The organism is Acidimicrobiales bacterium (assembly GCA_035536915.1).
Lineage (GTDB): Bacteria > Actinomycetota > Acidimicrobiia > Acidimicrobiales > JAHWLA01 > JAHWLA01.
The window spans coordinates 1-48,274 of record DATLNE010000030.1; the positions used below are offsets into that span (position 1 = coordinate 1).

Annotated in this window: 51 protein-coding genes; 33 read left to right on the forward strand and 18 right to left on the reverse strand. The window is 69.9% G+C overall.

All coding sequences use genetic code 11. The features are described from left to right. A partial coding sequence (locus tag VM938_07275) for a M48 family metallopeptidase (protein ID HVF74833.1) occupies positions 1–1,256 on the forward strand: 1,256 nt, incomplete at its 5' end. Here VM938_07275 and VM938_07280 read toward each other — a convergent pair. After that, entirely contained in the window at positions 1,230–2,765 is a 1,536-nt protein-coding gene (locus tag VM938_07280) for a SpoIID/LytB domain-containing protein (GenBank protein HVF74834.1), read from the reverse strand. The two genes, VM938_07275 and VM938_07280, sit on opposite strands and share 27 nt — an antisense overlap. 35 nt (positions 2,766–2,800) lie before the next feature. On the opposite strand from VM938_07280, the gene VM938_07285 reads away from it, so the two are divergent. After that, on the forward strand, positions 2,801–3,487 hold the full coding sequence (locus tag VM938_07285; protein ID HVF74835.1) for a chlorite dismutase family protein: 687 nt from the start codon (positions 2,801–2,803) through the stop codon (positions 3,485–3,487). Here VM938_07285 and VM938_07290 read toward each other — a convergent pair. From VM938_07290 to VM938_07305, 4 genes are all read right to left on the reverse strand, one after another. Then, a complete protein-coding gene (locus VM938_07290) occupies positions 3,477–4,190 on the reverse strand; it encodes an ABC transporter ATP-binding protein (GenBank protein HVF74836.1) in 714 nt (237 codons plus the stop codon). The two genes, VM938_07285 and VM938_07290, sit on opposite strands and share 11 nt — an antisense overlap. Next, positions 4,180–6,147 (reverse strand): ATP-binding cassette domain-containing protein, encoded by a 1,968-nt coding sequence (locus tag VM938_07295; protein HVF74837.1) that lies wholly within the window; start codon positions 6,145–6,147, stop codon positions 4,180–4,182. The genes VM938_07290 and VM938_07295 overlap by 11 nt, the downstream gene beginning before the upstream one ends. Next, positions 6,144–7,103, reverse strand: coding sequence for a branched-chain amino acid ABC transporter permease (locus VM938_07300; GenBank protein HVF74838.1), 960 nt, complete (start codon positions 7,101–7,103; stop codon positions 6,144–6,146). Before VM938_07300 ends, VM938_07295 begins: the two co-directional genes overlap by 4 nt. Before the next feature lie 69 nt (positions 7,104–7,172). Next, the gene (locus VM938_07305; GenBank protein HVF74839.1) at positions 7,173–8,372 is read right to left on the reverse strand and encodes a branched-chain amino acid ABC transporter substrate-binding protein; all 1,200 of its coding nucleotides are present in this window, start codon (positions 8,370–8,372) and stop codon (positions 7,173–7,175) included. A gap of 69 nt (positions 8,373–8,441) precedes the next feature. Here VM938_07305 and VM938_07310 point away from each other — a divergent pair, with 69 nt between their 5' ends. From VM938_07310 to VM938_07325, 4 genes are read left to right on the forward strand one after another with little or no spacing between them, the layout of a single operon-like run. After that, positions 8,442–8,843 carry a hypothetical protein gene (locus VM938_07310; GenBank protein ID HVF74840.1) on the forward strand — a complete coding sequence of 134 codons (402 nt, stop codon included), beginning with the start codon at positions 8,442–8,444 and terminating at the stop codon, positions 8,841–8,843. After that, a complete protein-coding gene (gene larE, locus VM938_07315) occupies positions 8,836–9,636 on the forward strand; it encodes an ATP-dependent sacrificial sulfur transferase LarE (protein ID HVF74841.1) in 801 nt (266 codons plus the stop codon). Before VM938_07310 ends, larE begins: the two co-directional genes overlap by 8 nt. Further along, a complete protein-coding gene (locus VM938_07320) occupies positions 9,633–9,872 on the forward strand; it encodes an NIL domain-containing protein (protein HVF74842.1) in 240 nt (79 codons plus the stop codon). Before larE ends, VM938_07320 begins: the two co-directional genes overlap by 4 nt. Positions 9,873–9,875: 3 nt before the next feature. Continuing rightward, positions 9,876–10,520 (forward strand): LmeA family phospholipid-binding protein, encoded by a 645-nt coding sequence (locus VM938_07325; protein ID HVF74843.1) that lies wholly within the window; start codon positions 9,876–9,878, stop codon positions 10,518–10,520. On the opposite strand, the gene VM938_07330 is transcribed toward VM938_07325, so the two are convergent. After that, positions 10,517–10,960 (reverse strand): TIGR03618 family F420-dependent PPOX class oxidoreductase, encoded by a 444-nt coding sequence (locus VM938_07330; protein HVF74844.1) that lies wholly within the window; start codon positions 10,958–10,960, stop codon positions 10,517–10,519. The genes VM938_07325 and VM938_07330 overlap by 4 nt on opposite strands. A 178-nt stretch (positions 10,961–11,138) precedes the next feature. Here VM938_07330 and VM938_07335 point away from each other — a divergent pair, with 178 nt between their 5' ends. Next, complete coding sequence (locus VM938_07335; GenBank protein HVF74845.1) at positions 11,139–11,372, forward strand: hypothetical protein; 234 nt, start codon at positions 11,139–11,141, stop codon at positions 11,370–11,372. Positions 11,373–11,632: 260 nt separating this feature from the next. Here the strand turns inward: VM938_07335 and VM938_07340 are convergent, their stop codons facing one another. Further along, positions 11,633–11,899, reverse strand: a complete 267-nt coding sequence (locus VM938_07340) for a hypothetical protein (GenBank protein HVF74846.1) — start codon at positions 11,897–11,899, stop codon at positions 11,633–11,635. A 38-nt stretch (positions 11,900–11,937) separates the two neighbouring features. Here VM938_07340 and VM938_07345 point away from each other — a divergent pair, with 38 nt between their 5' ends. The 4 genes from VM938_07345 (at position 11,938) to VM938_07360 (ending at position 13,354) form a co-directional block, all read left to right on the forward strand. Continuing rightward, positions 11,938–12,357, forward strand: a complete 420-nt coding sequence (locus VM938_07345) for a hypothetical protein (protein HVF74847.1) — start codon at positions 11,938–11,940, stop codon at positions 12,355–12,357. Further along, complete coding sequence (locus tag VM938_07350; GenBank protein HVF74848.1) at positions 12,354–12,659, forward strand: hypothetical protein; 306 nt, start codon at positions 12,354–12,356, stop codon at positions 12,657–12,659. The genes VM938_07345 and VM938_07350 overlap by 4 nt, the downstream gene beginning before the upstream one ends. A 135-nt stretch (positions 12,660–12,794) precedes the next feature. After that, on the forward strand, positions 12,795–13,031 hold the full coding sequence (locus VM938_07355) for a nucleotidyltransferase domain-containing protein (GenBank protein ID HVF74849.1): 237 nt from the start codon (positions 12,795–12,797) through the stop codon (positions 13,029–13,031). Then, complete coding sequence (locus VM938_07360) at positions 13,028–13,354, forward strand: HepT-like ribonuclease domain-containing protein (GenBank protein ID HVF74850.1); 327 nt, start codon at positions 13,028–13,030, stop codon at positions 13,352–13,354. The genes VM938_07355 and VM938_07360 overlap by 4 nt, the downstream gene beginning before the upstream one ends. 26 nt (positions 13,355–13,380) lie before the next feature. Here the strand turns inward: VM938_07360 and VM938_07365 are convergent, their stop codons facing one another. Next, positions 13,381–13,566, reverse strand: a complete 186-nt coding sequence (locus VM938_07365) for a hypothetical protein (protein HVF74851.1) — start codon at positions 13,564–13,566, stop codon at positions 13,381–13,383. A gap of 20 nt (positions 13,567–13,586) precedes the next feature. On the opposite strand from VM938_07365, the gene VM938_07370 reads away from it, so the two are divergent. The 4 genes from VM938_07370 (at position 13,587) to VM938_07385 (ending at position 18,865) form a co-directional block, all read left to right on the forward strand. Next, positions 13,587–14,930 (forward strand): FAD-dependent oxidoreductase, encoded by a 1,344-nt coding sequence (locus tag VM938_07370; protein ID HVF74852.1) that lies wholly within the window; start codon positions 13,587–13,589, stop codon positions 14,928–14,930. A gap of 92 nt (positions 14,931–15,022) precedes the next feature. Continuing rightward, a complete protein-coding gene (locus VM938_07375; protein ID HVF74853.1) occupies positions 15,023–16,297 on the forward strand; it encodes an ammonium transporter in 1,275 nt (424 codons plus the stop codon). Then, on the forward strand, positions 16,294–16,632 hold the full coding sequence (locus VM938_07380) for a P-II family nitrogen regulator (GenBank protein HVF74854.1): 339 nt from the start codon (positions 16,294–16,296) through the stop codon (positions 16,630–16,632). Before VM938_07375 ends, VM938_07380 begins: the two co-directional genes overlap by 4 nt. Further along, the gene (locus tag VM938_07385) at positions 16,613–18,865 is read left to right on the forward strand and encodes a [protein-PII] uridylyltransferase (GenBank protein HVF74855.1); all 2,253 of its coding nucleotides are present in this window, start codon (positions 16,613–16,615) and stop codon (positions 18,863–18,865) included. The genes VM938_07380 and VM938_07385 overlap by 20 nt, the downstream gene beginning before the upstream one ends. Before the next feature lie 214 nt (positions 18,866–19,079). Here the strand turns inward: VM938_07385 and VM938_07390 are convergent, their stop codons facing one another. Continuing rightward, positions 19,080–19,994, reverse strand: coding sequence for a toll/interleukin-1 receptor domain-containing protein (locus tag VM938_07390; protein HVF74856.1), 915 nt, complete (start codon positions 19,992–19,994; stop codon positions 19,080–19,082). A 62-nt stretch (positions 19,995–20,056) separates the two neighbouring features. On the opposite strand from VM938_07390, the gene VM938_07395 reads away from it, so the two are divergent. Continuing rightward, positions 20,057–20,947, forward strand: coding sequence for a hypothetical protein (locus VM938_07395; GenBank protein HVF74857.1), 891 nt, complete (start codon positions 20,057–20,059; stop codon positions 20,945–20,947). A gap of 215 nt (positions 20,948–21,162) precedes the next feature. Then, on the forward strand, positions 21,163–21,846 hold the full coding sequence (locus VM938_07400; protein HVF74858.1) for an NUDIX hydrolase N-terminal domain-containing protein: 684 nt from the start codon (positions 21,163–21,165) through the stop codon (positions 21,844–21,846). Positions 21,847–21,923: 77 nt separating this feature from the next. On the opposite strand, the gene VM938_07405 is transcribed toward VM938_07400, so the two are convergent. Continuing rightward, entirely contained in the window at positions 21,924–22,295 is a 372-nt protein-coding gene (locus VM938_07405; GenBank protein HVF74859.1) for a DUF1232 domain-containing protein, read from the reverse strand. Further along, positions 22,292–22,768 carry a hypothetical protein gene (locus tag VM938_07410; protein HVF74860.1) on the reverse strand — a complete coding sequence of 159 codons (477 nt, stop codon included), beginning with the start codon at positions 22,766–22,768 and terminating at the stop codon, positions 22,292–22,294. The genes VM938_07405 and VM938_07410 overlap by 4 nt, the downstream gene beginning before the upstream one ends. Before the next feature lie 21 nt (positions 22,769–22,789). Here VM938_07410 and VM938_07415 point away from each other — a divergent pair, with 21 nt between their 5' ends. The 8 genes from VM938_07415 to VM938_07450 all read left to right on the forward strand — a co-directional run bounded on the left by VM938_07415 (position 22,790) and on the right by VM938_07450 (position 34,177). Continuing rightward, positions 22,790–24,196, forward strand: a complete 1,407-nt coding sequence (locus tag VM938_07415; protein ID HVF74861.1) for a M1 family aminopeptidase — start codon at positions 22,790–22,792, stop codon at positions 24,194–24,196. Positions 24,197–24,205: 9 nt separating this feature from the next. After that, positions 24,206–25,612 carry an amidase gene (locus tag VM938_07420; GenBank protein ID HVF74862.1) on the forward strand — a complete coding sequence of 469 codons (1,407 nt, stop codon included), beginning with the start codon at positions 24,206–24,208 and terminating at the stop codon, positions 25,610–25,612. 24 nt (positions 25,613–25,636) lie between these two features. After that, entirely contained in the window at positions 25,637–26,497 is an 861-nt protein-coding gene (locus VM938_07425) for a PAC2 family protein (protein HVF74863.1), read from the forward strand. Between the two features lie 71 nt (positions 26,498–26,568). Further along, positions 26,569–27,513 carry a hypothetical protein gene (locus VM938_07430; GenBank protein ID HVF74864.1) on the forward strand — a complete coding sequence of 315 codons (945 nt, stop codon included), beginning with the start codon at positions 26,569–26,571 and terminating at the stop codon, positions 27,511–27,513. Between the two features lie 46 nt (positions 27,514–27,559). Then, positions 27,560–31,906 (forward strand): DEAD/DEAH box helicase, encoded by a 4,347-nt coding sequence (locus VM938_07435; protein ID HVF74865.1) that lies wholly within the window; start codon positions 27,560–27,562, stop codon positions 31,904–31,906. Between the two features lie 65 nt (positions 31,907–31,971). After that, on the forward strand, positions 31,972–32,709 hold the full coding sequence (locus VM938_07440; protein HVF74866.1) for a DNA-formamidopyrimidine glycosylase family protein: 738 nt from the start codon (positions 31,972–31,974) through the stop codon (positions 32,707–32,709). A gap of 42 nt (positions 32,710–32,751) precedes the next feature. After that, complete coding sequence (locus VM938_07445) at positions 32,752–32,889, forward strand: hypothetical protein (GenBank protein HVF74867.1); 138 nt, start codon at positions 32,752–32,754, stop codon at positions 32,887–32,889. Positions 32,890–32,905: 16 nt separating this feature from the next. Beyond that, a complete protein-coding gene (locus VM938_07450) occupies positions 32,906–34,177 on the forward strand; it encodes an MFS transporter (protein ID HVF74868.1) in 1,272 nt (423 codons plus the stop codon). Here the strand turns inward: VM938_07450 and VM938_07455 are convergent. Beyond that, positions 34,110–34,940, reverse strand: coding sequence for an SDR family NAD(P)-dependent oxidoreductase (locus VM938_07455; GenBank protein HVF74869.1), 831 nt, complete (start codon positions 34,938–34,940; stop codon positions 34,110–34,112). The genes VM938_07450 and VM938_07455 overlap by 68 nt on opposite strands. 57 nt (positions 34,941–34,997) lie before the next feature. Between VM938_07455 and VM938_07460 the strand changes: the two genes are divergently transcribed. Next, the gene (locus tag VM938_07460) at positions 34,998–36,506 is read left to right on the forward strand and encodes a citrate synthase (protein ID HVF74870.1); all 1,509 of its coding nucleotides are present in this window, start codon (positions 34,998–35,000) and stop codon (positions 36,504–36,506) included. Continuing rightward, complete coding sequence (locus tag VM938_07465; protein ID HVF74871.1) at positions 36,503–36,934, forward strand: GNAT family N-acetyltransferase; 432 nt, start codon at positions 36,503–36,505, stop codon at positions 36,932–36,934. Before VM938_07460 ends, VM938_07465 begins: the two co-directional genes overlap by 4 nt. Here the strand turns inward: VM938_07465 and VM938_07470 are convergent. Together VM938_07470 and VM938_07475 are read right to left on the reverse strand one after the other, a co-directional pair. After that, positions 36,916–37,371 carry an SRPBCC domain-containing protein gene (locus VM938_07470; GenBank protein ID HVF74872.1) on the reverse strand — a complete coding sequence of 152 codons (456 nt, stop codon included), beginning with the start codon at positions 37,369–37,371 and terminating at the stop codon, positions 36,916–36,918. The two genes, VM938_07465 and VM938_07470, sit on opposite strands and share 19 nt — an antisense overlap. Further along, on the reverse strand, positions 37,368–37,706 hold the full coding sequence (locus VM938_07475; GenBank protein HVF74873.1) for a metalloregulator ArsR/SmtB family transcription factor: 339 nt from the start codon (positions 37,704–37,706) through the stop codon (positions 37,368–37,370). Before VM938_07475 ends, VM938_07470 begins: the two co-directional genes overlap by 4 nt. 84 nt (positions 37,707–37,790) lie before the next feature. On the opposite strand from VM938_07475, the gene VM938_07480 reads away from it, so the two are divergent. Then, positions 37,791–38,072 (forward strand): PGPGW domain-containing protein, encoded by a 282-nt coding sequence (locus VM938_07480; GenBank protein ID HVF74874.1) that lies wholly within the window; start codon positions 37,791–37,793, stop codon positions 38,070–38,072. Here the strand turns inward: VM938_07480 and VM938_07485 are convergent. Next, positions 38,056–39,210, reverse strand: coding sequence for a Fic family protein (locus tag VM938_07485; protein ID HVF74875.1), 1,155 nt, complete (start codon positions 39,208–39,210; stop codon positions 38,056–38,058). The genes VM938_07480 and VM938_07485 overlap by 17 nt on opposite strands. A 126-nt stretch (positions 39,211–39,336) precedes the next feature. Between VM938_07485 and VM938_07490 the strand changes: the two genes are divergently transcribed. The 4 genes from VM938_07490 to VM938_07505 are packed head-to-tail and all read left to right on the forward strand — an operon-like array spanning position 39,337 to position 42,571. Beyond that, on the forward strand, positions 39,337–39,999 hold the full coding sequence (locus tag VM938_07490; GenBank protein HVF74876.1) for a 2'-5' RNA ligase family protein: 663 nt from the start codon (positions 39,337–39,339) through the stop codon (positions 39,997–39,999). Between the two features lie 53 nt (positions 40,000–40,052). Continuing rightward, complete coding sequence (locus VM938_07495; GenBank protein ID HVF74877.1) at positions 40,053–41,327, forward strand: citrate synthase; 1,275 nt, start codon at positions 40,053–40,055, stop codon at positions 41,325–41,327. A 4-nt stretch (positions 41,328–41,331) separates the two neighbouring features. Continuing rightward, positions 41,332–41,799: a sigma-70 family RNA polymerase sigma factor gene (locus tag VM938_07500; GenBank protein HVF74878.1), complete on the forward strand. Its 468-nt coding sequence runs from the start codon at positions 41,332–41,334 to the stop codon at positions 41,797–41,799. A gap of 34 nt (positions 41,800–41,833) precedes the next feature. Continuing rightward, on the forward strand, positions 41,834–42,571 hold the full coding sequence (locus tag VM938_07505; protein ID HVF74879.1) for a hypothetical protein: 738 nt from the start codon (positions 41,834–41,836) through the stop codon (positions 42,569–42,571). 45 nt (positions 42,572–42,616) lie between these two features. Here VM938_07505 and VM938_07510 read toward each other — a convergent pair whose 3' ends face one another. Together VM938_07510 and VM938_07515 are read right to left on the reverse strand one after the other, a co-directional pair. Further along, positions 42,617–43,483, reverse strand: coding sequence for a transglycosylase SLT domain-containing protein (locus VM938_07510; protein HVF74880.1), 867 nt, complete (start codon positions 43,481–43,483; stop codon positions 42,617–42,619). A gap of 5 nt (positions 43,484–43,488) precedes the next feature. Beyond that, complete coding sequence (locus tag VM938_07515) at positions 43,489–44,640, reverse strand: PQQ-dependent sugar dehydrogenase (GenBank protein HVF74881.1); 1,152 nt, start codon at positions 44,638–44,640, stop codon at positions 43,489–43,491. Positions 44,641–44,785: 145 nt separating this feature from the next. On the opposite strand from VM938_07515, the gene VM938_07520 reads away from it, so the two are divergent. After that, a complete protein-coding gene (locus tag VM938_07520) occupies positions 44,786–47,278 on the forward strand; it encodes an EAL domain-containing protein (protein HVF74882.1) in 2,493 nt (830 codons plus the stop codon). 9 nt (positions 47,279–47,287) lie between these two features. Here the strand turns inward: VM938_07520 and tesB are convergent, their stop codons facing one another. Further along, complete coding sequence (tesB, locus tag VM938_07525; protein HVF74883.1) at positions 47,288–48,133, reverse strand: acyl-CoA thioesterase II; 846 nt, start codon at positions 48,131–48,133, stop codon at positions 47,288–47,290. Between the last annotated feature and the right edge of the window lie 141 nt (positions 48,134–48,274).

The following is a 48,274-nucleotide window of genomic DNA, read 5'->3' on the forward strand; positions in this document are numbered from 1 at the left end:
TCCGGCGCTCCAGCGCCGGATCGACGGACCAGAACGGGTGGGGGTGGGAGCACCTAGGGTTGGGCGCCGTGCAGAACCGAGCCGGCTTGAGCCCGTGGCGGCGTGTCGACACCGACCCGCACGACTGGTTCTCGGCCGACGAGATTGCCAAGGCCAAGTCGTACGTGAAGCCGCTGCGGCGCGTCACGACGGCGGGCAAGTTGGTGGCCCTGCTCGTCGACCTGGTGGTGGTCGGCTTCCACGTGGCGCCCAACCTGCTCGACGCCCTCGACATGACGAACTGGGTCGGCCGTCTCGTCGTGACGGTCATGCTCATCACCGTCACCGGCACCGTCGCCTCGTTGCCCTTCGACGCCTGGCGCGAGCTCAACTACGACAAGCGGTGGGAGTTCTCCACCCAGACGGCCAAGGGCTTTGTCACAGACCAGCTCAAGGGCATCGCCCTCGGCGTGGTCTTGTTCGCCCTGATCTTCACGCCGCTGTGGGCGGTGATCCGGGCCACCGACCTGTGGTGGGTCTACGGGTGGCTGGTGGTGGCCGGCCTCTCGCTGGCCATCGGCGTGCTGGCGCCGGTCCTCATCATGCCGATCTTCAACAAGTTCACCCCGCTTGACGACGCCGACCTGAAGGCCGAACTGCTCGCCCTCGCCCGCCAAGCCGACGCCGACGTCAACGAGGTGCTGGTCTCCGACGCCAGCCGCCGCTCCCGCAAGGACAACGCCTTCGTCACCGGCATGGGCAAGACCCGGCGCCTGGTGCTCTTCGACACCATCCTGGCCCGCCCTCGTGAACAGCTCCGCAGTGTGAGCGCGCACGAGATCGGCCACTGGAAGCTCCACCACATCCGCCGCATGGTGCCCATGCAGCTGGCCATCCTCTTCGTCAGTTTCCTCGGGCTCTACCTCGTCCTCACGTGGGACGCCGCGCTCGACTTCGCCGGCGTGGAGACGGCGGGCGACCCGGCCGTGCTGCCGCTCTTCCTCCTGGTGTTCGGGGCCACCGGCGCCGTCACCAACCTGGCCGTGTCGTGGCTGAGCCGGGCCAACGAACGGGAAGCCGACATCTTCGCCCTGGAGGTCACCGGCGACGCCGACGCGTTCGTCGAGATGATCCGGTCGCTGTCGACCGACAACCTGGCCGACCTGGCCCCCTCGTGGTGGCGCCGGGTCACACAGACGCACCCCCCGTCGGCCGAACGGATGGCCATGGGCAAGGCGTGGGCCTCGGCCTCAGAAGCGCAGGGCGCCGCCCGATAGTCCCGCCCGCCGGGCGATGCCCCAGGCGGCCAACAGCAGGCCCACGGACAGTACGGCCAGTAGGGCCAACGCGGCGGGAAGCAACGGCCGCCGGTGGTCGGTGTCGGGAACCAGCAACGGCGGCGCGGCGACGGCGTCGGGTGCCGGGACGTCGAGCACGGGGGCGGCCGCTGCGACGGGCCCCGGTTCGGGGAACGCCTGCAGCGGCGCTTCCTCGGCGGGCGGCGGAGGCGGCGGAGGCGCGTCGCTCGTGCCCACTCGCAGCGTGAACAACGTCGAACGCAGGCCCAGCGCTCGGTCGAAGGCGATCCCGGTCACGACCTGTTGGCCCGCCGTGCCGTCGAGCACCACCTCCAGCGCCCGGCCCGAGGCGCCGGTGCGGGCGACGCGCACGTCGGTCACCGAGCCGGGATAGGCGAGCCGGGCGGCCACGTCGCGCAGCGCCACCTGCACGCTCCACGGGCCGGGGTCCTGCGTGGCGTACGGCGCCGACCGCAGGTAGGGGTGGGCGCCGTCGTCGGGCGTGCCGAAGCCCTCCGCGCGCGTCGCCGACACGCCCCCGCCGTTGGCCGAGTACACGGCGGCGATGAGGCGGCGTTGGTGGACGAGTACCTGCCCGCGGCTGTCGGCCACCGCCTTGTCCATGGCTCGGTACTCCGCGGCCGCACCGAGGTAGACCTGGCAGCGCTGGTCGTCGCACAGCTCGCCCGCGGCCCGCAGTGCGTAGGTGCGCGCCGCGATGGCCTGGGCCCGCAGCGAGGCGGGCGGCCACGACGGGTCACGCACCTCGCCCATGCCCCGCAGGTACGTCTCCACGTCGACGTGGTTGACCAGCCGCAGCGGCGAGCCCGACGCCGTGGCCTCGATGACGCCTCGGTACTGGCGGCCTCGCGCGGGCACACCGATCAGCCCGCTCGACACGGCCCACAGCGGCCGTGACGAAGACACCGATCCGGACGACGACGGCGACGGGGGCCGGGGCGCGGTCGTCGTACTGGTGGTCGAGGTCGACGACGAGGTGGTGGTGCTCGACGAGGTGGACGACGACGACGTGGACGTCGGGTCGGGGAGCGGCTGCGACCGAGAGGCTCGCGACGACGTGGACGAAGCCGCCGGGCGCCCGTCGCCCGACAGCACGTAGCGCGCCCCGTCGAAGCGAACCCGTACGACACCGCCCGCGGGGACGGCGACCGGGAAGCCGGGCGACTGCGCGCCCCCACGGGCATCCCGGACTTCGCCCCCCGAGGGGAACGACAACAGCGCCTCGTTGGCGGCGACCGGGGGCAGCACCACGACCCGCACCTCGCCGGAGGCCGTGCCCAGTGCGGTACCGGGATAGAAGTGCCCGAGGATCTGCGGCGTGGTGGCGCCGCCCTTGCCCATCCAGTAGGCGCCGTCTTGGGCCATGCCCACGCCGTGGCCGAAGCCCTTGCCGTCGATGGACACGACGGGCACGGATTCGGGCTGCGCGGCCACAGCCGCGAGGAGGAAGAGGAGGAGCCGCCGCACGAGGATCTCTATCGTGCCTCGTAGACTGGCCCGACGTGATCGAGCCCCTTGCCCCGTCGACCGGTTGGGGTGTCCTGCACCTGTTCTGCAAGGCCGGAGCCGCCGCCGATGCCGAGGCCGTCGTCACTGCTGTGAAGCAGGCGTCCGACGGCGACCACCAGGTCGTCACCTTCGCTGTGTTGGGCCACAAGGCCGACATCGGCTTTCTCGCCCTCGGCCCCGACGTGTGGCGGCTGCGCACCTTCCAATCGGCCCTGCAGCAGGCCGGCCTCGAAGTGGTCGACTCCTATGTCTCGCTCACCGAGGTGTCGGAGTACGCCAAGGGCATGCCCGAGCAGATGCTCGAAGCCCGCCTCCACCCCAAGCTGCCGCCCGAAGGGATGCGGGCCGTGTGCTTCTACCCCATGTCGAAGCGCCGGGCGGCCGAGGCCAACTGGTTCACCCTGCCCTACGAGGACCGCGAGCGGCTCATGCACGAGCACGGCGCGTCGGGCCGCACCTTCCGGGGCCGGGTGCTGCAACTGGTCACCGGCTCCACGGGCATCGACGATTACGAGTGGGGCGTCACGTTGTTCGCCGTGCACCCCGACGACCTCAAGGAGTGCGTCTACACGATGCGCTTCGACGAGGCCTCGGCCCGCTACGCCGATTTCGGCCCGTTCTTCACCGGCATGGTGGCCGACGTGGAGGACGTGCTGGCCGCCGCGGGCGTCACGCGCTGACGTCGCCGCCGAGGTAGGCGGCCTTCACCGACTCGTCGTCGAGCAGGTCGGACGCCTTGGCCGACTTCACCACCCGGCCTGTCTCCAGTACGTACGCCCGATGGGCGAGCCGCAGCGCCTGGGCGGCGTTCTGCTCGACCAGCAGGACGGTCGTGCCCTGTTCGTTGATCTCCCGGATGATCGAGAAGATCTGGGCCACGAGCATGGGCGCCAGCCCCATCGACGGCTCGTCGAGCAGCAGCACCCGGGGCCGCGCCATGAGCGCCCGGCCGATGGCCAGCATCTGCTGCTCGCCGCCCGACAGGGTGCCGCCCGCCTGCTTGCGCCGCTCCTGCAGCCGGGGGAAGAGGTCGAAGACCCGGTCGAGGTCGCCCCGGCGTTGCTCCCGACGGGCGTAGGCGCCCATCTCCAGGTTCTCCATCACGGTCATGCCCGGGAAGATGCCCCGGCCCTCGGGCGCTTGGCACAGCCCGAGCTCGACCAGCTTGTGGGGCTTCTCGCCCACGATGTCGTTGCCGTCGAAGACGATGCGCCCCGAGGTCACCGGCCGCACGCCGGAGATCGTCTTAAGCGTCGTGGTCTTGCCCGCGCCGTTGCCGCCGATGAGCGAGACGATCTCGCCCTCCTCCACGTTCAGCGACACCCCTTTGAGCGCTTCCACCTTGCCGTAGTGGACCCGCAGGTCCTCGATCTCAAGAAGCATCGGCCGGCATCCCCAGGTAGGCCTCGATCACCCGAGGGTTGGCTTGGATCTCCGCGGGCGGCCCTTCGGCGATCTTCTCGCCGAAGTCGAGGACGACCAATCGGTCGCACACGTTCATGACCAATCCCATGTCGTGCTCGATGAGCACGATCGTCATGCCCTGTTCGCGGATGCGCCGGATGAGGCGGATCAGCGCCTGCTTCTCCGACGGGTTCATGCCCGCGGCGGGCTCGTCGAGCAGAAGCACCTGCGGCCCGGTGGCCAGTGCCCGGGCGATCTCCAGCCGTCGCTGGTCGCCGTAGGGCAGGTTGCGGGCAGCGTCGCCCTCGCGGGCGGCGATGCCGACGAACTCGAGCAGGCGGCGAGCTTCCTCCCGTCCGCTGCGTTCCTCTTGGCGGTGGCGGGGGAGCCCCACCAGCGCGCCGGGGACGCTCGTCTTGTGGCGGGCGTCGGCACCCACCATCACGTTCTCCAGCGCCGACATGTTGGGGAACAGGCGGATGTTCTGGAACGTGCGGGCGATGCCCGCCTCGGCGATGCGATGGGGCCGCTTGCCGACGATCTTCCGCCCGTCGAGCGTGATGCTGCCGCGGGTCGGCTTGAACACGCCGGTGACGCAGTTGAACAGGGTGGTCTTGCCTGCGCCGTTGGGGCCGATGATGCCGAAGATCTCGCCCTTGCGGACGGTGAGCGACACGTCGCTGAGGGCGACCACGCCGCCGAACTCCATGCGCAACTGGTCGAGCACGAGCACCTCGACCGACTCCGACTCGGGCACGACCGCGTCGGGCAGCTCGTCGGTGGTGGGCTCGGGCGACGACGGGTCCGCGGCCGGGGGCAGCTGCTCGTCGACCCCATCGTCGGGCCCGGCATTGAGCGACGACGTGGCCCCGGCCTCGGCCAGCTCCGCCGCCCGTTGCCGGCTGGGCAACAAGCCCTGGGGTCGGAAGACCATCATCACCACCAAGGCCGCTCCGAAGATCAGCACCCGGTACTCGGTGATGTTCGCTTCGGCCCCGCCGATGACGGTATGGAGGACGTCGGCGATGCTCTCGCCCGCCGCCGCGTTGCGCAGGTACTCAGGCAAGAAAGCGACGGCGAAGGCGCCCGCCACCACGCCGGGCACCGACCCCATGCCGCCCAGCACGACGGCGGCCAGGATGGTGATGGAGAGGAACAGCGGGAAGTTGTCGGGGTTGATGTAGCCCACCCGGCTGGCGTAGATCCATCCGCCCAGCCCGCCCGTCGACGCGCCGACGGCGAAGGCCCACAGCTTCATGTTGAACGAGTGGACGCCCATGGCCTCGGCGGCGTCCTCGTCCTCCCGGATGGCGGCCCATGCCCGACCGACTCGCGACTTGGTGAGGCGCACGATCATCACGATGGCCAGCACCACCGAGGTCAGGACGATGAAGTAGTAGGGCAGCGGCTCCAACTGGAACTCCACCCCGAACAGCTCGCCCGGGTGGGGGATGCCGGTGATGCCGCGGGGGCCGCCCAGGGAGTCGCTGTTCTGGGCGACGATGCGCACGATCTCGCCGAAGCCGAGGGTCACGATGGCCAGGTAGTCGCCGCGCAGTCGCAACGTCGGCGCGCCCAGCACGACACCCGCGGCCATGGCGGCCAGGATGGCGACCGGCAGTGCCTCCCACGAGCTCCACCCCGACGAGGTGGTGAGCTTGGCCGTGGTGTAGGCGCCGACGGCGTAGAACGCCACGTACCCGAGGTCGAGCAGGCCCGCTTGCCCCACGACGATGTTGAGGCCCAGCGCCAGCAGCACGTAGATGCCCACCGGCGAGAACAGCACGCTCTGCCAGTAGCGGGTCAGTTCGGTGGGGATGAAGGCGGCTGCGGTGAGCGCGGCCAGGCAGATGAGCGTCTTCACCCACCACGGCTGCTTCGACCACAGGTTGGCCAGCGGTTCGACGACGGCCAGACGAGGACGACGCACCGTCATGCCCGTGCCTTTCCGAGAGATTCGCCGAGGATTCCCGTGGGCCGGAACAGCAACACCAGCACCAGCACGGCGAAGGCGAACACGTCCTTCCATTCGCCGCCGAGTACGGCGGCACCCCAGTTCTCCAGCAACCCGAGCGACAACCCGCCGACCAACGCCCCGCGGATGTTGCCGATGCCACCCAGCACGGCGGCGGTGAAGGCTTTGATGCCGGGCAGGAAGCCGATGTTGTAGCGGGCGTTCTCGAAGAAGATGCCGTAAAGGCCGCCTGCCGCGCCGGCCAGCAACCCGCCGAGCAGGAAGGTGAGCATGATCACCCGGTCGATGTTCACGCCCATCAACGCAGCCGTCTCGGAGTCCTGGGCGGTGGCCCGGATGCCGCGCCCCAACCGCGACTTGGCCACGAACCGTTCGAGGCCGATCATGAGGACGAGGGCGGCGAGGAACACCAAAACTTTGTCGTTGCGGATGTCGGCCCCGCCCAGGCTCGACAACTGGGTGCGTTCCAGCACCCGCGGGAAGGGCAGCAGGTTGCGCCCGTAGCGCAGGGCGAACAGTTCCTGCAGGAACAGCGACAAGCCGATGGCGGTGATGAGGGCCGCCAACCGCGGCGCGTTGCGCCGTCGCAGCGGCCGGTAGGCGATGCGCTCCATGACCACCGCGGTGATGCCGGAGGCCACCATGCCCGCCGCCATCATCAGCAGCAGGGTGCCCGCCAAGGCCAGGCCGCCCTTGGCGGGAGCGCCGGCGTCGATGCCCATGGCGTGGAGCGAGAACAGCGAGCCGAAGATGCCGATCATGAACACTTCGGAGTGGGCGAAATTGATGAGCCGCAGCACCCCGTACACGAGGGTGTACCCCAGGGCGATGAGGGCGTAGACGGACCCCAGCGTGAGCCCGTCGACCGTCTGAGACCAGAAGTCATCGCCCAGGCAACTGAAGCAAGCTTCGATGATGGCCCCCTTACGAAGGGAGGGAGGGCGCCGTCGACGCCCTCCCTCCGGTAAGCAGCATGTTGGGCGTGGCTACTTCAGCAGCTCGTCGGTGCTTCCGAGCAGTGTGAGCTTCCCGCCCTTGACCTCGAAGAAGAACACGCCCGTCGCCTTCACGTTGCCGTTGGCCTCGAACGAGATCCGCTTGGATATGCCGTCGTAGGAGTCGAGCTTCTCGACGTAGTCGAGCAGCTTCGGACGGTCGTCGTTCCCGGCCTTGATCCCCTGGATGAAGATGTTGGCCGCGTCGTAGCCCTCGGTCGAGTAGGTGCCGGGGTCCTTGCCGTTGAGCGTCTTGTAGTTGCGGGCGAACTCCCCGGCCTTGCCCGGCGAGTCGGCGGTGGCCAGGTTGCACGGGCAGGTGATCTGCGCACCCTCCGCACCTGAACCACCCGAGGCGATGAAGCCCGGGTCGAGCGCACCGTCGCCGCTGACGAAGGTGCCCTTCACGCCGGCGTCGGTGAGCTGCTTCTTGAGCCGGCCCGCCTCGGCGTAGTAGCCGCCGTAGAAGATGACGTCAGGAGCAGCACCGCGGACCTTGTTGACCGCAGCCGAGTAGTCCTGGGCCTTGGGGTCGATGGCCTCGACCAGCGCCGTACGGGCGCCCGCGGGCTCGACCAGCTTCTGCGTGCCCTCGGCCAGTGCCTTGCCGTAGTCGGTGTTGTCATGGACGTAGGCCACGGTCTTGGCGTTCAGCTTCTTGACGATGTAATCGGCCACGCCCTTTCCCTGGACATCGTCGTCGGGGATGACGCGGTGGAAGACCTTCTGGCTCGTGTCGAGCGTGGGCAGGGCCACGTTGGTGGCCGAGGCGCTGATCATCACCAAGCCGTTGGCGGCCAGGTCGGGCAGCACGGCGCGGGTCTCACCCGAGAAGGTGGGCCCGACGATGCCGATGATCGAGGTGTCGTTGATGTAGCGGTCCTTGATGGTCGTCGCCTGTGCGGCGTCGCCCTGGGTGTCGAACTCCACCATCTCGACGCGGACGTTGCCACCCGCCTTCTTGGCCTCGTCGACGGCGACCTTGATGCCGTCGCGGATGTTGATGCCGAGGTTCGCGGCGTCGCCGGTGAGCGGGCCCACGAAGGCGATCTTGACGGTCTTGGTCGGTTGATCGCCGCTGCCGCTACCAGCGTCGTTGTCGTCGTCGTCGTTGCCGCACGCCGCCAAGGCGAGGGCAGCAACGGCGAAGAGGGCAATGCTCCTGCGGAGCTTGCTTGATGCTCGCGACATGCGGGCGCCTCCTGTGGTTAGCCGATTGTCGTCGGAAGTGTATGCACGATCCGGGCAGAATCTGGGGTCGTGACGCAGCTTTTGTATCTGCGCGATGCCTACCTCTCCTCGTTTTCCGCCACGGTGGTCGAGACGCGGGACGATGCCGTCGCCTTGGACCGCACCGCTTTCTATGCCACCGGCAGCGGCCAGCCAAACGACACCGGGGTGCTGGCGGTCAACGAGGCGGTCACCGGCGAGCTCGACTTTGTGCGCCGCCATGCCCTCGTGCGCGCCCACACGGCGCTGCCCGTGTGCGGCGTCATCTGGCACGAATGGGGCAAGGCCGTCACGGGAGGCAACATGGAACCCTTGGCCGCTCGCATCGACTTCGAGTTCGACCCCCTGCCCGAGGGCTTCGGCGCGGCCGTGGACACCGAGTCGAAGGGCAAGGGCAACAAGCGCACCCGCATCGAGGTCGTCGATGCCTGACCTCGACGCCCTGCGCTCGTCGCTGCGCGACGTCGGCCCGGTGGTCGTTGCGTTCAGCGGCGGCGCCGACTCCGCCTTCCTGGCATGGGTGGCCAACGACGTGCTCGGCCCCGCCGGCGCTCACGCCGTCACCGCGGTGTCGCCGTCGTTGGCTCCCGAAGAACGAGCCGACTGCGAGGCGCTGGCTCGTGAGTGGGGGCTGCGGTGGACGGCCGTCGACACCGACGAGCTCGCCGACCCTGCGTACTCGGCCAACGACGGGCAGCGCTGTTACCACTGCAAGTCGACCCTCATGGACGCGCTGGCGCCGTTCGCCGAGGGCGCCACCGTGGTGCTCGGCGTGAACGTCGACGACCTGGGCGATCACCGGCCGGGGCAGCAGGCGGCGGCCGAGCGCGGGGCTCGCTTCCCCTTGGTCGACGCCGGTTTCACCAAGGCCGACGTGCGGGCGACCTCCGCTGCCCTGGGCCTTCGTACCTGGGACAAGCCCGCAGCGGCGTGCCTGGCATCCCGTGTCCCGTACGGCACGCCGGTCACCCTCGGGGTCCTGTCGTCGGTGGCTCGGGCGGAGTCGGCCTTGCGGGCGCTCGGCTTCCGGCAGCTGCGCGTTCGCCACTACGGTGACCTGGCTCGCATCGAACTCGACGGCGACGACCTGGCCGCAGCAGTGGCCCGGCGCGACGACGTCGTTGCTGCAGTGCGGGCGGCCGGCTACACCTACGTGACGCTCGACCTCGAAGGCTTCCGGTCGGGCAACCTCAACCGAGCCCTGGCGGGCAGGGAGACATCGTGACGAACGTCCGGGTGAAGATCACGTTCCCCGAGCACCTCATCAAGCAGCCGATCGTCGCCCGCCTCGTGCGCGAGTTCGACGTCATGCCCAACATCCGTCGGGCCAACGTCGAGGAGCACGTGGGGTGGATCGTGTGCGAGCTCGGTGGCGACGAGGCCGCCGTGGAGCGGGCCATCGAATGGCTGCACGACCTGGGCGTCGGGGTCGACCGCCTGGGCGACGTGGTCGAAAGCTGAGCCTTGCTCAAGAAGCTCCTGCTGTTCTTCCTGTTGCTGATCGTGGGCGCCTACGGGGTGCTCGACGTGGCCGCCAAGCGCATGGCGGAGCAGAAGCTGGCCGAGCGGGCCGAGGCGTCCGCAGGCGGCCAAGCCGAGGCGACGGCCGACGTCGACTCGTTCCCCTTCGTTCTCAAGCTGCTGGCCAGGGGGTCGGCGGGCGACATCTCCATCCACGTCACCGACGTGACTGCCTCCCAGCTGGAGTTCACCTCGGTCGACCTCGACCTGCGCGGGGTGAAGCTCGACAAGGGCAAGCTGCTCGCCGACCGGCGCCCTGAGGTGACCGACATCGACACCGGCACCCTCACCATTCGCATTGCCGCGGCCGCCATCTCGAAGGCGCTGCGGGGTCTGCCGGTGACGATCAGCGACGGCCGCGTAGAGGTCGAGGTGGCGGGCCAGGTGCGGACGGCCGACGTGACGCTTGCCGCGGGAGGCGCCCTGCGCATCGGCGTGCCCCGCGGGCCGAGCGTCACCGTGCAGGTGCCGCGTACAGCGTTGGGATCGTGCGACGCCACGGCGTTGAACGTCGACAACGACATGATCCGCCTCTCGTGCACGATGACGGAGATCCCGCCTGCGTTGTTGGCCGCCGCCCAGCGTTAGCTCCGGCCGTACACGCGGTCGGGCTCGACCAGCACGGCCACCCGGCGTTCGTCGGCCATGGCGCGGTCGTACTCGTCCCAGTCCTCGTGGGTGCCGCCCGCGGCGGTGAAGATCTCGCGGAGCAGGAGGCGGAGGCGCTCGGCGTCGACGCCCTCGAGGGGGTCGTCGGGACCGGCGAGCTCGACCGGTCCCTCGACAGCGGCCCACTGCCAACCGGCACGGATCACTACCGTGGTGCGGGGCCGGGCCCGGAGGTTGACGAGCCGCTGCGACGAACCCGCGGCCACGAAGCCCACGACCTGACGACCGGTCACCGGATGGTCGAGGACGCCGGCGTTCACGACGGAGGACTGGATGGTGCTGTCGGCACGGCTCGTCGACACCACGACGAGCCCATGGTCGAGGGGAACCAGGTCGGCGAACGCTTGGAGATCGGCCATGGCCGGGTTCTACTCGGTCACCCGGCGTTCCCGACGGGAAGTCTGTTGTTTTCCCTACAGTGCCGGCGTGGAACACCGAACTGACGCCGGGGAGGCACGGTCCGTCCGGAGGCTCCTTGTTCAGTACGGACGCGCCGTCAAAGTTTCGTTCGTGTACGACACGGATCTTCGACTGGCGGTGAATTGGAGGTTCGCACTGGCCTCGATCGTCTGCGCCGTGTTCGCCATGGTGGCCCTCGTCCAGTGCGTCCTTTTGAGCAGCCGACGCATGCCCAGCCTCCTGGCGGGGTTGGGCTTCCTCGCTCTGGCGGTCGCAAACGGCACGTACGTAACCGTCGCTGCCCGGCGGGCCGGGTTTCTCGACCCGAACTCTCCGCCCCCGCCCGAGCCGGATTGGTTGTGCCAGGACTGACCCAGGAGCGATCCGTGTTCTTCCGTAACCTCCTCGGCGGTTCGATCGCCGCCGCCTTCGGAGGAATCGGAATGGTGGTGAACGTCGGTGATGGTCCCCCGTTTTGGTCGAGTGCGGTGTTTGCACTCGCCGGTGTGGCCGGCATCGCGTTTGCCGTGTTGACCTACGAACCAGGACCGCGAGATGACGGGCCGCCTTCTCGGCCTGACGACGACGAACCCCGGTCGCCGACTGTCCCCGAGTGACAACACTTGCGGTCCCTACTCGGTCACTGAGGTCCACGTCGGGAAGGCGAGGTGGGAGACGCCTTGGTGCACCACGATGCGTCCCGCCTCGGCCAGCGTGGGCAGGCATCGGGCGGCGACGTCGGGACCGGCCATCGCCATGTAGTCGGCCACCGTCAGCAGTAGCGGGCCGGCGTCGAGGTCGCCCGGCTGTGTTCGGGCGTCGACCTCCAGCACGGGCCGGCACGGCGACGACGGGTCGGCGCACCAACAGTGGTAAACGACGCCCTCGAACACGGACACGGCGCGGATACGCATCTCGACCGGGCAGCATGGCGCATATGGACGAGCACGCCCGCGCCTTGGCCGACGCCATCGAAACAGCGCTTCCCGACTGGGTGGTGCGCTGCGTGACCCGTTTGGCCCCCGAGGCCCGGGCCGAAGCGGAGGAGGTGGGGCGACGGGCGGCCGCCGAAGTCGGCGGGGCAGTGCGGGAGTTGTTGGCCCAGGACATCGATGAGCAGCACTCGACGCCGCTCACCATCCTGCGGGGCGCCATCGCCTACCCCACCGAGGTGCTGCGCAACGCGGGCGTCGAGCCGGTCGACCGCGACCCGTACTCCGTCGAGCGGTTCCCCGACGACGACTACGACCTGACGCCCGCCACCTTCGCCGACATCGACCCGGCGCTGGCCGAACTCGGCATCGCCTGGGGCGCGGCCAAGGCGTTCGCCCACAAGCAACGGCACGGCTCGGCATGACGACGGTCGCGGCGTACGTGCCCGACCTCATGGACCGCTCCAAGGTGGCGGCGGCAGGCAAAGTCACGTTCGCCCGCACCCCCGCCGACCTGGTCGAGGTCGACGCCGACATCGTGGTCGTCGACCTGTCGCGTGCGGGCGTGCTCGACGTCCTCCCGTCACTGGCAGGCAGGCGGGTGATCGGGTTCGGCAGCCACGTCGACACCGCATTGCTCGACGCGGCGCGGGCCGCGGGCGTGACAGAGGTACTGCCCCGGTCGAAGTTCTTCAGCCGCCTGGCGGAGCTGCTCGGGGGGGCATGAGGCGGCTCGCGGGAACAACGCGAACGTGCACCGGGCTCCCGGTAGCCTTCACGTGTGGCAATCGCCGATCCAGACCGTGCGACGCCGCCTCTTCGCCCTGTGGTCGAGGCGAAGCGTGAGGCGATTCGAGCGGCTGTGGCGCGCCACCACGGGCGACGCGTCCGCCTCTTCGGGTCGGTCGCTCGAGGCGACGACCGTCCCGGTAGTGACGTAGATCTGTTGGTCGACTTCGACGCCGAGAGCTCGCTGTTCGACGTCATCCGCCTCACTCGGGAGCTGGAGGAGCTGCTCGGCCTCCCCGTCGACGTGGTCTCCACCGGCGGCTTGAAGGATCGAGACGTTCGCATCCTCGCCGAGGCCATCGAGCTATGAGCAGGAGCGACGACGAGCGCGTCGCCGACATCCTCGAAGCGGCCGCCGAAGTCGGCGCCTTGGTGGCCTCAGGTCGCGAGGAGTGGGACCGAGACCGCACCCGGCGGCTCGCTGTCGAACGATTGCTGGAGATCATCGGCGAGGCCGCGCGCGCACTGAGCGACGAGGGGCGCGCCCGATATGGCGAGGTGCCTTGGCCGGACGTGGTCGGCTTGCGCACGGTCCTGGCACACCATTACCACCGAGTCGACCCCAACCAGGTGTGGACGATCGCCACAATCGAGGTACCTCGCCTCGTTCGGCATCTCGCCCCAGACGCCTGACGCAGGACTCGGCGGAAGCGGTCCCGTCAGTCGCGGCGGTTGGGGTCGATGGTCCAGCCTTGGTCGGCCACCTTGCGCGCTTCGAAGAACAAGCACCCCTCGGGGCACGCGAACGGGTCGAGGTCGGCCACGTCGAGGCGGCACCGCTGGATGCGCTCCAAGGCCGATGCCGTGCGCTCGATGTAGTGGCGACAGTCGTTGCGCACGCCCATGGCCCCTATGGTACGGGCCGATGGCCGAACGTCTGATCGTGATCGGGGGCGACGCAGGGGGGATGGCCGCGGCCACCCAGGCCCGGCGCCTGCGCCCCGACATGGAGATCATCGCCTTGGAAAAGGGGCGGTGGACGAGCTACTCGGCGTGCGGCATCCCCTACCTGGTCGGCGGCGATGTCGGCACCCTCGACGAGCTGGTCGTGCGCACGCCGCAGAAGTTCCGCGACAGGAACCTCATCGACGTGCGCACCCGCCACGAGGTCATGGCCCTCGACCTCGACAAGCGCACTGTCGAGGTGCGCGACCACGAACACGGCCGCACCTACGCCACAAGCTTCGACACGCTGCACCTCGGCCTCGGCGCCAAGCCCCTGCGGCCCGACCTGCCTGGCGCCGACCTCCCGCACGTCCGCGGCGTGCAGACGCTGGAGGACGCCACCCACCTGCTCGCCTTGGCGGAGAGCGGCGAGTGCCGCGACGTGGTGGTCGTCGGCGGTGGCTACATCGGGCTGGAGATGGCCGAGGCGTTCGTGAAGCGGGGCGCCGCCGTGACCATCGTGGAGCAGGCGCCCGAGGTCATGACCACCCTCGACCCCGACATGGGTGCGCTGGTGAGCGAGGCCATTCGGGGCCAAGGCATCACCGTGCGCTGTGGCGAGGCGGTCCAAAGGTTCGAGGACAAAGCCGTGGTCACCGAACACGGCACGCTGCGTGCCGACCTCGTGGTCCTCGGCCTTGGCGTGGTGCCCAACACCCGGCTGGCGGCGGACGCCGGCATCGCCACCGGTGCCAAAGGGGCGGTCGTCGTGGACCCCCGGCAACACACGTCGGCCGAAGGGGTGTGGGCGGCGGGCGACTGTTGCGAGTCGTTCCACCTCGTCTCGCGGCGACACGTGAACATCGCGCTGGGCACGCATGCCAACAAGCAGGCCCGGGTGGCGGGCATCAACATCGGGGGCGGCTACGCCACATTCCCCGGGGTGGTCGGCACGGCTGCCACCAAGCTGTGCGGCACCGAGATCGCCCGCACCGGCCTGAGCGAGCGCGAGGCCACAGCCGCAGGCTTCGGCTACGAAGCGGTCACCATCACATCGACGACGCGGGCCGGCTACTTCCCCGGCGCCGGGAAGATCACGGTGAAGCTGCTGGCCGAGAAGCGGTCGGGCCGCGTGCTGGGGGCGCAGTTGGTCGGCTTCGAAGGCGCCGCCAAACGGGTCGACGTGTTGGCCACCGCCATCACCGTCGGCATGACCGTCGAGCAGATGACGGCGCTCGACCTGTCGTACGCCCCTCCCTTCGCCCCCGTGTGGGACCCCGTGCTCGTCGCTGCCCGAAAGGCCGCCGAAGCCCTCGCTCGCTAGTTCATCTAGACGAAACATTGCGAGAACGGGAGGGAAACACCCTGTCGCCATGCTGACCCTCGACCGCTGTGGTCTCTCGGAGAGGGAGGGGTATGGAACCGGATACCGGCAACACCGCCTGGGTGCTGATCTCGGCATCGCTGGTGTTGTTCATGACGCCGGGCTTGGCGTTCTTCTACGGCGGGATGGTGCGCGCCAAGAACGTCCTCGGCATGCTCATGCAGAACTTCTTCAGCATGGGCCTCGTCAGCGTCCTGTGGGCCTTGGTGGTGTTCAGCCTGGCCTTCGGCGACGGTGGCTCGTTCATCGGCAACTTCGACTTCGTGGGGTTGAAGGGCATCGGCGACATCGATGTCCAGCTTCCCGGCTACGTCGACAACCTGGCCTTGACGATCCCGCCGATCGTGTTCGTGGCGTACCAGATGATGTTCGCCATCATCACGCCCGCACTGATCACGGGCGCCACCGCCGACCGCATGAAGTTCGCGGCGTGGGTGGCGTTCCTGGGACTGTGGCTGGTGCTGGTCTACGCACCGGTTGCCCACTGGGTGTTCAGCCCGACGGGCTGGCTGTTCCAGCGGGGTGCGCTCGACTTCGCGGGCGGCACGGTCGTGCACATCAATGCCGGCATCGCCGCCTTGGTGCTGTGCATCGTGCTGGGCAAGCGCAAGGGCTGGCCTCGTGAAGGCATGCCCCCGCACAACCTGCCCTGGACCCTGCTCGGCACCGGCATCCTGTGGTTCGGCTGGTTCGGCTTCAACGCCGGCTCGGCCTTGGGTGCCAACAACCTGGCGGGCCAGGCCCTGCTCAACACCCACTTGGCTGCAGCCATGGGCATGCTGGCCTGGCTGGTGGTGGAGAAGGTGAAGGACGGCCATGCCACCACCCTCGGGGCAGCATCCGGTGCGGTGGCGGGCCTGGTGGCCATCACCCCCTGTGCGGGCTTCGTCGGCGGGCTGGCGCCGTTGGCCATCGGTGGTGCTGCCGGCGTGATCTGCTACCTGGCCATCCAGTTGAAGTTCAAGCTGGGCTACGACGACTCGCTCGACGTGGTGGGCGTCCACCTGGTGGGCGGCATCGTCGGGTCGATCATGCTGGGGCTGTTCGCCGACACCAAGGTCAACTCGGGCGGCTTCGACAGCGTCTTCTTCGGCGGGAGCACCGACCTGCTGGTCGACCAGCTTGTCGCCGTGGGTGCCACCATCGTGTTCTCCGGGATCGTCACCTTGATCATCGCCAAGGCAATCGACCTGGTGATCGGCCTGCGGGTCGACGACGACGCCGAAGATGTTGGGCTCGACCAGTCCCAGCACGCCGAAGGCGCCTACAACTTGGGTGACATCGCCATGGGGAGGGTCGGCTCGTGAAGCTGGTTACCGCAATCGTCAAGCCGTTCAAGGTCGACGACGTGAAGGCTGCGTTGAAGGCCCTCGGCGTGCAGGGCATGACCGTCAGCGAAGCCCAGGGCTTCGGCCGCCAGCGAGGCCACACCGAGGTGTACCGGGGTGCCGAGTACACGGTCGACTTCGTGCCGAAGGTGCGGGTCGAGGTGCTGGCTCCCGACGCCGACGTCGACAGGGTGGTCGACGCCATCGTCACTGCGGCCCGCACCGACAAGATCGGTGACGGCAAGGTGTGGGTCACGCCGGTCGAAGGCGTCACCCGCATCCGGACGGGAGAGCGTGACAACGACGCCCTCTGAGTTCCGGGCGCAACGCTCGGCATTGCTGCAGGAGGCGGGGCTTTCCGGCCCCGCCTTCTGTCGCGCCTACGCCTCGCTGGCCGACTCGTGGCTGGGGTCGTTGCTGGGCGACGAGCGGGGCGTGGCCCTGGTCGCCGTCGGGGGGTACGGACGTGGCGAACTGGCGCCGTGCAGCGACCTCGACGTGGTGCTCGTACACGACGGCCGCAAGGACATCGGCGAGGTGGCCGAACGGATCTGGTACCCCATCTGGGACGCGGGCCTCGCCCTCGACCACAGCGTGCGGACGGTGAAGCAGGCGTTGGCCGTGGCGACGGCCGACCTCAAGGCGGCCCTGGGGTTGCTGGAGGCGCGCTGGGTGGCGGGCGACGTGGGATTGGCCGGGGAGTTGGCGACCCGGGCCACCGAGCAGTGGCAAAAGCAGTGGAAGCACTGGATGCCCCGGCTCGACGAATCCGTGCGGGCGCGGCACGCCGAGTTCGAGGAGGTGGCCTTCCTGCTCGAACCGGAGTTGAAGGAAGGACGCGGCGGCTTGCGCGATGCCCACTTGTTGCGGGTGCTCCCGTCGACGGCCGACGTGAGCGCGGCGCACGACGTACTGCTGCGGGTGCGCGTGGCCTTGCACCTGCGAGCGGACCGGGCGCTCGACCGTCTGCTGCTGCAAGAGCAGGACGCCGTGGCTGCCGACTTGGGCTACGCCGATGCCGACCTGTTGATGGCCGATGTCGCCGCCGCAGGACGGGCCGTTGCCTGGGCGGGCGACGACGTGTGGTCGCGGCTGCGCACCAAGGCCAAGTGGAAGAACGGCGTGTTGGCCCCCGGCGTCGTGTTGCGGGGCGGGGAGGTGGCGCTCGACACCGAGGCCCGCCCGGCGTCCGACCCCGGCCTGGCATTGCGGGCAGGGGCGCAGGTGGCGCGCACGGGGGCGCCGTTCTCCCGGGAGGCGCTCGACCGGCTGGCGGTCGAGGTCCCCGACCCTGGCGACCCGTGGAGCGACGACGTGCGCGGCGCGCTGGTGGCGTTGCTGGGTGCGGGACCCGCTGCCATCCCTGTGTTGGAGACGCTCGACCAGAAGGGGCTGTTGGTGCGGCTGCTCCCCGAGTGGGCGGCAGTGCGCAGCAAGCCGCAACGCAACGCCTATCACCGCTTCACCGTCGACCGGCACCTGTTGGAGACGGCGGCCAACGCCGCGGCACTGTTGCGCCGGGTGGCCCGACCCGACCTGTTGTTGCTCGGCGCGCTGCTGCACGACATCGGCAAGGGGTTCCCTGGCGACCACACCGAGGTGGGCATGGATCTCGTGGCCGCGGTCGGCGCACGCATGGGCTTGCCCAAGCCTGATGTCGATGTGCTCGTCGCCATGGTGCGCCACCACCTGCTGCTGCCCGACGCCGCCACCCGCCGCGACATCGACGACCCCGCCACCATCGAGACGGTGGCCGAGGCGGTCGGTGACCGCGACACGCTCGAACTGTTGGCCGCGCTCACCGAGGCCGACAGCCTGGCTACCGGCCCGTCGGCGTGGGGGGCGTGGAAGGCGGGGCTGGTGAGCGAGTTGGCAGCGCGGGTGGCTCGTCGACTGGAAGGCGATGCGCCCGCGGCCCAGGCCTCGACATTGCCGACGCCGGAGCATGTGGCCCTGATGGCGCAGCGGGAGGTGGTCGTGCAGCAGGACGGCGACCGGCTGACGGTGGTGGCGCCCGACCGACCGGGCTTATTCGCCCGCGTGGCGGGCACGTTGTCGTTGCACGGGCTCGATGTGCGCTCCGCCGCTGTGGCGTCGAGCGACGACGGCATGGCGGTCGAGGTGTTCGAGGTCGAGCCCGCCTTCGGCTCGCAGCCCGAGTGGCCGCGGGTGACGGCCGACGTGGAGCGGGCGCTGGGCGGGCGGCTGGCACTCGACGCCCGACTGACCGAGCGGGCGCGGGTGTACGCCCGCCGCCGTGCGTCGGCCGCCCGGCCCGCCGAGCCGCGAGTGCTGATCGACAACGACGCCACGTCCGCGGCGACGGTGGTGGAGGTACGGGCGCCCGACGACGTCGGCGTGCTGTACCGCATCACCCGGGCACTGGCCGACGCCGACCTCGACGTACGTCGGGCCAAGGTGTCGACCTTGGGACACGAGGTGGTCGACGCTTTCTACGTGGTCGACCGCGAGGGCCGGAAGGTCGAGGACCAGGAGCACTTGGCCGAGGTCGAGCGCGCCATCCTCGACGCCCTCACCCGCCACTGACCCCCGCCCCGAGTACATAAGGTGCCGAAGAGAGCGCGGACTGCGTGTTCACGAAACGGCCCTGCCGTTTTCGACCGAGGTGTGCGGCGCGTAGGGCGTCAGTCTTTCGCCACTGCGTCCGATCCCAACATCGGAGAAAAAATGATTGAGCTGGCCACGAGGTAAACCGCGGCCACGGTCTCCCCCCGGCTGTTGGGCATGTACCCAAAGGCCATCACAAACCCCGTGACCCAGCAGAGGGAGCGGTCATCGGGCGAGTTGGGTCCCATGCCGGGATGCGCCGCCGAGTACGGCCCGATGCAGTGGACGTAGCAAGTTCGCCCCGCGTGAAGTCGACGGTCTCCAACTGGAAGACGTACGCGGCCATGCAGCCTCCCGGCGGCCGTGTCGGGTCGACCGGGAGATCCTCGTCGCGGACGAGTCCTTCGAACACCTGAACGGAACCCGCCACTTGGCGGGCGATCACCGTGACGAGCCTGCCGTCCCAGAACGTGTGCGCCCGGAACAGTTCGATGAGAGGCACCGGCTGGCCGCGGTCTCTTGCTTCCAGTTCAGCCGGGGCCACGCCCTCGTAACCGATGTGTGCCAGGTCCGTTATGGCGAAGTCCTCGCCGAACCGCCGGTCATACTCGGCCAGGGAGGCAGGCATCCACACCGGCCCATCGGTCCAGCGGAATCCCGTAGCGATCTGGAGGCGCAGCCGCTTGCCGGGCGAGGTGTCCGAAGAGAGAGCAAGGATCGACTCCACCAGTGCATCGGCGACTCCCTCGACACCAGCTTCGCCGAGGACGGCCGCCGAGCGCATGGCGAGCATGGGCGACTCCGTGCGTATGTTCGTCTCAGTCGTGTTCCACCACACGGGAAGGATGCGGACCTCCCCGGGTGATTCGAGGCCCATCAGCGCGTCAAGCTCGTTGCGCGTCCACTTCTTGCTGAAAAACTCTGGGGACAGCATCACGATCCCGAAGTCCGACTCCAAGAGGCCCGCTTCCATCTGCTCCCGGATGCTCGGGCCGACGATGAACCGGTTGAACCAGACGGTCAGTCCTCGCGCACGGAGCGCCTCCGCGAGCCGCTTGGCGTCAGTTCCGTTCTCGCTAGCGTGAGCCAGGTACGCGTCGTAGGGCACTCCCCAGACGATAGGGCTGGGTTCTGCGTCACGAAGGGCGTATCCGTGGCAACCTTCCTCTCGTGGCGGACTGGCTGATCAGCGCCAACCTGGCCGTTTACGACGTCATCGGTTGGTGGGAGGAGACGAACGAACCGGTCGATGCATGGACGCTGAGTCGACCGGCGCCTCGTGTCGCAATCGGCGATCGGTTTGCCCTGTGGATCGGCGGTCCCGCTGCCGGTGTGTACGCCACCGGCACCATCTCCAAACCTTCGGCGCCAACGACTCGGACCGCCGACCGCTACTGGCTCCGACCCCCTCCCGACCCGGTCTACGAACTCCGATTGTCGACTGATCTGTATCTCTTCGATCAGCCGATCTACAGGCGGGACCTTCTCGTCGATCCGCGTTTCGCTGACGCCTTGGTCGTGCGGATGCCCCGCGCTCGAAACCCGATCCCTCTGACGCCAGTGCAATGGAGTGCGATCGCTGCTCGCCTCCCTTCCCCGGCGGCCCGCAGCCGCGCCCGCCGGCGACCGAGTACGAGTCTGGGAGCGGTCGTCGTGACGGAGCGGCCTTTGGGCACCAAGGTGGAAGAGGCGGAGTATCAGACCACCCAGGCGACAAAGACCCAGCGGTATCGGGAGGCCCGGCTCCTGAAGGCATACGAGCGGAATCTCGGCTACCCACTCGTCGAACGGGCAGCAAAGTTGCCGACCGGGGAACGGATCGTCGCGGATGCCTACGACCGGCGGCAACATCGCCTGATCGAGGCCAAAGCAACAACTTCGAGGGCGAACGTCCGTATGGCGATCGGCCAGTTGCTCGACTATCGACGGCATGTTGCGCAGGGTGCTGCCCTTGCCGTCCTTCTCCCGGACCCGCCGAACGCTGACCTTCTCGCCCTGCTCCGTTCGCACCGGATCGAGGTCATTGCCATGCATGGCCGCCGGTTCCGCTCGATTCGGTGAGCTGGGTTAGCCCCTGGCTGTCAGCGGTCGCTCACCAGAGGGTGTCATCCCTATGAGTTGCTGCTCGAGAACCTCCACTCGGTCCTCGGCACGCGACAACTCCTCCGAGATGACGGGAACTCGTGACCCGGCAAAACAGCCTCTTCCGTCCGGTCCCGTTGCCTTAGCCGGCTCTCAAAGGGCACCCTATGTACTCGGGAGTAGCCTCGCCCGGCGTGGACGAGGGGAACCCGGTCTCGGCGGCCGACCTGTTGCGGTGGAGCGAGACGCTGTCGGCCGTGGCCCGCACCGGCCTGGGGTTCACCGAGAGCCTGTACGAGCGGGAGCGCTTCGAAGAGGTGCTGAAGGTGGCGGCCGACATGCGCGTCGCCGCGGGCCACGAGCTCGAAGCCGAGGTGCTGGTCGAGGAGTGGCTACGGGCCGTGGGTAGCGGCGTTGCCGGCTATGTCACGCCCAAGGTCGCGGTGGGCGCGGTGGTGGGCAACGAGCGGGGCGAGCTGCTGTTGGTGCAGCGGGCCGACTCCGGCGTGTGGCTGTACCCGACCGGCTGGGCCGACGTCGGCTACTCCGCCTCCGAGGTGGCGGTCAAGGAAGTGCACGAGGAGACCGGCATCGAGGTCGAGCCGCTGCGGCTGGTGGCGGTGCTCGACGGGCTGCGGTTGGGCTTCACCCGAATCCCCTTGTACTCGTTGGTCTTCCACTGCCGCACTCTCGGCGGCGAGCTCAAGGCGCACCCGCTGGAATGCCGCGCCGTGGGCTGGTTCGCCGAGGACAACCTCCCGTCGCCGCTCGCCGGCTTCGAGCGGTGGGGTGCGCCTGCGTTTGCCGCCATCCGCGGCGAGCCGGTCGAGGTCACCTTCGACCCACCTCGCGCCCCCATGTGGCGCGACGACGCCTGACCCCACCCCCCCCTCGAAGTTGCGTAGGGAACGCGCCGTTTTATGGCGCGATTCCAACGCAACTTCGGTTGCGGGCTTCAGCCCAGCAGGCGGTCGAGCAGGCGGGGGTCGCCGGGCCAGGCCGCGTGCACCACCTCGCGGGGCACTTGGCGGGCCGCGTACCGCAGGGCGAGCGCCACGACGACCACGTCGTCGAGGGGGCCGATGACCGGGAGGAACTCGGGGATCAGGTCGATGGGCGACAGCACCCACAACCCGGCAAAGGCCACGGCCACCTTGGCGCGGCGCGGCACCCGTGGGTCACGGCGCAGCCGGCGCACCAGCGTCACCGAGTCGGGCAGGAAGCTCGCCATGTCGCAGGCCAGCCCGTGCGGGAGCCGCCGGGCCAACAGCACCAACACCACCCAGCTCGCCACCACCACGCCGACGGCGACGAGCAGCAGCCTCACGGCGTGAGCTGTTCGAACAAAGCCTTCACGATCGAGACCTGGCCGCCCGTCCGTTCCCACTCCTCCGCGATGCGGGCGTGGTCGACCAAGCCCGCCGCGTCCGGTGCGATGCCGAGCGCCTCGGTCGCCACCGCCTTCAACACCGCGGGCTCGATCTCGTCGCCGTAGGCGGCGAACGCCTCCAGCCCGCCCCACAGCCGTTCAGGCGCCGCCGGCGGCGTGCCCCCCGTGGCCACCGCCAGCGCTACGGCGGCGAAGACTTCGTAGGTGCCGACCCCCGCCGGCCGCCGGTACCCCCCCACGGGGTGCAGCCGCCACTCGATTGTCGTGCCGTCGGGCCCGTCGTCGCGCAGCCACACCTGGGAGCCGTTCACATAGGCGTCCACCGGTTCACCGAAGCGGTCGTCGAGGGCGACGACGAGCTCGGGCGAGATGTGCCAGACGCACGTGGGGGTGAGCGCGGTACCGGGCATGGGCCTGGGAGGATAGGCCCGATGCGCCGGTTGCCCGTCCTGGTCCTGCTCCTCGCCGCCGCGTGCTCGTCGGGCGGCGACAACGACGCGGCGACCACGACGACCACCCCGCCGACCACCGCGTCGACGACCACCACCACGGCGCCCACGACGACGACGACCCGCAGCAGCACGCCGTCGTGCCCGACGATCCCCGAGCGGGTGCCCCCGCCCGCCGACCGCCCTACCTATGTGCTGCGCATCGACGTGCGGCCGGGAGAGAACGTCGTCGTGGGCCGCACCGACGCCCGTTTCACCCCCGACATCCCCACCGACCGGTTGGTCTTCCGCCTCTGGCCCAACGGCCCGCGCACGGCGGCGGGCGGCGCCCGCCTCGACGTCACCGCCGTGCACGTCGGCGCCCATCCCGCCGAGTCGCGCCGGCCCAATCCCACCACCCTGGAAGTCCCGGTCCAACTGGCGGCAGGCCAACGGGTGGAGGCGTCGGTCGACTGGCGGCTGACGCTGCCCGGGGCCATCAACGACCGGCTGTCGCGTACGGGCGACGCCATCCGCCTCGGGTCGTTCTTCCCCGTCCTGGCGTGGGAGCGCGGCGTGGGCTGGGCCGCCGACCCGGCCACAGGCGGCTTCGCCGAATCGTCCACGCCGGTGACCGCCGACTTCGCCGCCTCGGTGACCGTGCCCGCAGGCTTTGACGTGCTGGCCACCGGCGTGCCCGACGGCAGCGGCCGTTGGACCGCAACAGCCGTCCCCGATTTCGCCCTCACCGTCGGCCGCTTCACCACAGCGACAGCCACAGCCAACGCCCCCAGCCCGATCGCCGTCACCGTCGGGGTCCACGCCGGCCTGCGGGAGACGCCGCAGTCGTACCTCAATCGGGTGGTTCGCACACTGGAGGACTTCGGCCGCCGCTTCGGCCCGTACCCCTGGCCCAACTTCACCCTCGCCATCACCCCCAACCTGGGTGGCGGCATCGAGTACCCCATGCACGTCATGCAGGGCCCGGGCACCATCGGCCGCACGACGCCGCACGAAGTCGGCCACCAATGGTTTTACGGGCTGGTGTCGAACAACCAGGGCCGCGACCCCTGGCTCGACGAAGGCTTGGCAACGTGGGCCGAGGTCCGTTTCGAGAAGGAGGAGCGCGACCTCGTACGCACATCGATCCCTCGGGCCGGGCAGGGCCGCACCGCCGAGCCGATGACCTTCTGGCAGTCGCGACAGGGGATCTACTACCGCAGCGTCTATGTGCAAGGAGCGCAGGCGCTGGCCGCGCTCGGTTCACCCGACCTCGTCGACTGTGCCCTGCAGTTGTACGTGGCCCGCCACGCCCACCGGGTGGCGACCAACGCCGACTTGGTGGCGGCCGTCGAGGCCGTGTTCCCTGAAGGCCGCGCCGTACTGGCCCGGTTCGGCATTCGGCCGTAGCGTGCACGCATGCGAACCGTCGCCGACGTAGCCGACGCAGTCCGCCGGGGGGAGCAGTCGGCGGTCGAGGTGCTCGAGGAGTGCCTGGCCGAGATCGAGGCTGCCAACCCTGTGCTGAATGCGTTCGTCCATCTCGATCCCGAGTTGGCTCGGGCCGAGGCTCGCAAGGTCGACGCCGCGGTCGCCCGGGGCGACGACCCTGGCCCGTTGGCCGGCGTCCCCTTCGGAATCAAGGACCTGGAGGACTGCGCAGGCATGCCCACGTCGCACGGCTCCCTGCTCTACAAGGGCGGGCCTGCGGCGACGGAGGACTCCGTCCACACCGGGCGCTTGCGTGCCGCGGGCGCCGTCCCCGTGGGCAAGACGGCCGCCCCCGAATTCGGCGCCACCTGTTACACCTCGACCCCCGCGTGGGGCACGGCCCGCAACCCGTGGGACCCCACTCGCACGCCGGGCGGTTCGAGCGGCGGTTCGGCGGCAGCGGTGGCAGCAGGCATGGTGCCGTTCTGCACGGCCAGCGACGGCGGTGGCTCGACCCGCATCCCCGCGGCTTTCTGCGGGCTGCTCGGCTTCAAGCCGTCGTACGGCCGCATCCCGCACGAGCGCGCCGCTCCGTCGCAGACCTCCGTCTACGGCGCGCTGACGACGAACGTGCGCGACGCGGCGCGACACCTCGACGTGGCCGCCGGGCCCGACGACCGCGACCGCACGTCGTTGCCGCCCGCAGGCACCGTGTACGAGCGGGTCATCGAGGAACTCGACGTGCGGGGGCTCCGTGCTGCGTGGTCGACCGACCTGGGCTTCGCCGTCGTCGACACAGAGGTGGCAGCGACGGCCGAGGCCGCGGCCGCGGCGTTGGTGGAGGCCGCGGGCCTGCAACTGGTGGACCGGCCCGTGTCGCTGACGAACCCCATCGAGGTGTGGATCACGCTGGGCGCGGTCGACCTGTGGCACGACATCGAACGCGGCATGTGGCCCGAGCGTGCCGACGACTTCGACATCTACGCCCGCATGGCGTACGCCGCCACCAACGAGCTGCCGGTGCGGCGCCTGGAGAAGTTCAACCGCATGCGCACGGCCCTCGAGTACGAACTGGCGGCGGTGTACCGCGACGTCGACGTGCTGCTGACGCCCACGACGGCGGTCCCGGCCTTCAACGCCGAAGGGCCGTTGCCCGGCGAGATCAACGGCCAAGCCATCTTCCCGGCCATGGTCGTTCCCTTCACCATGATCGGCAACCTGTGCTGGAACCCGGCTGTCTCCGTACCTGCAGGCATGACGGCCGAAGGCCTACCGGTGGGCCTGCAGATCATGGGCAGGCGCCATGCCGACGACGTGGTGCTCCGCCTGGCCCGTCTCTTCGAGGAGGCGCGGCCGTGGCCGTTGCATGCCGAGGCTCGCGCTGAGTCGAGGTAGTACTCGGCGGGTAGCGTCGTAGGCATGGAGCTCGTGCGCTGGCTGCAGCGCCCCGAACTGCGCCGCCCCGTCCTGGTGGCGGCGTTCGAGGGGTGGAACGACGCAGGCGACGGGGCGTCGAGCGCCTGCGAGTACCTGGTCGAGTCCTGGGATGCCGAGAAGTTCGCGGTCATGGACCCCGAGGAGTTCTACGACTTCACAGTGGCGCGCCCCAACGTCCGGCTGATCGACGGCATCACTCGCGAGATCGAGTGGCCCGAGCCCGAGCTGTCGTTCGCCAGGCCGCCGGAGTGCGACCACGACGTCGTGTTCCTGCAGGCCTACGAGCCGCAGTTGAAGTGGCGCACGTTCGTCTCCACCGTGCTGGGCGTCGCCAAGGCGTTGAACGTGGAGATGGTTGTCACCTTGGGTGCGCTGTTGGCCGAGGTGCCGCACACCAAGGCGGTGCGGGTGACGGCCACCGCCGCCAACCCCGACCTGGTGCAAAGGCTCCATGTGCAGCGGTCGCGGTACGAGGGGCCGACGGGGATCGTCGGCGTGTTGCACGACACCTTCGCCCGCGCCGACGTTCCCTCCGCCTCGTTGTGGGCCGCCGTGCCCCACTACGTGGCCAAGACGCCCTCGCCCAAGGCCACCCTCGCGTTGGTGGAACGGGCCGCCGAAGTGCTCGGCGCCACCATCGACACCGTCGACCTGCAGATCGCCTCGGCCGCCTACGAGCGCCAGGTGAGCGAAGTGGTTGCCGAAGACGAGGACGTGGCCGAATACGTTCGCCGCCTCGAAGACGGCGAGGGCGACGACCTCATTCCCGTCGACGAACTGCCCAGCGCCGACAGCCTGGCGGGCGAGGTCGAACGCTTCCTGCGCGAGCAAGGCCGCGATTGACCTGACACGTCCACGCCTCTGCGTCGTATTGCAGGGTGTGGTGGCGTGCGCCGCCAAAGGGGGATGGGACCATGATCGAACGCCGTCGCTTGACGCGCCTGTTTTTGGGCGTGCTTGCCATATTGGGCTTGGCGGTTGGACCGGCACCGGCCGACACCTACGTTTCGGGCACCACGTTCGTGGCACGGGGAGCGAACACGACCGCCGCCGACATCGGGCTCGTACAGTGCAGCCCGACACCGGCACCGAGCACCGGCGGTGCCTGCATCCCGTGGTCGGGCGGCGGCGGAGGCATCGAGGTCGTCGATGCAGTGAACGGCCACGACGTCGCCTTTCAGGTATGCGTCGACAACGACGGCGACGGCTTCTGCGGTGGGTTGCCGCTCGTCGCAGGGTGCGACGACTTCATCGTCTTCAGCCATTTCGACAACGGCAGCTTCTCCAATCCGCTCGCTGCGCCGACGGCCTTCAAGAGCGGGTGCCCGGGAGGCTTCCGCGGGTGGGTGGTGTTCCTCTGCCAAGGAGCCCACGTCGATACCACGCCGCATACGCACGAGGTGACCACGGGGACCATCACCGCCGCCGGAGGCGGTGGACCGTCGGGGACGTTCTGTGGGACGCCGCTCGGCAAGCCCTACATCCACACCAGTCTCGTGAACGGGTGTGCCGTGCAGGGGACCATGACCACGGGGCAGCCGATGTACCAGCTCGGAGTGGGCCCGGTGGCGTCGGGTGTGCCTTTCTCGATGTCCTTCTCGGTTGGGGCCTGCTCGTCGACGACTTCGGCGTCGGCGTCGGGAACAATCTCCGGGTCGTGCTTCGCGGCCACGGGGTCGGGCCAGGTGAACGGCCGCGGGTTCACCTTTGTGTGGGCGGGCTCGCAGATGGAGCTCACACCAGTAGGCGTTAACGGTGCAGCGGGGACGCTCGCAGTCCTGCCCGACGCTGCGGGCGGGCAAAGCTGCGCAACGGGGGCAACACGTTTCGTGGTGGCGGGCGTGCTGGCCATTACCTAGTAGGTCCTATGACCGGTAGCACCGCCACGCCCCTAGCCTTGGGGGTGTGGCGGTGCTCGACCGGTTCTCGGAAGTCACCCGCTCCTGGTTCACGTCGACCTTCGAGGCGCCGACGGCCGCCCAGGAGCAGGGATGGGACGCCATCAGCCGCGGCGACCACACGCTGATCCTGGCCCCGACCGGCTCGGGCAAGACCCTGGCCGCCTTCCTGTGGGCACTCGACCGCCTGGTCACCGCACCGCCGCCCGACGACGAGAAGAAGCGCTGCCGCGTGCTCTACATCTCGCCGCTCAAAGCGCTGAGCTACGACGTCGAGCGCAACCTGCGGGCGCCCTTGGCGGGCATGGCCCTGGAGGCGGAACGGGCGGGCCAGGCGCCGCCGTCGATCCGAGTCGCCACCCGCACCGGCGACACCCCGCAGGGCGAGCGACGCGACATCGCCCGGCACCCGCCCGACATCCTCATCACCACCCCCGAGTCGCTCTACCTCATGCTCACCTCGCAGGCGCGCGACCTGCTGGCGTCGGTGGAGTACGTCATCGTCGACGAGATCCACGCGGTGGCCGCCACCAAACGGGGCGCCCACCTTGCCCTCTCTCTCGAACGCCTGGAACGCCTCACCGAGACGTCCCCGCAACGCATAGGCCTGTCCGCCACCCAGCGCCCCCTCGACGAGCTGGCCCGCTTCCTCGGCGGCGTCGACCGCAAGGTGGCAGTTGTCGACGCGGGCGTGCGCAAGCAGTTGGAGCTCGAGGTGGTCGTCCCCGTCGAGGACATGGCCGAGCTGGGCAAGCCAGTGCAGCGCGACGGCGAGCCGGTGTTCAGCGGCCCGGCCGCAGGCGACCCCGAGGTGCGCACGTCGATCTGGCCCGCCATCCACCCGCTGCTGCTCGACCTCATCGCCCGCCATACCTCGACGCTCGTCTTCGTGAACAGCCGGCGCTTGGCCGAGCGGTTGTCGACGCGCCTCAACGAGCTCGCGGGCGAGGAACTCGTGCGCGCCCACCACGGTTCGATTGCCCGCGAGCAGCGGCTGGAGATCGAGGACGCGTTGAAGGCGGGCAAGCTCCCCGCCCTGGTCGCCACCTCCAGCCTGGAACTGGGCATCGACATGGGCGCGATCGACTTGGTGGTCCAAGTCGAGGCGCCGTCGTCCGTCGCCAGCGGCCTGCAGCGCATCGGCCGCGCCGGCCACAAGGTGGGCGAGCCGTCGCGCGGCGTGATCTTCCCCAAGTTCCGAGGCGACCTGCTGGTGGCCGCCGTCACTGCCCAACGCATGCAGGCAGGCCTCATCGAAGAGACCCGCGTCCCCCGCAACCCGCTCGACGTTCTCGCCCAACAGATCGTCGCCATGGTGGCCATGGAGACCCTGACGGTCGACGAGGTGCTCGCCACCGTCACCCGCGCCTACCCGTTCTCCGACCTGTCACGGGAGCTGCTGGAGAACGTGCTCGACATGCTGTCGGGCCGTTACCCGAGCGACGAGTTCGCCGAGCTTCGGCCCCGGGTGCTGTGGGACCGAGTGGAAGGCACGCTGACGGCGCGCCGCGGCGCCCGCATGCTCGCCGTCACCAGTGGCGGCACCATCCCCGACCGCGGCTTGTTCGGCGTCTTCACGCCGGAAGGCGGGCGGGTGGGCGAGCTCGACGAGGAGTTCGTCTACGAGAGCCGCACGGGCGAGACCATCCTGCTGGGCGCCACCTCGTGGCGCATCGAGGAGATCAGCCGCGACCGGGTGATCGTCACCCCCGCGCCGGGCGAGCCCGGCAAGATGCCGTTCTGGCACGGCGACATGGTGGGCCGCCCCTACGAATTGGGCCGGGCCCTCGGCGCCTTCCTGCGCGGGCTCGACAAGATGACCGACGAGCAGTTGCACGAGGATTGCGGCCTCGACGCGCTGGCGGTCCGCAACCTGCGTGCCTACGTGGCCGACGAGCAAGAGGCGACGGGCGGCAACCTGCCCACCGACCGCCAGATCGTGGTCGAGCGCTTCCGCGACGAACTGGGCGACTGGCGCATCTGCGTGCTGTCGCCGTTCGGCGCCCGGGTGCACGCGCCGTGGGCGTTGGCCATCGAAGGGCGCATCCGCGACCGGCTCGGCGTGGAGGTGCAGGCCATCTGGTCCGACGACGGCATCGTGGTGCGGTTGCCGGAGGCCGACGAGTCGCCGCCCGTCGACTCGGTGGTGCTCGACCCCGACGAGGTGGAGACGCTGGTGGTCGACGCCGTGGGCTCGTCTGCCCTCTTCGCCGCCCGCTTCCGAGAGAACGCTGCTCGGGCGCTGCTGCTGCCCCGCCGCCGGCCCGGGTCGCGCACCCCGTTGTGGCAGCAGCGCCAGCGTTCGGCCGACCTGCTGGCGGTGGCCTCGCGCTACGGCAGTTTCCCCATCCTGTTGGAGACGTATCGCGAGTGCCTGCGCGACGTGTTCGACCTCCCGGCGCTGGTCTCGTTGATGGAGGACATCCGCTCGCGCAAGGTGCGGGTGGTGCAGGTCGACGCCCAGACACCGTCGCCATTCGCCTCGTCGCTGGCCTACTCCTATGTGGCCTCGTTCATGTACGAGGGCGACGCGCCGTTGGCCGAACGACGCGCGCAAGCGCTCACCCTCGACCGGCGCATGCTGGCCGAGCTGGTCGGTTCCGACGAACTGCGCGAGCTCATCGACCCCGACGCCTTGGCCCAGTTGGAAGCCGAGTTGCAGGCGCTCGACGAACGGCGGTGGGCGCGCTCGGTCGACGGCGCCCACGACCTGCTCCGTCGCCTCGGTGACCTGTCGGTTTCCGAGCTCGACGCCCGTTCGACCGAGCCGTTCGGCGACGCACTGGTGCGAGCCCGGCGCGCCCTCGAAGTTCGAGTGGCGGGGGAGCCTCGCCTCATCGCTGTGGAGGACATGGGCCGCTACCGCGACGGCCTGGGCACTTCGCCGCCGGGCGGCGTGCCCGACGTCTTCCTCGAGCCGGTGGAGGATGCGCTGGCGCAACTGGTGCGCCGTTGGGCGCGCACGCACGGCCCCTTCCGCTCCTTCGAGCCCGCGACTCGACTGGGCGTGCCCGTCGAATTGGTCGACGCTGTGCTGCACGAGTTGCAAGCGGCGGGCACCGTCGTGCGTGGTGAGTTCCGGCCTGACGGCACCGAGCGAGAGTGGTGCGACGTCGAGGTCCTGCGCCTCTTGCGCCAGCGTTCGCTGGCCGCGCTCCGCCGTGAGGTGGAGCCCACCTCGACCGAGGCGCTGGCCCGTTTCCTGCCTGCGTGGCACGGCGTGGGCTCAGACGCCCGCGGCCTCGACCGCTTGGTGGAAGTGGTGGCCCAGTTGCAGGGCGTGCCGTTGCCCGCGTCGGTGCTCGAACGCGACGTGTTGTCCACCCGCATGGCCGACTACTCGCCCCGCCTGCTCGACGACCTGCTCGCCGCGGGCGAGGTCATGTGGGTGGGCGCCGGGCCGCTCGGGCGCGACGACGGCAAGGTCATGCTCCTGCTCCGCGAGCGCGCCGACCTGTTGCTGCGGGTGCTCCGCTTCGAGGGCGACCGCCCCGACGACGAGGAACACGAGCGGTTGCGCGACGTGCTGACCCGCCGGGGCGCCTGCTTCTTTCGCGACCTGCAAGGCGCCGACGACGCTCGCACCCTCGATGCGCTGTGGGACCTGGTGTGGGCGGGCGAGGTGACCAACGACGCCTTCAATCCGGTGCGGGCGCTGTCGGCCAAACGCCGCTCGGGTGGCAAGGCGCGCGGCGGCCGCCCTCGCCTCGGCCACCTCACCGCGCTCGGCCCGCCGACCGCGCAGGGACGGTGGTCGTTGGTCGAACGCCGCGAGGTCGACAGCACCACCGCTCTCACCGCGCTGGCCGGCGTGCTGCTCGACCGCCATGGCGTGCTGACCCGGGCGGCCGTGCGCGGCGAAGGCGTGCCCGGTGGGTACGCCGCGGTGTATCCGGTGCTGCGGGCCATGGAGGAATCGGGCCGCATCCGGCGCGGTTATTTCGTGACCGGGCTCGGTGGCGCCCAGTTCGCCGTGGCCGGTGCCGTCGACCGGCTGCGGGCCGTGCGTGAGGCCGAGACCGGCGCAGTGATCCTGGCTGCCACCGACCCCGCCAACCCGTACGGCATCGCCCTGCCCTGGCCGGTGAAGGGGCCGCAGCGGGTGGCCGGTGCCTACGTCGTGCTCGTCGACGGCTTGCCGTCGTTGTACGTGGAGCGGGGCGGCAAGGGGCTTACTGCGTTGCGCGAGTTCGACGAGTCGTGGGAGGAGCAAGCGGTGGCCGCCCTCGGCGGGCTGTTGGCCGACGGCCGGTACTCACGGCTCACCGTCGAGCGGGTGGCGCCCGAGCTCGACCCCCTCCTGCGCGCCGCCGGCTTCGTGCCCACCCCCAAGGGCCTCGTCCGCTATGCCTGACCCCCGCCCCGAGTACATGGCGTACGGATTCCGTACGCCATGTACTCGGGACGTGCGGCGGTGCGATGCCTGAGGGCGACACGCTCTTCCGGGCCGCCCGCACGCTGCACGCCTGGCTGGAAGGGCGCACGATCACTGCGGCCCGCAGCCGCACGGTCAAAGCACCGGTGGAGCGCATCGTGGGCCGCCAGGTGACGGGCGTCGAAGCCAAGGCCAAGCACCTGCTCATCACCTTCGAGGGCGGCGACGTCCTCCACACCCACATGCGCATGACCGGCTCGTGGCACGTCTATACGGCGGGGGAGCGGTGGCGGAAGCCGGGCTGGCAAGCCGCCGTCGTGCTCGAAGCGGGCGACCGCGTGGCCGTGTGCTTCAACGCCCCCGTTGTCGAACTGCAACGGGGCGACGACGTGGGCGACCTCGGCCCCGACGTCCTGCGCCCGCCCATCGACCACGACGACATCGGCCGCCGGGCCGCCACCCGTCCTCCCGACATGGGCACGTGGGAGCTCCTGCTCGACCAGCGCGTTGTCTCGGGCATCGGCAACATCTGGTGCTGCGAGGCGCTGTTCGTCGGCAAGGTCAACCCGTGGGCGCCGCAGTCGAGCGCCGACCTCGCCGCCGTGGTCGACATCGCCGCCCGTCTGATGACGGCGGCAGTCGAGCCCGGAAGTCGGTCGGTCCGCTCCGTGTACGGGCGGGCGGGAAAGCCGTGCCGCCGATGCGGCACGCCGGTGGCGGTGAAGCGCACGCCGCGCCCCGTCTACTGGTGCCCTGGTTGCCAAGGGCCATTTCGCGAATAGCTCTCAATTCGGGTGGGCAGGACTGCCGACACAGGAGGAGTGATGACCGTTCTGCCGCCGCCGCTTTCCCGGGCCAACCGGGAGCACTACACGGAACGGGCTCGCGCGGTGAAGGACTCGATCGCGGCGCTGCTGGCCGAAGTCGACGACGCCCTCGAACCGGGTACCGCCTCCAAGTAACTACCGTCGCCGGGCGATGGCCCGCCGCCGAGTGCTTGCCGACATCACCCCGCTGCGGGAATCGGCCGACTTTCGCCGCCTCTACTTCGGCCAGCTGATCAGCTTCGTCGGCACCCAGCTCACCGTCGTGGCCGTGCCGTACCAGGTCTTTCAACTGACGGATTCGTCGTTGCAGGTCGGCCTGGTCAGCCTGGCCCAACTCGGCCCCCTTGTCGTCGGCTCGCTGGTGGGCGGTGCCATTGCCGACAGCACCGACCGCCGTCGCATCCTCCTGTGGGCACAAGTGGTGGGTGCCGCCTTGGCTGCGGGACTTGCCGTCAACGCCATGCTCGACCGTCCGTCGCTGGTGGCCGTGTACGTGCTCACCGCCATGGCGGCCGCCCTCTCCGGCATCGAGCGGCCGGCGCGCAGCGCGGCGTTGCCCAACGTGGTGAAGCGCCAGTCGCTGCCCGCCGCCTACGCCCTCTGGCAGATTCTCCTCCACGTGGGCAGCGTGGCCGGCCCGGCGCTGGCCGGCGTGCTCATCGCCACCGCGGGCCTCGAGGTCGTCTATTGGATCGACGTGGCCACCTTCGCCGCCGCCCTCGTCTCCGTCTATGCCATGAACCCGTTGCCGCCGCACGGGGGCGGGACCAAGGCAGGCCTCGGCAGCATCGTCGAAGGGCTGCGTTTCCTGCGGGGCAAGCGGGCCATCCAAGGCACGTTCGTCATCGACCTCAACGCCATGATCTTCGGCCTGCCCCGCGCCGTGTTCCCGGCCATGGCCGAGCGCGTCTTCGGCGGCGGGGCCGCCACCTACGGCTTGCTCAACGCAGCGCCGGGCGCAGGCGCATTGCTCGGCGCGCTCACCACCGGCTGGGTCAGCCACGTGAGGCGACAAGGCCTGGCCGTCCTCATCTCCGTTGCGTTGTGGGGCGCGGCCATGGTCGGCTTCGGGTTCACGCCGTGGTTGTGGCTGGCGCTGGTGTTCCTCGCCGTCGCCGGCGCGGCCGACGTCGTCTCCGCCGTGTTCCGCAACACCATCCTGCAGACGAGCATCCCCGACGCCTTGCGGGGTCGCATGTCCGCCGTGCAGATCGCCGTCGTCACCGGCGGGCCGAGGCTGGGCGACGCCGAAGCCGGTGCCGTGGCCGCGCTGGCGGGCGCTCGGTTCTCGGTGGTGTCGGGCGGGTTGGCGTGCGTGCTCGGAGTGGTGCTGGTGGGCAAGCTCCTGCCGGAGTTCACTCGCTATCAGGCCGAGGAGGAACCGGTTGAGACGGTTCCCGAGCCGCCACCTGTCTCGTCATGAGGCCGGGCACATCGAGCAGCAGGTTCACGACGGGCAGTTGCGCCAGTCGGCTGATGCCGAGTGCCCGCGGCACCGATATCTCGGCATAGCCGGGGACCCCGGCCAGGCGGATGCTGCGCTCCACGGCGCGGGCCACGAACTCGGCAGGTACGCCGGGCATGGAGTAGTGGCCGAGCTCCTCGGTGGGACGGTCGCCCCGCGCCGCTCGGGCGCCGAACGCAGTGGCCACCGGCCCGGGATGGATCGAGGCCACGGTGACGCGCTTGCCCCGCATCTCGCGCCGCAGTCCCTGGGTGAAACCGAGCACGGCGAACTTGCTGGCCGAGTACACGGTGAGCGGCGGGAACACCGCCCACGACGCGGCCGAGGCGATGTTGACGATGTGGCCGTGGCGCCGTTCGAGCATGCCCGGCAGGACCCGTTGGGTGAGGTCGATCAACCCGAGCACGTTGATCTCGAACAGCTGTCGCACTTGCTCTTGCGGTGTGTCGGCCACCAGCCCGCTGATGCCGATCCCTGCGTTGTTCACCAGGATGTCGACGCGGCCCGCGGCTTCCACCAACGCAGCCCGGTCGGCGTCGGAGGTGAGGTCGGCCACGAAGGGCACGACGTTGGGCTCGGCGCCTGCCAGTTCCTCCAACGCCCCTTCGCTGCGGGCCACCGCCCACACCAGTGCGCCCTTGCGGGCCAGGCGAGCGGCGACAGCGCGACCGATGCCGGCTGACGCTCCCGTGACGACGACCACCGACCGGCGAAGGCGCATGGCACAACTACACTCGGCCTCATCGCGCCGCACAATTCCCGCACCGTCGCCGACATCATGAGCAGCCCGGTCCTGACCGCTGCTCCCTCCGACACGGTGGCCGCGGCAGCAGGCGCCATGGCCGAGCACAAGGTCGGCTCCGTGGTGGTGTGCGACGCCAACCGCCCCATCGGCATCCTCACCGAACGCGACCTCGTCGACTTCGCTGCGGCCGGGGCCGACCCGTCCACCACCAAGGTCTCGGAGTGGATGACGGAAGCGCCCGAGTCGGTGACGCCCGACACCGACGTGCACCAGGCCTGGGACCGCCTGGCGTCGATGGGCTACCGCCACTTTCCTGTGGTGGAGGACGGCGAGCTGCGCGGCGTGGTGAGCATGCGCGACCTCGTGCGCATTGCCCAGTTGCAACCGGTCACCCACCCTGGCCACCTCGAGGCACCGAAGGGGCTCGAAGGCGTGATCGTGGCCGAGACGTCGGTGGGCGACGTGCGCGGGACGGAAGGCTTCTACCACTACCGCCAGTACAACGCCGTGGAGCTGTGCGAGAAGCGGTCGCTGGAAGACGTGTGGCACCTGCTGTTCGAAGGCGAGTTGCCCACCGCGTCGGAGCGGGCAGCGTTCGTCGACGAGGTGCGGCCGCTGCGTGCCGTGCCCGACGAGGTGAAGTCGCTGTTGCCGGCCATGGCGACCAGCGGGCGGGGGCCACTCGACGGCCTGCGCACGGCCGTCTCCGCGGTGGCGCAGGCCGAGGGGTTCCAGCCCTCGCTCGACGTCGACGCGGCCACGCTGCGGCGCAACGCCCTGCGCATCTGCGCGGTGATCCCCACGTTGGCCATGGCGTTGTACCGGCTGGGCCGCAGCCTCGAACCGATCGACCCGCACGCCGACCTCGGTTACGCCGCCAACTACCTCTACATGATGGACGGCGTCGTGCCCGGCGCCGACGAGGCGCGCGGCGTGGAGCAGTACCAAATCTCGACCATCGACCACGGCTTCAACGCCTCGACGTTCACGGCGCGGGTCATAACCTCGACCGGGGCCGACCTGGGCGCGGCGGTGACCGGTGCCATCGGTGCGCTGTCGGGACCGCTGCACGGGGGCGCGCCGTCGCGGGCGCTCGACATGCTCGACGCCATCGGCACCCCCGACAACGCCGATGCGTGGATCCGCGATGCCGTGCTCAACGGGGGCCGCATCATGGGCTTCGGCCATCGCGTCTACAAGACCGACGACCCCCGCTCGGTCATGCTGCGCACGGTGGCCGAACGCCTCGGCGGCGACAAGGCCGACTTCGCCAAGAAGGTCGAGCAGACGGTGGTCGACGTGCTGGCCGAACTCAAGCCCGGCCGTCACCTCTACGCCAACGTCGAGTTCTACGCGGGCGTCGTCATGGACCGCTGCGGGCTACCTCGCGAGATGTTCACGCCGACGTTCGCCTCGTCGCGGGTGATCGGCTGGTGCGCCAACATCCTCGAACAGGCGGCCGACAACCGCATCATCCGACCCTCCGCCCGCTACGTCGGCCCACCGCCGCCCCAGCCCGTCCCCGACGCCGACGCCGTATGACAGTCACCGTCGCCGAGGAAGCAACGCCGGAGCTGGTCGACGCCTTCGCCCGGCTGGTGCCGCAGTTGTCGACATCGTCGCCCCCGCCGGGCAAGGACGAGCTGGCCGAGATGATCGGGGCGCCGGGCACGTCGGTGCTCGTGGCCCGCGACGGCGACGAGATCCTCGGCACCCTCACGCTGGTGGTCTTCCGCATCCCCACCGGCCTGCGGGCGTGGATCGAAGACGTCGTCGTCGACTCGGCGGCCCGGGGCCGTGGGGTGGGGGAGGCGCTCACCCTCAAGGCCATCGACATCGCGAAGGAGGCGGGCGCCAGGACCGTCGACCTGACGTCCCGCCCCTCTCGTGAGGCGGCCAACCGGCTGTACCAGCGGCTGGGCTTCGAACTGCGGGAGACGAACGTCTACCGCTACGACGCCGACCGCTGAGCGAGGCCTGCCACGTAGGTGGCGAAGCGGTCGAGGCTGCTCTGCATGCCTGCCTGGGCCTCGGGGGTGCGGTACATCTCAGGCACGTTCGTCTGGTGGGTGGTGCACTCGGTGCGGCCGTCGCCGAGGTCGACGAAGGTGGCCGAAGTCGTCATGCCGCCTTCGACGTCGGCCTCGCTCCACACCAGCTTCTCCGGAGGGTCGATCTCCACGAAGACGCCGTGCATGGTGTACTCGGCGCCGGTGGCGTCGTCGACCATGATCGTCTTGAACACGCCGCCCGGGCGGAGGTCGACGGTGATGTTGTCGATCGGCGTGCTGGAACCCACCGGGCCCCAGAAGTGGGTCAGGTGCTCCGGGGTTGTCATGCACTCGAAGACCAGTTCCCGAGGGGCGTCGTAGATGCGGGTGATGGTGACTTCGCCGAGGTTGCTCATCGTTTTTTGCCTTTCTTTTGGATGTTCCGTAGGTGCGCTTCGAGTTGGTCGAACCGGTCCTGCCAGACCCGCCGGTGGCGCTCGATCCAGTCGATGGCCTCGCCCAGCGGCGCCGCTTCGAACCGGCAGGGCCGGTACTGGGCGTCGCGGCCCCGGGTGATCAACCCCGCCCGCTCCAGCACCTTGAGGTGCTTGGAGATGGCCTGCAGGGTCATGTCGAACGGTTCCGCCAGTTCGTTCACCGTGGCCTCGCCGTCCGCCAACCGGGCCAGGATGGCTCGGCGGGTGGGATCGGCCAAGGCGGCGAAGGTGATGCTGAGTGGGTCGTCTGCCATCTATGTTTAACCATTCAGTTGATCAACTGATGAGTTGAATATCGCGCTGCTGCAACGGGATGTCAAGCCCCTACACTCCGCGCCATGGCACCCAAGCCTGCTGAAGTCGTCCGCTTCCTGGCCCGTAGTACCAAGCGCATCGCCGTCACCGTGGTGGGCGGAGTCTTCGTGCTCGGCGGCCTCGCCATGCTCGTGTTGCCCGGCCCCGGCTTCCTCGTCGTCGTGATCGGCTTCGCCATCCTCGGCACCGAGTACGCCTGGGCCGCGGCGGCCTTGGAGCGCACCAAGGAGACGGCCGAGAAGGCGTCGAAGGCGGCCAAGCGCACGGCCAAGGCCGCCGGCCGCCGAGTCAAGCGGAGCCGGTAAGCTGCTCGCCGTACACGGCGTCGATGATGCTCGGCGCCTGCCAGATCCGGTAGCGCGACTGGCCCGTTACTTCCACGAGGATCCCTCGATCCTCCAAGGCCCGGATCGCTTTCTGCGCGGTGGGGTTCGTCACCTCGAGGAAGCGCTGCGCCATCGCAGCCGTCAGGTATGGCTGGCTGAGAAGCGTCTCCGCCAGCCGCACGGCGTTCACCGACGCCCGCGAAGCGAGGAGCCCCTCCCGCAGCGAGCGCTGGAGGTCCACCAATCGGACCGCCCGTTCCTCGGCGTCACGCGCTTGGACGGCGATGGCCGTCAGGAAGAAGTCGAGCCACGGCCCGAAGTCCCCCGTGCGGCTGACGGCGAGCAGGCGGTCGTAGTACGCGGAGCGGTGCTCCTCGAAGTACGCCGATACGTAGAGCATCGGCCACCGAAGGATGCCCCGCGCCGCGCACACCAACGGCACGAGCAACCGGCCGATGCGTCCGTTGCCGTCGAGGAACGGGTGGATCGCTTCGAACTGGTAGTGCGCCAAGGCCAGCGTGACCAGCGCGGGGAGGTCGTCTTCGTGCAGGAACCGTTCGAGGTCGGCGAGCAATGCTCCGAGCTCTTCCGGCGGCGGGGGCACGAAGGTCGCCGTGGTGAGCGTGCACCCCGGGGCGCCGATCCAGTTCTGCGTCTTGCGGAACTCGCCTGGCGCCTGGTGCCCGCCCCGGACCCCGTCGAGCAGGATGGCGTGCATCTCCCTGATGAGGCGGAGGCTCAAGGGGAAGTCGACCAGACGCTTCATGCCGTGGTCGAGGGCGCGCTGGTAGTTCCACACCTCGCGGACGTCGCCCCGGGCGTCGTCGTCGGCCTCGAACTTGAGGAGGTCGTGCACCGTTGCCTCCGTTCCCTCGATGCGCGAACTGAGGACCGCTTCCAGCCGCACGTAGGGTCCGAGGAGGACCATGGGATCGGGGATCAGGCGGCTCGCCCCCGCCAGTCGGTGGACGCCCGCGACTGCTTCCTCCAATCGCTTGACTGTCAGCGACGAGTAGCCGATGACGCGGGGGAGGCGCTCCGGGTAAAAGGCGTCGTAACCCTCCAGCGTCCGGCGGATCACGCCCCGGCTGGTTGTGGCGAACGACGAGCGGTCCACGACTTCGGCCCCTTTGAAAGCTTGCTTTCCAAGACAGCGACTTAATGAAAGGGTACACCGGTTTCGTTTCCTTAGCCGGGGAAGCAGGTTAGGGGTGTTGCCTTACCGCCGCTACAGTCGGCGGCCGTGCCGCGGCTCTTCACCACCTACGAAGAGGCCTGGTCGCACTTCGAGGGCGTCCAGGAGATGGAGAGCTTCGCCGACCAGTACCCCGAGGGCGACGCCTACCTCATCACCTGGTACATCCCGGTGGCCGCCGAAACCGTGCCCGGCATCATCGAGCTCCAGGGCACACTGACGGCCATCGACGGCATGGTGCCCATCCCGCCGGAGCGCCTGCACGTATCCGTCGCCCCGGCCAGCGTCACCGAACAGCCCGACCCCGAGCTCGAGGCGGACCTGCTGCACCATGCCCGACAGGCGTGGGCCGACACCCCGCCGTTCCCCATCGAGTTGGCATGCGTGAACGGCTTCCCCACCGCGGTGGTGGCCGAGGTGCACGGCCCCGGCCCCGCCCGCCTGCTCGACCGGCTGTTGGAGAGCGGCTACTGGCGCGGCCTGCCGTGGCGGGCGCCCAACCGCGACATCTTCCTGCCCCACCTCACCGTGGCCATCTCCACCCGGCGTCGCCCGGCCGACGAGGTGCGGGAGGTCGTCAAGGCGCACCGTCACGACCACTTTGCCGACCTGACCGTCGACACCATCGAGCTCTGCCGCGTGCCCGTCGCCCGCAGCCGCCTGCTGCAGCCGTGGGAGGTCGTCGGCCGGATAACGCTTAACGCCACCTGAGACTAGATTCAGGCACCGCCTGGGCCGCCCCCGCCCGGGAAGGGAAGGAAGCTGTGGCCGAGAGCATCACCATCACAGACAACCGGACGGGCCAGTCCTTCGAGATCCCCATCGACAACGGCGGGGTCTCCTCGGCGGAGTGGCGCAAGGGCCTGCCCGACCTGTTCTTCTACGACCCCGGCTTCATGGCCACCGCCGTGTGCGAGAGCTCCGTCACCTACCTCGACGGCGACGAGGGGATCCTGCGCTACCGCGGCTACCCCATCGAGCAGTTGGCCGAGCACTCCACCTACCTGGAGGTGGCCTACCTCCTGATCCACGGCGAGCTGCCCGACAAGCAGCAGCACGACGCCTGGGTGAAGGAGATCACCTACCACACGTTCATCCACGAGAACGTACGGAAGCGCTTCCTCGAAGGCTTCCACTACGACGCCCACCCCATGGGCATGCTCGTCTCCGCCGTCGCCGCCCTGTCGACGTTCTACGCCGATGCGAAAGACATCCACGAGCCCGCCAGCCGCGAGAAGCAGATCGTCCGCCTCATCGCCAAGATGCCGACGATGGCGGCGGCCTGCCACCGCTTCAGCGTCGGCATGCCCTTCGTCTACCCCGACAACTCGCTGGGCTTCACCGCCAACTTCCTGTCGATGATGTGGAAGATCGCCGAGCCCCGCTACGACGCCAACCCTGCACTGGCCCGAGCGCTCGACATCCTCTTCATCCTCCACGCCGACCACGAGCAGAACTGCTCGACCACGGCCATGCGCACCGTCGGCTCGGCCCACGCCGACCCCTACTCGGCCACCGCGGCAGCAGCCGCTGCGCTGTACGGTCCCCGCCACGGCGGCGCCAACGAAGCGGTCATCCGCATGCTCACCGAGATCGGCACGGTCGACAACGTGCCCGACTTCATCAAGTCGGTGAAGGAGGGCAAGGGCCGCCTCCAGGGCTTCGGCCACCGGGTCTACAAGAACTACGACCCCCGGGCGAAGATCATCAAGAAGGCGGCCGACCAGGTGTTCGAGGTGACGGGCACCAACCCGCTGCTCGACATCGCCCTCAAGCTGGAAGAGGTCGCCCTGGCCGACGAGTACTTCGTCTCCCGGCGCCTCTATCCCAACGTCGACTTCTACTCGGGCTTGATCTACCAGGCCATGGGCTTCCCCATCGAGATGTTCCCCGTCCTCTTCGCCATCCCCCGCACGTCGGGCTGGCTGGCGCACTGGATCGAGTTGCTCGACCAAGACCAGAAGATCTACCGCCCCCGCCAGATCTACGTCGGCGCCGAAGCACGCGACTACGTCCCGATGGGCTTGCGCCAGGCCTGACGGGGTGCCGTCCGCGGGGGAGGCGTACCGACAGCTTGCTCCTGCCGTCCTCGGCTACCTCCGCGCCCAGCGGGCGCCCGACCCCGAGGACCTGCTGGGCGAGGTGTTCGTGCAAGTGGCCCGCGACCTGCCCCGCTTCTCCGGTGACGACGCCGCGCTGCGCCGTTGGGTGTTCGCCATCGCCCACAACCGGTTGCTCGACGCTCGCCGCCGGGCCGAGCGCCGCCCCCAGATCGCTTCGACGGCGGTGCCCGATCGGGCCGCACCGCCCGCCGTCGACAACCTCGACCCCACCCTGGTGCGAGCCCTCGGCACGCTGACCGCCGACCAGCGAGAGGTGCTGGTGCTGCGTTTCGTGGCCGACCTGGCCTTGGAGGACGTGGCCCGCATCACCCACCGACGGGCGGGAGCGGTCAAGGCCCTGCAGCACCGGGCGCTTGAGGCGCTGGCCCGGGCCCTTGGCCCCACCTGAAAGAAATGCTCGTCTGCCCGTATCCAAACCGGCCGTGCCGACGCTTACCACATCGATGACCGAGCACGACGACCTCATCTCCCGACTCCGCAACCTGGCCGAGGGGCCCGTCGACGAGGGGCTGGCCGAGCGCCACCTCGCCGCCATGGGCAATGCCATCCGCACCGGCCCCGTCGTCCGTCCCCGCGGCCGCATGGTGGTCGCCGGCGCGCTGGTCACGGGTTCGCTGCTTGGCACCGGCGCCATGGCGGGCGCGGCCACCGGCTCGCTCCCCTCCGTGGTGCAGGATGCCGCTCATCGCGCCATGTCGAAGGTGGGCGTCGAGGTGCCCAAGAGCAAGGCGGCCGAAGCCAAGGCCAAGGCCAAGGCGGCCAAGCAGCAGCGGGCCGAGGCCGACAAGGGCCAGGGCAACTCGGCCAACACCGGTCCCGCCCGTTTCACCGCCGACTGCACCAACGTCGACGGCACCCCGTTCACCGGCAACCACGGCGACTACGTGAGCAGCCACCCCGACGACCCCGCCACCCCCGACGTCAACGAGCGCGAGGTGGCAGCCCAGTCGCAGTGCGGCAAGCCCGTGCAGGCGGGCACGCCCGGTGGCGGTGCCCAAGAGCACAAGCCCGCCGATGCGGGCAAGCCTGCCGACACCGGCAAGGACGACGACCGCACGGCTCCCACCGGCAAGCCCGCCGACGCAGGCAAGCCCGACACCTCGGGCAAGTCGGTCGAGCGCAGCAAGCCGACGACGACCACCACCGTCGCCGAGGACTGAGGCCCGTCGGGACCGGCCGGTGCCCCTCGCCGGCCGGACCTCGGCTCAGCCCTTGTAGCCCACCGGCAGGTGGCGGTCGCCTTCGACCAGCCGGTAGTACACCTGCCAGTGGTAGTAGCCGTAGTAGGCCCGCTCGTTCGCCTTCATCTGCTCGGCGTAGGCGGTGACGGCCCGCACGTAGCGCTGGCTGCGGTTGTAGTTGAACAAGGCGTTGGCCATGTTGTCGGGTGCGCCGTTGCGCTTGAGCAGCCGGGCGGCGGCCAGGATGGCGTCGCGGTTGGAGTTGATGTCGCCGCCCTGGCCGTACTGCTCCCACGTGGCGGGCATGAACTGCATCGGCCCTTGCGCCCCGGCCGAGCTCGTCCCCCGGATGCGCCCCATGCGGGTCTCGCTCAGGTGGATGGCGGCCAGGTACTGCCATGGCACCCCGACCTGGCGCTCCGCTTCGCGGTAGTAGCCGAGCAGCTCGTCGGCGGGCGCGGGCGCCACGATCTCCCACGGGGGCAGCGCCGTACGGGGCTTGGTCAAGGCTCGCAACTCGATCCCCGCTGTCACATTGGCCCGCACCGTGGCGCGCAGCTCGGCGGGCACGGCGGCGGCCACTTGGTCGAGCCACTCGGGCTTCTCGGCCACGGCCCGGTAGGCGACCTGGGCTTCGTGCGCCGCTCGTTCCAGGGCGGCGGGGGGCGTGGCCGGGTCGCGCACCGCCGCTTCGGCCGCGGCGACCTGGGCCGCCAGCCCCGCAGGCGAGGTGGCGGCCACGGGTGGTCCCGGCGGCAGCGTGGTGGTGGTCGTCGACGAGGTGGTGGTGGTCGCCTCGGTCGTCGTAGTGGTCGAGGGCGGCGTGGCGTCGTCGCCGTCCGACGAGCACGACGCCACCACCAAGCCGAGCAGTACCAGGAGCCGCCGCATGTGCATCAGGGTACGACCGGGTCGAACCGGTACAGGCCACCCTCGAGCGACAGGACGTAGAGCTCGCCAGCCGCGTCCTCGGCGAACGACACGGGCTGGGGCACCTCCAGGTCGAGCGATCGCACCTTGCCGTCCTGCAACCCCTGGATGCGGCCGACGCAGGTGTCGGCGAAGACGTACGTGCCGTCGAGCAACGCAGCGAGCCGCGCTCCCCGGTACACGTAGCCGCCCGCCACCGCGCAGGCGCCGCCGTCGAGGGAGTAGTCGTGCACCGGCTCCACCGCGCCGGGCGGCCGTTCGCCGCCCCGGAAGGCGTGCGTGCCCTCCCGCAGCGGCCAGCCGTAGTTCTCGCCGCCCTTCGATCCGGCGCGCACCACGTTGACCTCTTCCCAGGCGTTCTGCCCTACGTCGCCCAGCCACAGGTCGCCGGTGCGCCGGTCGAACGAATAGCGCCACGGGTTGCGCAACCCGAACGCCCACACCTCGCCCCGGGCGCCCGGGCGCCCCACGAACGGGTTGTCGGCGGGGATGCCGTAGGGCTGCCCACCCGACGGCCGCGGGTCGATGCGCAGCATCTTGCCCAGCAGGCGGCCGAGGTCCTGGGCGTTGCCCTGCGGGTCGCCGCCGCTGCCGCCGTCGCCCAAGCCGATCCACAGCTTGCCGTCGGGGCCGAACACCAGGTTGCCCCCGTTGTGGTTGGCGAAGGGCTGGTCGACGAACAGCAGCTCGCGCCCGGCGCCGCCGCCTCCCTCGTATTCCACGATGCGGGTGTCGCCCCCCTTGTCGGTGTAGTTCACGTAGAGGAACCGGCCGTCGGGCGACCAGGCCAGGCCCAACAACCCTTGTTCGCCGCCCTGGGAGACCTGGCTCGACAGGTCGACCACAGGCTGCGGGTCGACGCGGCCGTCGACGAGCTTGCGCACCCGTCCCGTCTTCTCGGCCACGTAGAAGGCCGGGTCGTCGCGGCGCACGGCCATGGCCACCGGCTTGTCGAGGGTGGCCACCTTGGTGAGGACGGCCTTGCCGGGGGGCGCAGCCGGCGCCGCCGCGGTGGACGACGGCGACCCTGGGCCCGGGGTTGGCGCCGGCGGACGTTCGCCGTCGCTCGCACACGACGCCAGCAGCAAGGCGATTCCGACCAGGAGGGAGCGACGCATCAGCACCAGGCTACGGGACCACCCCGATCGTGCTATTTCGCAAACCACCCGGCCGTCGGGTTCAGTCCCCACGCGTGCGCAGCCGATGGCTCAGGAGGCAGCACGGCGCGGCGTGCGATCGTGGCGACGAGAGGGGGCCTGACGAGTGCAGGCAAAGAAGGCGACGGGGAGGGCGTTCCACGCTCCGACGACCCGCGTCTGGATGCTCAACGCCGCACTCGTGGCGGCCGCACTCCTGGTCTTCGGGTTTTCGACGCGGCATCAGGACGTCCTGCTCACCGGTGAGTTCAAGGTCGCCCCGTGGGTCGTGGCCGTCTTGTTCCTTGTGGCCGAGATGTCCGTTGTGCACATCGTCTTCCGTCGGGAGAGCTACTCGTTCTCGCTGAGCGAGATACCGCTCGTCCTCGGCTTGTTCTTCCTCCTGCCGTCCCACCTGGTGGCTGCCCAGCTCGTCGGCGCAGGCATCGCCCTCGGGCTGTGGCGTCGCCAGCCACTGATGAAGCTGTGCTTCAACCTCGCCCACATGGTCCTCGAGACGTGCCTGGCGGTGAGCGTCCTGCGAGTGCTCGACAGCACGCCCGACCCCTTCACGCTTCGCACCGCGGCGGCGGCGGTGGCGGCCACGACGGTGGCGGCGGCCGTGTCCTCGCTGTCCATCTGCATCGCCATCTCCCTGTACGAGGGACGCCCGCAGACCGACAAGCTCGCCACGTCGGTGCTCGGCGCCTTCCTCTCGGGCGCCACCAACGCCAGCCTCGGGCTCATGCTGCTCGTGCTGTTCTGGGTCGACCCGGGCACGGGATGGCTGACGGTGGCTCCCGCCGCCGTGCTGCTCGTCGCCTACCGGAACCTCACCCAGAGCCGCGAGAAGCAGGACGGGCTGGAGTTCCTCTACCAGGCGTCGCACATCCTCCACCGCGGCATTTCGCTCGACGAGCGCATGGTGCAACTCCTGACGCTCGCCCGCGAGACGTTCCACTCCTCGGTGGCCGAGCTCATCCTCGAACCGGTCCGCGACGGCGACCGGGGCCTGCGCACGGCGGTAGGCCCGGGCGACCAGGTGCACAGGCTCGACCCCTTCGACCTCGATGCCGTCGACCTCGACGCCGTCACCTTCAAGCCCGGCTCGGCCATGGTCGCCACCCTCGACGGCGAGCACCGCCGCTTGGGCACCATCGTGATCGCCGGTCCCAGCGCCGCCCAGGGACGCTTCTCGTCACGCCAGTTGCACCTGTTCGAGACGTTCGTCAACCACGTGACGGTGGCCTTGGAGAACGGCGTGCTGGAGACCTCGCTGGCCCAGGTCACCGAGCTCAAGGAGGAACTGCGGCACCAGGCGTTCCACGACGAGCTCACCGGGCTCGGCAACCGCTCGTTGTTCGTCACCGAACTGGAGGCGGCGGTGGCCGACGGCGTCGCCGTGTTGTTCGTCGACCTCGACGACTTCAAGACGGTCAACGACACCCTGGGCCACGCCGCGGGCGACGAGCTGCTCGTGCATGCAGCCGAGCGCCTGCGCCACTGCCTGCGCCCCGGCGACGTGGCGGCCCGGTTGGGCGGCGACGAGTTCGCCGTGCTCATCGGCGGAAGTTGTCCCGACGACGACGCCGTGCGGGTCGCCCAACGGCTGCTCGACTCGTTGGGCGAGCCGTTCACCGTGCAGGGCGAACTGGTGCACGTCGGCGCCAGCGTCGGCGTGGCCACCACCACGGTGGCCACCAACGCCGACGACTTGCTGCGGCATGCAGACGTCGCCATGTACACGGCCAAGGTGCGAGGCAAGAACCGCTGGGAGGTGTTCGAGCCCGCCATGCAGCGCGCCGTCGCCGCCCGCCACGCGGCCAAGACGCAGATGCAGCGGGCTATCAGCCGCGGCGAGTTCCTGCTGCACTACCAGCCGATCGTCGACTTGTGGGACGGCTCGATCATGGGCGCCGAGGCGCTGGTGCGGTGGTGGCACCCCGAGCGCGGGCTGCTGCCCCCCTCGGAGTTCGTGCCTGCTGCCGAAGACCTCGGCCTCATCGGGCCGTTGGGCCGGTTGGTCTTGGAGCAAGCGTGCGCCGAGGCGCGGGCGTGGCAGCGGGCCTACCCGCGGCCAGTGCCTGTCGCCGTCACCGTCAACGTGTCGGCTCGCGAGTTCCAACAGCCCGACTACGTCGACGCCACCCTCGCCGTCATCGCCGCCTCGGGCGTGGCGCCGGGCAGCCTCATCCTGGAGATCACCGAGAGCGCCATGGTCGACGGGCCCAAGGGCGCGGGCGACAAGCTGCGGGCGCTGAAGGCGGCGGGCGTGCGCTTGGCCATCGACGACTTCGGCACCGGGTACTCGTCGCTGAGCTACCTGGAAGAGCTGTCGATCGATGTGCTCAAGATCGCCAAGCCCTTCGTCGACGGGCTCGCCACCGCTCGCAACCGCCCGGCGCTGGCGCAGGCCATCGTCAACCTGGGCGACACCCTCGACCTCGAAGTCATCGCCGAGGGCGTTGAGGACAACGACCAGGCCGACGCCTTGCGGGCCATGGGGTGCCGGCTCAGCCAGGGCTACGTGTTCGCCAAGCCGGTCGACGCCGTGACGCTGCGGCGCATGCTCGCCCGCGGCGCGGTCGACATGGCGGGCCTGTCGGTGACGATCGCCTGACGCAAGCCGTCAGACGAGGCGGACCAGCCCCTCCTGCACGACGGAGACGACGAGCCTGCCGTCCTGGGAGTAGATGTGCCCTTGCGCCAGGCCGCGAGCGGCGTGGGACGACGGGCTTTCCTGGTCGTAGAGCAGCCACTCGTCGGCTCGGAAGGGGCGGTGGAACCACATGGCGTGGTCGAGGCTGGCGCCCATGAGCCGGGGGTCGCCCCAACTGATGCCGTGGGCCAGGAGGATCGAGTCGAGCAGCGTCATGTCGGACGCGTAGGCCACCACGCACGCGTGCAGCAGCGGGTCGTCGGAGAGGGTGCCGTCGGCCCGGAACCACACCTGTTGTGCGGGGGTTCGTGGCCCTCGCTGGGCCCGCGGCGGGTCGTCGGCGTGCCGGGTGTCGATGGGCCTCGGGCGGGCATACCAGTCGCCCATCTCCTCGGCCCACGGCGCGTGGCGCTCTTGGAACGTCGGGAGCGTGTCGGGGTCGGGGGCCTCCGGCATGGGCTGTTGATGGTCGAGGCCGTCCTCGGCGACATGGAAGGACGCCGACAGGTTGAAGATGGCCTGCCCGTGCTGGATGGCGACGACCCGGCGGGTGGTGAACGACTTGCCGTCGCGGATGCGGTCGACCTCGTAGAGGATGGGCACGTCGGGGTCGCCTGGGCGCAGGAAGTAGGCGTGCAGCGAATGCACGAACCGGTCGGGCTCCACGGTGCGCCCGGCAGCGACCAAGGCTTGCCCTGCCACCTGGCCACCGAAGACCCGCTGGCGCTTCTCGTCAGGGCTCTGCCCCCGGAAGATGTTGACCTCGATGGGCTCGAGGTCGAGGAGCTCGACGAGCTCGTCCAGTGCCTTCGTCACCGGCCCATCCTCGCGCGGGCCGGGCGTCGCCCAGCCGGCCGTCCCGGGGGGCGCCGTCCGGGGGCGGAGGGGGGATGAACCGGTGAGGGGACGGACACCGGTAGCCTCGCCCGGGTGTCCGTGACCACCCCGATCGCCACC

What these genes read in the sequence shown, in the direction of transcription:
- VM938_07360 (HVF74850.1), top strand. Translation starts at nt 13,028, where the DNA reads ATGAGCAGGAGCGACGACGAGCGCGTCGCCGACATCCTCGAAGCGGCC.
- VM938_07425 (HVF74863.1), top strand. Translation starts at nt 25,637, where the DNA reads ATGGAGCTCGTGCGCTGGCTGCAGCGCCCCGAACTGCGCCGCCCCGTC.
- VM938_07460 (HVF74870.1), top strand. Translation starts at nt 34,998, where the DNA reads ATGAGCAGCCCGGTCCTGACCGCTGCTCCCTCCGACACGGTGGCCGCG.
- VM938_07470 (HVF74872.1), bottom strand. Translation starts at nt 37,371, where the DNA reads ATGAGCAACCTCGGCGAAGTCACCATCACCCGCATCTACGACGCCCCT.
- VM938_07370 (HVF74852.1), top strand. Translation starts at nt 13,587, where the DNA reads ATGGCCGAACGTCTGATCGTGATCGGGGGCGACGCAGGGGGGATGGCC.
- VM938_07510 (HVF74880.1), bottom strand. Translation starts at nt 43,483, where the DNA reads ATGCGGCGGCTCCTGGTACTGCTCGGCTTGGTGGTGGCGTCGTGCTCG.
- VM938_07365 (HVF74851.1), bottom strand. Translation starts at nt 13,566, where the DNA reads ATGGGCGTGCGCAACGACTGTCGCCACTACATCGAGCGCACGGCATCG.
- VM938_07465 (HVF74871.1), top strand. Translation starts at nt 36,503, where the DNA reads ATGACAGTCACCGTCGCCGAGGAAGCAACGCCGGAGCTGGTCGACGCC.
- VM938_07480 (HVF74874.1), top strand. Translation starts at nt 37,791, where the DNA reads ATGGCACCCAAGCCTGCTGAAGTCGTCCGCTTCCTGGCCCGTAGTACC.
- VM938_07375 (HVF74853.1), top strand. Translation starts at nt 15,023, where the DNA reads ATGGAACCGGATACCGGCAACACCGCCTGGGTGCTGATCTCGGCATCG.
- VM938_07345 (HVF74847.1), top strand. Translation starts at nt 11,938, where the DNA reads ATGGACGAGCACGCCCGCGCCTTGGCCGACGCCATCGAAACAGCGCTT.
- VM938_07295 (HVF74837.1), bottom strand. Translation starts at nt 6,147, where the DNA reads ATGACGGTGCGTCGTCCTCGTCTGGCCGTCGTCGAACCGCTGGCCAAC.
- VM938_07445 (HVF74867.1), top strand. Translation starts at nt 32,752, where the DNA reads ATGACCGTTCTGCCGCCGCCGCTTTCCCGGGCCAACCGGGAGCACTAC.
- VM938_07475 (HVF74873.1), bottom strand. Translation starts at nt 37,706, where the DNA reads ATGGCAGACGACCCACTCAGCATCACCTTCGCCGCCTTGGCCGATCCC.
- VM938_07455 (HVF74869.1), bottom strand. Translation starts at nt 34,940, where the DNA reads ATGCGCCTTCGCCGGTCGGTGGTCGTCGTCACGGGAGCGTCAGCCGGC.
- VM938_07350 (HVF74848.1), top strand. Translation starts at nt 12,354, where the DNA reads ATGACGACGGTCGCGGCGTACGTGCCCGACCTCATGGACCGCTCCAAG.
- VM938_07415 (HVF74861.1), top strand. Translation starts at nt 22,790, where the DNA reads ATGCGCCGGTTGCCCGTCCTGGTCCTGCTCCTCGCCGCCGCGTGCTCG.
- VM938_07430 (HVF74864.1), top strand. Translation starts at nt 26,569, where the DNA reads ATGATCGAACGCCGTCGCTTGACGCGCCTGTTTTTGGGCGTGCTTGCC.
- VM938_07440 (HVF74866.1), top strand. Translation starts at nt 31,972, where the DNA reads ATGCCTGAGGGCGACACGCTCTTCCGGGCCGCCCGCACGCTGCACGCC.
- VM938_07410 (HVF74860.1), bottom strand. Translation starts at nt 22,768, where the DNA reads ATGCCCGGTACCGCGCTCACCCCCACGTGCGTCTGGCACATCTCGCCC.
- VM938_07515 (HVF74881.1), bottom strand. Translation starts at nt 44,640, where the DNA reads ATGCGTCGCTCCCTCCTGGTCGGAATCGCCTTGCTGCTGGCGTCGTGT.
- VM938_07330 (HVF74844.1), bottom strand. Translation starts at nt 10,960, where the DNA reads ATGGCCGATCTCCAAGCGTTCGCCGACCTGGTTCCCCTCGACCATGGG.
- larE (HVF74841.1), top strand. Translation starts at nt 8,836, where the DNA reads ATGCCTGACCTCGACGCCCTGCGCTCGTCGCTGCGCGACGTCGGCCCG.
- VM938_07420 (HVF74862.1), top strand. Translation starts at nt 24,206, where the DNA reads ATGCGAACCGTCGCCGACGTAGCCGACGCAGTCCGCCGGGGGGAGCAG.
- VM938_07305 (HVF74839.1), bottom strand. Translation starts at nt 8,372, where the DNA reads ATGTCGCGAGCATCAAGCAAGCTCCGCAGGAGCATTGCCCTCTTCGCC.
- VM938_07290 (HVF74836.1), bottom strand. Translation starts at nt 4,190, where the DNA reads ATGCTTCTTGAGATCGAGGACCTGCGGGTCCACTACGGCAAGGTGGAA.
- VM938_07450 (HVF74868.1), top strand. Translation starts at nt 32,906, where the DNA reads ATGGCCCGCCGCCGAGTGCTTGCCGACATCACCCCGCTGCGGGAATCG.